The following is a 57,671-nucleotide window of genomic DNA, read 5'->3' on the forward strand; positions in this document are numbered from 1 at the left end:
GGTGTCGGCTCAATTCGGTACAATGATCGGCAAACGCATTATCGCGAAACAAATCGTTGAACCTGCTCTGCTCGGCGGCGTACAAGTGCGCATCGGCGACCGTTTGTATGACGGCAGCCTCTCCGGCAAGCTGGCTCGACTTGAACAAGCTTTGAAAACTCAAGCATTGTAGATAGGGGTGAACGGAATTGAGTATCAGACCTGATGAAATCAGCACGCTGATTAAACAACAGATCGAACAATTTAAATCCGAAATTCAAGTCGTTGATGTCGGTACGGTCATCCAAGTCGGTGACGGTATCGCACGCGTGCACGGCCTTGAGAACGCTATGGCCGGCGAACTGCTCGAATTCTCGAACGGCGTTATGGGTATGGCCCTTAACCTTGAAGAGAGCAACGTCGGTGTCGTTATCATGGGACCTTACACAGGCATCCGCGAAGGCGACCAAGTGAAGAGAACAGGTCGTATCATGGAAGTTCCGGTTGGCGAAGCTTTGCTTGGCCGCGTAGTAAACGCACTGGGACAACCGGTTGACGGCAACGGACCAATCAATACAACTGCAGCACGTCCAATCGAATCTCCGGCACCGGGCGTTATGGCTCGTAAATCGGTATTCGAGCCGATGCAAACCGGTATCAAAGCCATCGATGCGATGATTCCGATCGGCCGCGGTCAACGTGAGCTTATCATCGGCGACCGTCAAACAGGTAAGACGCAAATCGCGATCGACACGATCGTGAACCAAAAAGGCAACGGCGTTATCTGTATCTACGTTGCTATCGGTCAGAAACAATCCACTGTTCGTACGGTTGTTGAATCCCTTCGCCAACAAGGCGCTTTGGACTACACAATTGTCGTAACAGCGAGCGCTTCCGAGCCGTCCCCGCTTCTTTACCTGGCACCTTACACAGGCTGCTCGATGGGCGAGTACTTCATGTACAACGGCAAACACGTTCTTGTTATCTATGATGACCTTTCCAAACAAGCGGCAGCATACCGCGAGCTTTCCTTGCTGCTTCGCCGTCCGCCGGGTCGCGAGGCTTATCCAGGGGACGTATTCTATCTTCACTCCCGTTTGCTTGAGCGCGCAGCTAAGCTGAACGATGAGCTTGGCGGCGGTTCCTTGACTGCATTGCCATTCATCGAGACGCAAGCCGGCGATATCTCGGCTTACATCCCGACGAACGTAATCTCGATTACGGATGGTCAAATCTTCCTTGAGTCCGACCTATTCTACTCCGGTCAACGTCCAGCGGTTAACGTTGGTAACTCCGTATCCCGTGTAGGTAGCTCCGCTCAAATCAAAGCAATGAAGAAGGTAGCGGGTACGCTCAAAACTGACCTTGCGCAATACCGCGAATTGGCAGCATTTGCAGCGTTCGGCTCCGATCTCGATAAAGTAACACAATCCCGTCTGAACCGCGGTGAGCGTACGCTTGAAATTCTGAAGCAAGGCGTTAACGCGCCATTGCCTGTAGAACGTCAAGTCGTGTCCCTGTACACGGTTACTCGTGGACACGTGGACGATCTTCCCGTTCAAGACGTGCGTCGTTTCGAACAAGGCTTCCTGGCTTACGTGGATGCAAACAAACCGGAAATTTTCGCTTCCATCCGCGACACGAAAGATTTGACATCCGACAATGAGAAAGTGCTTGTTGAAGCGATCAAAACATTCAAGAACAGCTTTGCAGCGTCGGTTTAAACCTTTTCAACAACATTCAATCGGCACGCCGGTTGAACCATGCGCGGAATAGAACTGACTCGGGTGAAGCCATGCTTCACCCACGGGGGTCAGTAATAAGGTGGTGACAACGAATGGCTAAAGGTATGCGTGAGATTAAGCGCTCGATCAAGAGCAAGCAGAATACGAAACAGATTACGAAGGCTATGGAGATGGTTGCATCCGCAAAGCTCAAGAGAGCCCAAGATGCAGCGGTAGCATCGCGTCCATATACGGAGAAAATCAAAGAAGTCGTAGCGAGCATTGCTTCGAGCGGAGGCGCGATTAAGCATCCTATGCTGCAAAGCCGCGAAGTTAAGCGTACGGCCTATCTGGTCGTGACGTCTGACCGTGGTTTGGCGGGCGGATACAATGCGAACGTGCTTCGTAAAGTATGGACGGAGATTCAGGAGAAGCATAAGTCTCCTGCTGAATACGACGTGTTCGTCATCGGACGCAAAGGCCGTGATTACTTCAAGCGCCGGGGCGCAGCTCTTGCAGGCGAAGTAACGGGACTTTCGGATACACCTAAATTTGCAGACATCAAGTCCGTAGCGGCAGCAGCCGTTAAAGGCTTCGAGAGCGGCAAATATGACGAATTGAATTTGGTGTACAACCAATTCTACAATGCGATGACCCAAGTTCCTGTTATCAAGCAGCTGCTTCCGTTGGATCAGTCTGAATTTACAGGCGCGAAGGCAAGCTACGAATATGAGCCGTCACCTGAGAAGGTACTCGATGTATTGCTTCCTAAATATGCGGAAACGGTTATTTACAGCTCCGTATTGGAAGGCAAAGCGAGCGAGTTCGGCGCACGTATGACTGCGATGGGCAATGCAACGAAGAACGCGACGAAGATGATCGCAGGCTTGACGTTGACGTACAACCGTGCGCGTCAGGCAGCAATTACGCAAGAAATCGCGGAAATCGTCGGCGGCGCGAACGCGCAGGCGTAACATAAACTTTAAAGTATTTTTCCTCGGAAAACATGAAGGAGGTACACCAATGAGCAAGGGGCATGTAGTCCAGGTAACAGGTCCGGTTGTCGACATCGCGTTCGAGAACGGTCATTTGCCTCAGATTCTTAATGCGATCAAAATTGAGAAAAAAGCTGAAAACCCAGGCGAAGTGAACATCAATCTTACGGTTGAAGTTGCCACTCACCTCGGTGATAACCTGGTTCGTTGCGTTGCGATGTCTTCCACTGACGGTCTTGTCAGAGGTACGGTAGCTGTTGACTTGGGCAACCCAATCACAGTACCTGTAGGACCAGCAACACTTGGCCGCGTATTTAACGTACTCGGCGATCCAATCGATAACAACGGTGATGTTGACCGTACGCTTGCTAACCCGATTCACCGTCAAGCTCCTCCTTTCGAAGAGCTGTCGACTTCCCAAGAGATCCTGGAAACAGGTATCAAGGTTATCGACCTTATGGCGCCTTACTCCAAAGGCGGTAAGATCGGTCTCTTCGGCGGCGCGGGCGTAGGTAAAACCGTAACGATGCAAGAGCTGATTCACAACATCGCACAAGAGCACGGCGGTATCTCCGTATTCGCCGGCGTTGGTGAGCGTACTCGTGAAGGTAATGACCTTTACCACGAGATGAGCGACTCTGGCGTTATCAACAAAACGGCGATGGTATTCGGTCAAATGAACGAGCCTCCGGGCGCGCGTCTTCGCGTAGCTTTGACAGGTCTTACAATGGCTGAGTATTTCCGTGATGAAGAAGGAAGAGACGTTCTTCTGTTCGTCGATAACATCTTCCGCTTTACACAAGCCGGTTCTGAAGTATCCGCTTTGCTTGGCCGTATGCCATCCGCGGTAGGTTACCAACCAACATTGGCAACTGAAATGGGTCAACTGCAAGAGCGTATCACTTCGACGAAGAAAGGTTCCGTTACTTCCATTCAAGCGATCTACGTTCCTGCCGATGACTATACGGATCCGGCTCCGGCAACGGCGTTTGCCCACTTGGATGCAACGACTAACCTTGAGCGTAACATCGCAGCGATGGGTATTTTCCCAGCCGTTGACCCGCTCGCTTCGTCTTCCCGTATCCTGACTCCGGAAATTCTTGGCGAAGAGCACTACCAAGTAGCGCAAACCGTTAAGAAAGTTCTGCAACGTTATAAAGAGCTTCTGGATATCATCGCGATCCTCGGTATGGACGAATTGTCTGAAGAAGACAAGCTGGTCGTTCACCGTGCGCGTCGTATTCAAGTGTTCTTCGCGCAACCCCTACACGTTGCGGAAGCGTTCAATGGTATCCCGGGCTTGTACGTTCCTGTTAAAGAAACAGTACGCAGCTTCAAAGAAATTCTTGAAGGCAAGTACGACCACCTTCCGGAATCGGCATTCCATAACGTCGGAACAATCGAAGACGCGGTTGCTAAAGCGGAAAAACTTGCTCAAGAAGTTTAATCGCTCATAGCTAGGGAGGTAATATCGTGAGCTCCTTTTTACTGGAAATTGTAACCCCTGAGCGTAAAGTGTACGCGCAGGATGTGAATATGATTATCGTGAAGGCTTCCGAGGGTGAGATGGGTATTTTGCCTAATCACATTCCGATGGTAACGCCTTTGCGAATTGCACCTGTTATCATCAAGAAGGACCGCTCTGAAGAAACAATCGCCGTTAACGGCGGGTTTCTTGAGATCCGTAAGGATAAAGTGGTCATCTTGGCTGAGAGCGCAGAGCTGCCGGGCGATATCGATCTGTCCCGTGCAGAATCGGCGAAGCAGCGTGCAGAACAACGTATTAACGGCAAGCGCGATGAGTACGATCAACTTCGCGCTGAGCTAGCATTGCAGCGTGCACTTAACCGTATCGCGGTAAAGTCGCGCTAAGATAGTAAGCGAAGAAGACTGATTCTTTTCGCAGAGGTATTCTGTGAGAAGATCAGTCTTTTTGTTTTATTATTGCATTTGTAAGTATCTGGAAGTATACTGTCAAATGATGGACACACTCGAATGGTAAAACTGTAGTATAATGAGAAAATCCGACATAAGGAGGAGATCCTGCCATGATCGATATTCATACGCATATATTGCCGGGCATTGATGACGGCGCTGCAGATATGGAAGAAGCGCTGGATTTGGCTAGAGCTGCCGTGTCGGATGGCATTACCGGACTTATCGCGACTCCGCATCATGCGAATGGCCGATATATGAATGACGCCGCATTCACTCGCCAACAAGTAGAGCTGCTGAGAGAATGTTTGGCTGCTGAGCAGATCGCGCTTGATCTGTATGTAGGACAAGAGATTCGTGTGCATGGCGATATGTTTGAAGCGCTAAGTGCAGGGGAAGTGACCACATTGGCTGATTCCCGTTACATATTATTAGAGATGCCATCTTCATCCGTTCCCAAACGGATGCTGGAATATATTCATGAATTCACGATTATGGGCATACGTCCGATTATTGCCCATCCCGAACGTAATGCTGAGGTTGTTCAGAAGCCCTCCAAATTAAGAGAGATGATAGACGCCGGTGCCTATGGCCAAGTGACGACACACTCTCTGCTTGGCGGATTCGGCAAACAAATCGAACGTTCCGCCTGGCAGCTCTGCCAAGAAGGTCTCATACATACGCTGTCTTCGGATGCACATCATGTCGTGCGTCGCGGTTATCGACTTCAAGAAGCTTATAAGAGAGTAAGAGAAGAGTTGGGAGAGAACTTCGAGCAGTGTTACAGGCATAACGCAGAAGCGATAATAGGAAATTATGTTTTCAATGAATCTCCAGTGGTGGGAAAAACTTCCAATAGTAAAAAGCTGGCAAATCTCCTAAATTTCTTTAGAAGATAATTGACCACATAGGGTATGGGTGGTACTATTGGTAGTGATTGTTACAAATGGTGGCAAGTTCAGACAAATTTTGAGGTTGAGGTGACTGATAATGACAGTAAGAAAGAAATTAGTAGTAACTACAATCGCAGCAAGTCTAGTAGCAGGTTCTCTGGCAGGATTGCCACTTAGCAATAAAGGTTTGGCACAACAACTGGGTCTGTCCAACATCGCGGCAGCAGCAACTCCAACTGAAGATCAATTCATGGGCAGAATCGACGCGATCCATGACGCTCTTCTCTTAGGTGAAGATGCACAAAGCGTTCGTGATCTTCGCACTCAAATTGGCGCACTGACCTTCGCGGCAGACAACGATGCTATTGATCCACTATGGGCTTATGTTCCGGCACCGGTTAAGAATGATACAAACAAAGAACTTTTGTTTGATACCTTCCAAGCTCTTGGTTCGATTATGTACAGCACGCGTAACGAAGAAATCACTGCTATTCGTTCTGATGCAGATCTGCAAGCGGCTCTCGTACAACTGGCTACCATTACGGGAACTACAAAACTAACCGTTAATGACTTGCTGGCATTTGTTGATGCAGTTGAAACGGCAGCAGTTGAATCCGTGCAAACGAATTTAGGAGATTTGCTTGACGATGAATCAGGTTCACTGGCAATAGCTTTGATCAAAGCTGGTGTGAATAAAGTATTGGACAACAATACTCTTGAAGTTAGTAAAGTGCTCAACTGGTTTAAAGATGAGACCGATGCTACTAAAGAAGAGTTCGCAGACGGCTTGACAGCAACATTGGAGAACGTTACAACTGAACTTCCAGCGGGAGAGGCAGCAACGAAAGCACTAGTAGTAGCTTTTGTTCGTGCAGAAACCGTAAACTCGTTTACGACAACTGATAGTGGTCGCACTCATACATACACACTTACACTAAAAGGCATCACAATTCCTAATGCATTGCTTACTTGGTCAGCAAGTGGCGATGTGAATGTTGAAGTTGTAGCTGGTAAAGTAACACTTGCATCTACTGCAACTACAGGCACAGCTGTAATCCAAGCGAAGCTTCAAGGCAAAGTGATCTTCGAGAAATCAGATACACTGACTTACTCTACTGGCAGCCCAATCGTTCTTCCACCAACAACGCCTACAATTGAACAAGTATTGAATGACCTTAAAGGCAAGATCGCAGCTGCAACGGGCGCAGAGAAAGACAAGCTGATCCAAGAAGCAATTGATAAAGCAGCAGCTGCTATCGCAGAACTTGCTAAGATCGATGCTAAAGGTGATGTTAAAATTGTTGATGGTAAAGCAACTGTAACGGTAAGTGCGGCAGCAATTGATAAAGCTATCGCAGAAATCGCTAAAGTTATCGCAGCTTTGAAAGATGCGGCTCCCGGTGCGGAAGCGGCACTTAAAGTGGTGCTGACGATTGATCTAGGAACTGTTAATGCCAAAGATGTTAGCGTTGCAGTTATCGGCGACAGCGTGAAGAAAGCATCTGCAGCTGGCGTATACGGCTTTAACTTTGGCTTCAATGGCTTTAGCGCAACATTGCCGATTGGTGCTGAAATCAACGATGCGTTCACATTCAACGTGAAGAACAACGCACCGGCAGGTCCGGCAGCTTCGTTGAAAGCTGTTTCGGATGCATACGACTTCGCACTAGCAGTTGGTGGCAAAGAAGTTCACGAGTTCAGCAATCCGATCGAAGTTAATATCCCTGTAAACACAACCGGTGTCGACAAGGATCTTCTTACAGTATTCGACGGCACGACTTATTATGGGGGCGTATATCACGACGGTGTCATCACCGAGAAGCGTGATCATTTCTCCACTTATGTAGTGGTTGAGAATAAAGTAGCATTCAAAGATACGAGCAAAGTAAAAGCATGGGCAGGCCGCCAGATCGAAGTGATGGCTGCTAAAGGCGCTATCCAAGGCCGCGCTAATGGCGCATTCGTTCCTAACGGTGAAGTGACACGCGCAGAATTCGCGAAGATGCTCGTTCGTGCGCTTGATCTGGACAACGTATTGGCCAAAGAAGGCTTTAGCGACGTAAATGCTGCCGACTGGTTCGCACCATTCGTAGCTGCAGCATCCGAAGCTGGTATCATCAAGGGCCGTACAGCTACTTCCTTCGAGCCTAACGCTACGATTACGCGCGCTGAGATGGCTGTAATGGTCGCTCGCGGCCTGGAAGCGGCTAAAGGTGTAAAACCTAGCGCTGCAGACCTGAAGGCTCTAGACGCATTCAAGGATGCTGGAACGATCAGCACTAGCTTGAAAGATGGAGTAGCTTTTGCAGCGAATAACGGACTTGTTGTAGGCGATAAAGGCAAGTTCAATCCTAATGCTACAGCTACACGTGCTCAAGCGGCAGTTATCATCTACCGTGCATTTAACTTCAAGGGTTAATCCATCTGCATCACCGGATTGAATGGCATAATATACATCCCCCTTCAGTGGGGGATGTATATTGCTTTATTGAAGGAAATTCACCCAGATTAATCCAAAATTTCATTGATGAAAATGCGAGGGATATGATGTGCAGATCGAGTTAGAACTCCGGGACTATATACGGATTATTACCAAACGGAAATGGATGATCGTTGCAATCGTGGTGATCTGCTCCATGGCGGCGGGGTTATATAGTTACTTCATGATAGAACCGGTCTATCAAGCATCAACGAAGATCGTTGTCAATCGTACAGCAGCGGCAGGTGCTTCCACGAACGATCTGGATTTAAATGAAGTCAATGCCAATCTTCGTTTGATCGAAACTTACAAAGAAGTTATTAAGACACCAGCAATAATGGAGGCTGTATCCAACCAGCATCCGGAGTTCGGCATGAGCGTGGATGATTTGATTAAGAAAGTGAAAGTAAGCTCCGTCAACAACACACAAGTAATGACGATGGCTGTTCAGGATCTTTCTTATGAGAAAGCAGCAGGAATTGTTAATGCGGTAACGCAGGTGTTTAAAGAACAAATTCCGACAATCTTCAACGTGCAGAACGTAACCATATTGAACTTAGCGAATGTGAATCCAAGCAAAGAGCCGATTCCGGTTAATAACAAGCTTACGCTTAATGTGATCTTAGCTTTCGTTGTATCCCTTATGGCAGCTGCGGGGATTGCCTTCTTACTTGAGTATTTAGATGACACGATTAAGACTGAGGCGGATGTATTGCGATACTTGGAACTGCCAACAATGGGCCAAATCGCCAAAGTGAAGAATGAACATGCGAACCGTGAAGAAGCAATTAAGACAGGTAAAGTGAAATCAGGAGGTGAGATTTCGCATGTCCAAGTTGGGAAATAGCAGGTATCTGATTACCTATTACGAACCAAAGTCTCCCATCTCAGAAGCCTATCGTGCCATGCGGACGAATATCGATTTCTCCTCTGTGGATGATCACATTCAAGTCGTCATGGGTACCTCTGCTTCTCCTGGAGAAGGTAAATCAACGACAATCGCTAATCTGGCGGTAGTTTATGCGCAAGCGAATAAGAAGGTTGTTCTCATCGATTCCGATATGCGGAAACCGACGATGCATCACACATTTGGGATAAGTAATCGTAATGGTTTATCTTCCATGTTGTCTCGTCAGTGCGATCTGGATGAGGCTGTTCATGCTACGGACATTCCAAATTTATTTATCATGCCTTCCGGTCCAGTACCCCCTAATCCTTCCGAAATGGTCGCATCTCAGCGAATGAGCGCGCTCATCGAAGAACTGCGGACCAAGTTTGACATTGTGTTAATTGATACGCCGCCAACGTTAGCGGTGACAGATGCACAGCTAATTTCAACCAAATGTGATGGGGTATTGCTAGTCATTGAATCAGGTAAGGTCAAACGCGATGCGGTGATCAAAGCGAAGCAGCAGCTTAACCATGTCAAGGCCAGAATATTGGGTGTCGTACTGAAAAATATCGAACAGAAGAACAGTGATGGGTACTACTACTATTACTATAGCGAAACAGAAAAATAGTTCTAAAGTATTGTGGTACTAGTTAAAAAGTTCTATTATTATATCTGAGAGCATTTGTCTAATACTACCAATTGAGGGCATAATAGCCGGATAGTTATAATGAGAACATGGAGGAAGTCCAATGCTGTACAGGAAGCGTTCTTTAATTTTAATGGGAATTGATTCGTTGATAGTTTTCTTCAGCGTTGGAACATCATATCTATTCCGATATGAAGGGAACATACCAGCTGAGTTTGTACTGCAAATGCTAGTTTACGCATTAGTAACAGCAGCTATATGCAACACGACGATGGTGTACTTCAAGATGTACCAACGATTATGGAGATACGCCAGCATTGGTGAACTTGTTTCACTGCTCAGAGCCGTTATTCTCGGTTGGGTAATCTCCTATGGCCTTACGATCATCTTTATGGATGAGAATGTTCCTTTACCCGTTGCAGTCCGTACAATGGAAACGATGCTATTGATTATGGGCGGCATCCGATTCATATGGAGAATGATTATGGACAGCAAGAATACAGCTGTTAATAAGTCCAGGGTACTGATTATCGGAGCCGGAGATTGTGGAGCCATCATTGCTAAAGAAATTAAGAGTAATGCCAATGCGGAATTATACGTGGTTGGCTTCATTGACGATGATAAGAAGAAATTACTGCAACGCATACTAGGCATACCTGTACTAGGCGATCGTTATGCAATTGAAGCGATTGTAAGGAGGCATAAGATCAATGAGATCATTATTGCTATTCCATCTGCCGGTAAGTCGGAACTGACCGATATCATTTCAATATGCAGGGTTACCGGTGCTAAGGTGAAGATCATCCCTGCTCTGAATGACCTAATCGCCGGCAAGGTATCGGTTAGCGCGATGAGAGACATCGATCTGGAAGACCTGCTGGGACGCGATCCAATCTTGCCTGATTTGAAAGGGATTGCCGACTATGTAGAGAACAAGGTTGTTCTGGTAACCGGTGCGGGCGGATCCATAGGTTCTGAATTGTGTCGACAACTCACGACCTTTAAGCCCAAGACATTGATGTTATTAGGGCATGGGGAGAATAGTATCTATACGATAGAGATGGAGCTGCGCAGACGGTTCCCTGACCTCGAGCTTGAAACCATCATCGCGGACATTCAAGATCGTCAACGCATTGACGATGTATTCCGCATACATAGACCACAGGTCGTCTTCCATGCAGCTGCGCATAAGCATGTTCCATTGATGGAAAGAAACCCGGCTGAGGCCGTTAAGAATAATGTGTTTGGCACCAAGAATGTGGCAGACGCTGCTGATCGTTACGAGGTGGAGAGATTCGTTCTCATTTCATCAGACAAGGCGGTTAATCCTTCGAGCATTATGGGGGCAACCAAGCGAATTGCTGAAATGTACATACAAATGCTAGATCAAGTAAGCCATACCAAATATGTTGCTGTCCGATTCGGTAATGTGCTTGGCAGCAGAGGCAGTGTTATACCAAGGTTCAAAGAGCAGATTGCAGCCGGTGGTCCAGTTACTGTCACGCATCCGGAGATGGTGCGTTACTTCATGACCATCCCAGAGGCTGTGCAGCTTGTCATACAGGCAGGTGCCTTTGCTGCAGGTGGTGAAATCTTCGTTTTGGATATGGGCCAGCCTGTGAAAATTGTAGAGCTTGCGGAAGATGTAATCAGATTGTCTGGATTTGAGCCATATACCGAGATACCTATAGAGTTTACTGGTATTCGAGCCGGTGAGAAGTTGTATGAAGAACTCCTACTAAATGAAGAAGCAATTGCGAAGACAAAGCATAATCGGATATTCATCGGAAGACCGGTGGGTATTAATCAAGTGGAGCTAGAGCTTCAGTTCAAGCGCTTGGAACGTGCAATTGATGGTGAGAAGGACGATATTCGGAATGTCATTGAGTACATCGTGCCGTTATTTAAAGATGTTTCTTAACATCAAGAGATGAATTGTGGAAGTGAGGTGCGCAAAATGAAGAGATGGAAAAAGGTTGCATTGTGGATTGCATCGATTGTTGTCGTACTTGGAATTGCTGGTGTATTTACAGCTAACTATGCTGTGAATAAAGTAATTGGATCTTTGTCTGCCAGTCTTGAACCAGATCTTACAATTGATACTTCTAATGAAACAATAATAGTTGACCCTAAAAGCAACAATGTTACCGATAATGAGAAACAACAGGTAAACACAAATAACAATGTACCACCTATGAAAGAAACGACAAAAGGTTCTTCTGACATAACTGATACCCAGGATACAGTTAACCAAGAAGTTAAACCCACTTCAAGTAATGAGAAAACTAATACGAGTGTTGAACGTATTAACGAATACTCCTCTGAAGTATCAGTTGAAAAAGCTAAAAACATAAAGGAATCAGTCTCAATAAAGGACAAGGCGTCGGTGACATCGATTCTTCTTAAAAAACTAAGTTTAAAGGATATGAAGAAGTTACAGCAACTGGCAAGCGGTGGTCTAAGTATCGAAGAAAAAAGAGAAGCTCGCAAAATTGTTCTAAATGAAGTTAGCCCTGAACAGTATAATGAACTTTCTCAGATTGCTAAAAAATATGGTGTTAGTCAAGGTAAGACATACGATGAAGTAATTAAAAGTAGTAAATAATAAATGTATGCACTTGAGTTTTCAGTAAACAAACTGCTTTCCTTAAGCTGTTACCGAAATCAGCTCGAGGAAAGCTTTGCTTTTATATACAAACTATACATAATAAAGATATTTTTTTTAAAAGTGATTCATAACGCATAAGGGAGGAAGTTTAGCATAATGAATAAAAGAATTTTCCTTTCTTCGCCACATATGAGTGATGAAGGTTATGAAATGAGTTATGTAAAGGAAGCTTTTGATACGAACTGGATTGCTCCTCTTGGGGAAAATGTGAATCAGTTTGAAACCGAATTAGCATTAATGGTCGGCTCTAAAGCCGCAGCTGCTCTGACCTCTGGTACTGCTGCGATTCATCTTGCCTTAAAAGCAGCGGGGGTTGAAGCTGGAGATATAGTGTTTTGTCAATCGCTAACATTCTCAGCTACAGCTAATCCTATTATTTATCAGAATGCTACTCCAGTATTTATTGATAGTGATTATGAAACATGGAATATGTGTGTTAAGGCACTGGAGAAAGCTTTTATTAAATATCCTGAAGTTAAAGCAGTAATTGTAGTGCATCTCTATGGCCTGTCTGCACAGATGGATGAAATAGTGAAATTATGTAGAAAACACAATGTTGTTTTAATAGAAGATGCTGCAGAGTCGTTAGGCACATACTACAAAGGTAAGCAAACCGGTACGTTTGGCGACTATGGGGTTTTTTCGTTTAATGGAAATAAAATAATTACTACATCAGGCGGCGGAATGCTGGTATCAGATAATATTGAGAGAGTTAATAAGGCTAGATTTTGGGCTACACAAAGTAGAGATCAGGCAAGGCACTACCAACATAGTGAATTAGGCTTTAATTATCGAATGAGTAATGTTGTTGCTGGTATTGGTAGAGGTCAGCTTAAGGTCTTAAATCAGAGGGTTGAGAAGAAGAGGTACATCTTTGAATATTATAAGAGAGAGCTAAATTCACTAGAAGGTGTGGAGTTCATGCCTACTAATATTTGGAATAAACCAAATTTCTGGCTAAGCACAATTACCTTGAATGGCAAAGTAAGACCTATTGACGTAATGAAGGCTCTAGAGGTTGAAAACATCGAATCAAGACCGATATGGAAACCAATGCATATGCAACCTTTTTTTAAAAATTATGACGTTATCACCACGGGAGTTGCAGCAAAACTATTTGAAAATGGTGTTTGTTTGCCGTCGGATACAAAAATGACTGACGAGGATCTGGAACGGATTGCACGTACAATAAAAAGACTATGGTGGGCTTAAATGAATCGTTCAAATGTCGGTATTTATTGCAAATTTATAAAAAGGCCTATGGATATAACAATCTCATCGATGGCCATTATATTGATGAGTCCGATACTCTTATTGGTTGCAATATTAGTTAGAGTTAAACTTGGGAGTCCTATCCTGTTTAAACAGAAGAGACCAGGGCTCAATGAAAAGATTTTTGTGATGTACAAATTTAGAACGATGACAGATGCAAGAGATGAAAATGGGCAATTATTATCGGATAGCGTAAGGTTGACGAGGTTCGGTAAAATCTTGCGTTCAACATCTCTTGATGAACTACCAGAGTTAATTAACATATTAAAGGGTGATATGTCCTTAATTGGTCCCAGGCCGTTACTGGTACAATATCTTCCATTGTACAATGATTATCAAAGGCTCCGTCACAATGTAAGACCCGGACTATCCGGATGGGCACAAGTCAACGGAAGAAATGCAATTAGCTGGGAAGAAAAATTTGATTTAGATATAGAGTATGTCAATAATATTAACTTCTTACGTGAATGTAAAATTTTTTATCTCACCTTTAAGAAAGTCCTAGTTAAGGAAGGAATCAATTCAGAAACGTCTACAACAATGGAGTTTTTTGAAGGTAGTAAGATTGGGAGGTAAAGTATGAACCGAATAAATGTTTTAATGCTCAGTGCCGGAAGACGTGTGGAGTTGGTTCAATGTTTTCAAAAAGCGGCAAAAAAACTTAATGTAACAAGTAACATTGTGGCTGGTGACTGCTCGGATACAGCGCCAGCATTATTTTTTGCTGATCGAAAATATAAGTTACCACAAATTAATGAACCAAATTATATAGAATCAATAATCCAAGCATGTAATGAAGAGGATATTTCTTTAGTAGTTCCAACAATTGATACAGACTTAATGTTACTTGCTCGAAATAAAAACTACATAGAGAAAGAAACAAAAGCCGTGGTTCTAATCTCAGACATTAAAGTCGTAGAGAATTGTAGAGATAAATTTAACACACAGCGTTTTTTTGAAGCTAACGATATTGGAATTGCGAAAATGTATACAGACGAAGAGTTATCCAATAATGAATTGCGTTTCCCGTTATTTATAAAGCCTAAATCGGGGAGTTCAAGCATCAATGCTTTTAAAGTGAATAATGCTGATGAATTGGAAATCTATAAATCTTTAATTAAAGAGCCAATAGTTCAGGATTTCATAGAAGGTGAAGAATACACTGTTGATGTTTTTCTTGATTTCAACAGCACGGTAATTACAATCGTCCCTCGTTTAAGACTTGCTACTCGGAGTGGGGAGATCTCTAGGGGGAAGATAGTTAAAGATCGGGTAATTATTGAGGATATTAAGAGAGTAATGAAATTACTTAAACCTATCGGGCATATTACGGTTCAGTTAATTAAAACAAATTATGGGATAAAATATATTGAAGTTAACCCAAGATTTGGTGGAGGGGCTCCAATGAGTATCCAAAGTGGAGCTGATTCATGTGAAAACCTCTATAGAATTATGCTAGGTGAAAAGCTAGTGTATCATGAGAATTATCGAGATAATCTTTTGTTTTTGAGATTTGATAACAGTATTTGCCTCGATGAGAATATGGAGTTAATTAAATGATAAGAGCAATTATCTTCGATTTAGATGATACGTTAATCTCTGAAAAACAATATATTAAAAGTGGATTTAGGCACATAGCTAGAGTTTTAAATGAAAAAATGCTTATCGATGAAAACAAGGTATTTGAGCATTTAATTCAATTATTTGAAGAAAGCCCAAAACACGTATTTAACAGGTTGCTGAATAAATATGGGCTTACCTTTGCTGAAGAAGACATTTTGCAACTAATAAAAGAATATCGTAATCACTTGCCAACTATTGATTTTTACGATGATGTGCTTCCATGTCTAGAATTATTAAAGAAACAAGGCCTAATGTTGGGAATAATAACCGATGGATATGCTGAGGCACAGCGTCAAAAAATAAAGGCTATAAAAGCAAACGACTATGTTAAAGAAATTGTAGTTACCGATGAGTTAGGGAGAGAATACTGGAAACCCCATCCTAAATCTTTTGAGATTATAAAGAACCGGTTGAATGTTGAATATAGTGAGATGTTATACGTTGGTGATAACCCTGAAAAGGATTTTTATATTAGCAGTTTACTTCCTATCAGGACTATTAGAATTGTAAGAGAGGATTCAACATATAAAAATGCTCAATATTTCAAAGCTAAACGAGAAACTTATAATGTAAATTCATTACTTGAATTGAAATTTGTACTGGAAAAGGAGGATTAGATTGAACATTTTACAGTTATCAAAGCATATGAATGATTCGGGAGTAAATTCACATATTATTCAGTTGTCTCGTATGTTGTCTTTGCAAGGACATTGTTTCTATGAAGGGCAATTGACATCAAATAGAATGGTTGAAGAAATATTAAAAATTTATAGAGTTTAAAGAATAATCTTGTGTTTAATAAACAATTTGGTGGACAGGGTGAGTACTATGGAACTAATATACAGGGTTTTGTTTTACATGAGTGGATTTATTATAGTATGGGCGATGGTTGGCTACCCATTATCTCTGAAGTTAATTGGGAAGTTTTATAATAACCGCAAGCTTGAAAAGGACTATTCAAATCAGCCGACGGTAACTGTAATGGTAGTTGCTCATAATGAGGAAAAAGTAATCTATGCGAAGCTAAATAATATTATTAGGCTTGAGTATCCAAGTGAGAAGATCGAGTTTTTAATTGCTTCTGATAATAGTACAGATAAAACAAACGAGATCGTGAGTCAGTTTATTAGAGCACATCGAGACTATAAAATGACACTCTATGAAGTAATGGGCAGGAAAGGGAAAACAAATGCTCAAAATGAAGCACAAAAAAAAATCACCACCGAATTCGTTGTAATGACAGATGCCAATTCTATTATGGACAAAGAGTCTGTAAAAGAGTTGATGGCAGCATTCACCTCGGACAATATAGCTTATGTATCTGGGAAATTATCTATCGTTAATGAAGATACTAGCGCTGTAAGTGGTGCAGAAGCAAGTTACTGGGATAGTGATTTAGCCACGCGAGAAATTGAAAGTAGAATACAAACAATAACGGCTGGTAATGGTGCGCTATATGCTTGTAGAACAAAAGAATATTATGATTTTGATCCAATTGAATGCCATGATAGCGCTATGCCTACATTCTATGCTCTTCAAGGTAAAAGAGCGATTGCCAATCACGATGCAATTGCTTATGAAAAGGCTGGAGAAATAATAGAAGATGAATTTGGTCGTAAAGTGCGCATGAATAGAACAATTTTGAGTCACATATTGCCAAATATAAGGATTCTTAATGTGTTTAAATACAAATGGTTTACCTATAATTACTTGGGTCATAGGACATGCAGATATTTATTGTGGATATCACATTTAACCATTCTTATAACGAATTCTTTAATACTATCAGGATCATGGTTTTATAAAATGGTATTTTTTGCGCAGTTATTATTTTATCTTTTGGCTGTCATTAGAGGCATAACTAAATCAAATAATAAATACTTGACATTGATATATTACTACTGTGTGACAATAATTGCTCAATGGAGCGGTGTTTATAACATCCTAACCGGCAAGGCAAAACCTTTTTGGGAGAAAGCCGAAAGCACAAGATGATAATTGGTTCCATCACAGGCTATAGTGATAATTGAAAATGGGGGAAATAATATGACACTATTTAATGACTTATTAGCAAGAAAGGAAAAGCTTTCGGTAATTGGACTAGGTTATGTAGGTATGCCTATCGCTGTCGCATTTGCACAGAAAGTAGACGTAATTGGTTTTGACTTAAATGAAAAAAAAATCGAGCTGTATAGATCAGGAATTGATCCAACATATGAGATAGGTAATGAAGCGATTAAGCAAACTAAGGTGTTTTTTACGACAGATGAATCCAAACTTCAGAATGCTAAATTTCATATTGTTGCAGTTCCGACTCCCATAAACTTAGATAAAACGCCTGATCTTTCCCCGGTTGTTGGGGCTAGTTCTATAATTGGACGAAACTTAACAAAAGGATCAATAGTAGTGTATGAGTCAACAGTATATCCTGGGGTTACAGAAGACATCTGCATTCCAATACTTGAGAGGGAATCCGGATTAATTTGTGGTGTGGATTTTAAGGTGGGATATTCTCCAGAGCGGATTAACCCAGGAGATAAAGTACATACACTAGAAAAGATTATTAAAATAGTATCAGGCATGGATGAATTGAGTCTGGATGAGATTTCAAAAGTTTATGAACTTGTAATTGAGGCAGGAGTGCATAAGGCAAGCTCGATAAAGGTCGCTGAAGCTGCAAAAGTTGTGGAAAATAGTCAACGTGACATTAATATAGCATTTATGAATGAGCTAGCAATGGTGTTTGATCGTATGGGGATTGATACTAAAGATGTAATAGAGGCAATGAATACAAAGTGGAATGCACTTAAATTTTATCCGGGATTAGTTGGAGGACATTGCATTGGTGTTGACCCATATTACTTTGTATATGAAGCTGAAAGATTAGGTTATCATAGTCAGATAATATTATCGGGTAGAAAGATCAACGATGGAATGGGTGATTTTATAGCAGACGCTATAATTAAAAAGCTTATTCTAGCCAATAAAATAGTAAGTAAAGCACGGGTAGTAATACTAGGAATTACATTTAAAGAGAACTGCGCAGATACTAGAAATTCAAAAGTGGTAAATATTATATCTAGATTAAATGAGTATGGCATCGATCCGTTAGTTGTAGATCCACAGGCTGATACCAATGATACAAAGGATCAGTATGGTATTGAGTTAGTGAGTATTAACAATGTTAGAGAAGCGGATTGTATTGTATTCGCAGTAGCTCATAATGAGTTTAAGAGCATAAGTTGGAAACAAATAGATATGATGTTTGGTGACTTCAATTTTGATGAAAAAGTCATTATTGATGTAAAGGGCATACTGAATAAAGCAGAAGCTGAACAAATTGGATACAGTTATTGGAGACTATAAAATAATAATAGAAATAATAATAGAAATAATAAGAAGATTAAAGTGGGGAAACTGAAATGAAAATATTACATATCAACTCGTATTATAGTACAAGCGGATTTTATAAAAATTTATATGATAAGCAGATTGAAGAAGGGTATGATATTGATGTTTTTGTTCCAGTTTCCACAAATCAAAATTCTATAAATATAGATTTAGGTACGTACACTACTTTGAAAGTAAATCATGGTAAATATGACAGATTTGTATTTTATTATAAACACAATAAGATATACAAGGATATTATCTCAACACATTCAATTAGTAATTACTCAATAACTCATGCTCATTCCTTATTTTCTAATGGATTTATATCAATGAAGTTGAAGTTACAGTTCGGAACGCCTTATATCGTAGCTGTAAGGAACACAGATGTAAATATATTTTTCAAATACTTTTTTCACCTAAGAAAGCTTGGTGTTAAGATACTAAATCAAGCGGAAAAAGTTATTTTCTTATCAAAATCATATAGGGATTTCGTAATAAATAATTACATTCCCTTGGAAAACAGAGAAGAATTTCTAACAAAATGTGAAATTATACCGAATGGAATAGATAGATATTGGATCGAAAATAAAGGGGTTTTAAAAAAAATTTCCGAGGAAACTCTTAAAATTATTTATGTTGGAGTAATTGATAAAAACAAAAATATTCTTACAACTATTAAAGCGTTAAATATCCTTCGGAAAAAAGGGATTAATATAGTTTTTACTGTTGTGGGTAGGATTGTAGACAAATCTATCTACGAGCAAATTAAAGAGATTCCTTACTTAAATTATTTGGGGCAAAAAACAAAAGAAGAGTTAATTAATATTTATCGAGATAATGATATTTTTATTATGCCTTCTATAACAGAAACTTTTGGATTAGTATATGCTGAGGCAATGAGTCAGGGATTACCTGTTATTTATTCCAAAGGACAAGGCTTTGATGACCAGTTTAAAGAAGGTGAAGTTGGATTTCATGTTGATTGCTTTAATCCGAATGAAATTGTAAATAGGATATATGATATCATAAGTACTTATGAATTAATTTCAGAAAGATGTCTTGATAATAGCTCGGAATTTGACTGGAACACCATAAATTTAGAATACAAAAGAATATACAATAAATGCAGCTTAAACGAGTTTAGAACTGAGAAATTAATATAAAGCGAGTTATATTAAAAAGGAGATACTGCACAGGTGAATGTGAATCATATTTGTTTTATAGTTCCTAATTATCCAAGACCAGATGATCCAGTTTATACTTTTGTTAGGCAATTGGTATGTTCTATAGCTGATCAAGGCGTTAAATGCAGTGTAATTGCTCCACAAAGTGTGACGAAAATTTTTTTTAAGAAAGCAAAAAAGAGACCTTTATTTTGGGAAGATTTAAGCGAGAACAAAAATGTAATAGATGTATACCAACCCTTGTATTTCTCATTTTCAAATTACAAGTTATTAAATATGAATCCTTCCAATATTTTTATTCAAAGAGCTGTAACGAAAGCCTTTAATGGAATTAAGAGCAAACCTGATGTGCTGTATGCCCATTTTTGGCACAATGGTGTGATTGCGGGCTCGATTGGGGAAATGAAAAGTATTCCTGTTTTCGTTGCAACAGGGGAAAGTAAGATCTGGGTGAAAGATCTTTATAGTGACAAAAAGATACATAAAAGTCTAAAAGATATTAAAGGTGTTATATGTGTTTCATCAAAAAATATGCAAGAAAGTATCGAACTCAAATTAGCTGTAAAAGAAAAAATGACGGTGATACCAAATTCAATTAATAATAAATTATTTCATCCTATCAATAAAAGCGAAATAAGGAAAAAACTAAATTTTAATGAGAACGATTTTATTGTTGCATTTACAGGGTCATTTAATCATAGAAAAGGAGTTATGAGGTTGTCGGAAGCAGTTCAAAAAGTAAATGGAGTAAAATCTATATTCATAGGTTCTGGGGAGTTAAAACCTACGGAAACAGGAAATCTCTTTACTGGTAGATTACCTCATAATGATATTGTTGACTACTTAAATGCTGCAAATGTATTTGTACTGCCGACTTTGGCAGAAGGCTGTAGCAACGCGATTATAGAGGCAATGGCTTGTGGATTGCCTATTATTTCATCTGATCTTCCTTTCAATGATGATATATTGGATGTAAGCAATTCAATTAGAGTTGATAGTAATAATATTGATGAAATAGCTAGCGCAATTCAATATCTAAAAGACAATTCTGAACGGCAAGCTACTATGTCTGAAGCATCCAAAATCAAAGCGAAAGAATTAGACATAAACAATAGAGCCAAAAGAATTATTGAATTTATAAACTTGAATCTGTAGCTTATCCATTGAGATTATATTAGCAAGCGAAAAGAATGCTTCTTATATACATAAATCTACATGTAAATATGAGTAACGGATAAGGAGGTTTGTATGCAAAACATAAGTCGCCAAGATGAGAAAAGTATGATTTTTTATTCAACACTAGTTAAATGTTTATTATTGACTGTACTGATTTTATTCGGATTAAGTTTTCCATATCTGAATTTAGTAGGCATGTTAATAGCATGTGTATTTATTGTTTTCGGTTCGTTATATGAAATTCTAGGGATTTTATTATTTTTACTAGCGTTTTCAACAATTTTTAAATTGCAACCTGGTGGTAATACATTCTTTAGTGTACTTATTCTGGTGGCAATACTTAAATTGTTGTTTACAAATCGCAATATTAAGTTTTCTTTTAAAGAAGTATTAATACTAATCACATTTATATGTTATGTTCTTGTTTGGGACAATAGTTTGGAAGCACTAGTTAGATTAATAAACATTGTCATGTATCTAGTATTAATGATCTTGGTTTTTAAACAGAATCAAAAGATGGAATTGAGAAGTATATTAATGTTTTTTTCACTTGGTATAATTTTGGCATCAATTGCAGGGTTATTCAGTGCACAAATTCCTGGGCTTTTATCTTTTTTAAATCAAGCCAAAATAAAGCTAGAACCCGGACTATATATTAATAGATTCAGTGGTATTCAGTCTAACCCCAACTTTTTTACGATGGATATAAGTATTGCCATTGCTGGATGGTTTGGACTAATTACAAGCGGGCGAATTAAATCAATGGATTACATAGTAGTAATAATATTATCTGTATTTGGTTTTATGTCTATTAGTAAATCTTTTTTAGTAATGTATGTTATCTTATTACTGTTTTTGTTAATAACTTTAGGAAAACAAAAAATATTAGGTGTAATAAAAGGTGTCTTAATAATAGGCGTTATTTTTATTGGAATATATTTATTTATAGATAAATCTTATTTCAGTGCTTTTTTATCCAGGTTATCTAACGATTCAAATAACCTATCTTTTTCTAGTGTTACTACAGGGCGTTATGATTTATGGACGGATTATGTAAAGTATATATTCTCTAATGCTAAAGTTTTACTGTTTGGAGAAGGAATTGGGGCAGGTGATTATAACCAAAGAGCAGCGCATAATTATTTTATTGAGACATTATATTATTTAGGAGTAATGGGTGCATTATTATATTTATGGTGTGTCAAGATGGTGTTTCCTAGGCGAGATATACTAGTAAGACGTAGTTTAGTGAATTATCTCCCTCTTCTAATTTTATTAATTAGGGGAACTGCAATAACCTTAATAAACCGTGAGAATTTAATCTTTTACTTAATTATTATAGCAGTTATGTTAAATACGAACCTTGAAAAAAAAATAGGGAAGTTTGTATATTAGTTGAAAGGGAGATTAAAATATGAAAGTAATTTTACATGGGGCCACAAATAGTTCCAACTTTGGCGATTTTTTGTTTGCTGATTTATTTTATCAAAAGGTAGTAGAGTGTAACAAAAATGGAGAGACTATATTCTTTGAATCTCCAAAATTCGGATTAGGGAAATTCTTTAGAAAGGAACTTGGGTATACTCATAAACAAACATATAGGGATTTACTTGGTGCAGATGCCTTGGTTTACATTTCAGGAGGATATTTTGGAGAGCGAACAACATCGCTTAAAGAAAGCGTTAAGAGGCTATTGAGATACTTACCAATAGGATTACTTTTTATAATCAGGAGGAAGCCGATTTTAATTTTAGGTGTTGGTGGCGGTCCAATATCGAATCGATTCTTAAGAATTTCGTTTTCCTTCTTAATGAATAAGGCTGCTGTGGTTTCGGTACGGGATGAAAAAACGGCAAACTATTTTAAAAGCTACGGTGTGAAAAAGGAAATTAAAGTTACCTCTGATACTGCTCAAGTTATAAGTGAGAATTCACTTCCTACATTAGATTTAAATATTAAACTTCAACTTGAAAATGTCTTTGCTAATAAAAAAATTATTTTCTTACACGCTTTATCAGGTGAAAAAGTAAACAATTTATACTCTGAAAAGATTATTCCAGCACTAAATAAGTTTTTAGATAGGCATGATGAATATGGAGTAATAATCGGATATGATGAGGTTTATTCAAAATCTGTCGATAAATTAAGTTTGAAAAATGAACTAACTTCAAAGTTTGTATATTGTTATGATTATCAAAAACCTTGGCAACTTAGTTCACTTCTTAAGGAAGTCGACGTAATAATAACCCCTAAACTTCATGTGGGAATTGTTGGTGCTACACTCTCGAAATCAGTTCTATCCTTCCCAATTCATAGTGAGAAAACAAAAAGGTATTATGAGCAGATCGCAGAAGCTGATAGATGTATATCACTGAATGAAATAAATGCACTTACTATTGAATCAATGTTAGAAAATTATCATGATAAAAAGATCGAACTTTCTCAAAAGATCGTTACATCGGCAAATGAGAACTTAAATCTCTTGGAGAAGGCAATTATGAATTTAAAGTAATGATGACGGTACAAATATAAATGCTGAAAAGCGCACCTTCAAGCAGGAGCTCTGCGCTTTTATGTTTTCAGAAATATACTTCTCAATAACCAGCAAAATATCTTTATCCTATAAATTTTTTCGGGTTGGTGAAATCGTGAGGAGTAAAAAAGCAATATTAAATATTGCATTTTCATTGTCGTTACAACTATTGCTAATAGTATCAGGGTTTATAATTCCTAAATTACTCATAGGTACCTTTGGATCTTTTGTTAATGGATTAACTACATCGATAACTCAGTTTATGGGCTATTTAACATTATTACAATCCGGTGTTGGAAGTGTTGTTATAGCATCACTATATAAACCTTTATCAAAAGGAGATATGGAAAGAACTAGTTCGATAATAAATGCGACAACAACTTTTTTTAGAAAAATTGCTTATATCACCGTAATATACGTTTGTGTGATTGCAATGATTTACCCACTGTTTTTAAAGAATGGTTTTAATTATTTCTTTATTGCGACACTAGTCATAATAATTGGAATTGGTACATTTGCTCAGTATTATTTTGGGATTACATATCAGCTGTTATTACAAGCTGATCAAAAAAGTTATATTTACTCGATATTTCAAATGTGTTCTTTAGTTCTTAATACAATCCTTGTTATTGTATTAATAAAGATTGGCGCTGGAATTCATTTGGTGCTCTTAGGCAGTTCGATGATCTATTTATTTAGACCAGTTATTATAAGTCTATATATCAAGAAAAAATACCGTATTAATATTAACCGTGACCCGGACCAAAAAGCAATAGAACAACGTTGGGATGGTTTTGGGCATACTATTGCATACTTTATTACAAGTAAGTCTGATATTATGCTAATTACAGTATTTTTGAATTTAAAAGAGGTATCGGTTTACTCAATCTATTCTTTGGTTACAAACGGTATAATGATGTTAATTACTACTATATCAACCTCTATTCAAGCTGCTTTCGGTAACATGATAGCTAAAGAGGAATATAAAGTATTACAAAAAAGTTTTAAATATTATGAATGTTTGACTCATATTATTGTAATTACATTCTTTACAAGTGGAGCAATATTAATAATACCTTTTGTATCTATTTACAGTAGTGGTTTTAACGACGCTAATTATATAAGACCGGTCTTTGCAGCAATTATGATGCTTGCAGCTGCAGTTTACTGTATTAGACTCCCCTACCATACTATAATAAAATCAGCTGGACATTTTAAACAAACAAGAAATGGCGCCTTTATTGAGGCGTTAATTAATGTGTTATTTTCTATGTTGCTTTTGCATATCTGGGGGATAGTTGGAGTCGCGCTAGGAACTCTACTAGCAATGGTTTTTAGAACAATTGACTATGTTTTATACTTAAAAAACAATATAATTTTTATAAAAATAGGGATGTTTATTAAGAGAGTTGCTATTAGTTTTTTAAATGTTACAGTTATTATAGTAGTTTCCAAAAACATTCATTTGTTTGAAGTAAATAATTTAATCGAATGGTTCGGATTTGCTGCAGTTATTACTATTTTCTCTTTTTTAGTTACTTTGTCTATTAATCTAGTCTTTTATCGAGATGTAGTAAATAATCTTTATAAATTTATAGTAGGTCTGAAAAAGCCAGCAAAAACCCATTAAAGAACACTGAACACTAAAAGAATTCATAAAATAAAGCTTAAGAAGCTAAAAGCCTTAATAAAGGAGAGTGCGGGTATGTACAAAATTGCAGTTGCCGGAACCGGCTACGTCGGATTAGTTGCTGGGGTTTGCTTTGCTGAAATGGGTCATTATGTAACATGTGTTGATATAGATTATAAGAAAGTAGAATTAATGAAATCGGGTGTTTCTCCTATTTATGAAACGGGTTTGGAAGACTTAATGCGTAAAAACTATGCAGCAGGAAGAATTAATTATTCCACTGATTATAGATCGGCATATAAAGATGCGGATGCAATTTTTATTGGTGTTGGTACTCCGGAGCAGCCGGATGGATCAGCCAATCTCTCCTACATAGCAACGGTTGCAAGGCAAATTGCGGAGTCGGTAGAAAAGGACTGTCTCGTAGTGGTGAAATCCACAGTTCCGGTTGGAACAAATGATAAAGTCGAACAATTCATACATGACTTCTTAGTCAATAATGTGAGAGTAGAAGTAGCATCCAATCCAGAATTCTTGGCACAAGGGTCAGCAGTACGTGATACACTACACGCTGAACGAATTGTCATTGGAACAGAAAGTAAATGGGCAGAAGAGCTGCTTAAGAAGATTTATGAGCCTTTCAATTTACCAGTTGTTTCTGTTAATCGAAGATCTGCAGAAATGATTAAGTATGCCTCAAACGATTTCCTTGCTCTTAAAATATCCTATATGAATGACATAGCTAATTTGTGCGAGTTGGTTGGCGCGGATATTCAAGATGTTGCCAAGGGGATGAGTTTCGACGATAGAATCGGCAGTAAGTTCTTAAATGCTGGTATCGGTTATGGGGGATCATGCTTTCCTAAAGATACTAAAGCACTCGAGTATATTGCAAAGCAGCATGGATATGAATTGAGAACTGTTAAGGCTGCAATAAATGTAAACAATGACCAAAAAACGCTATTGTATAAAAAGGCAAGCAAGCGTCTAATTACGTTCAATGGTCTTAAGGTTGCCGTGCTGGGTCTTACATTTAAACCCGGCACAGATGATTTGAGAGAAGCAGCCTCTCTGGAGAATGTTCCGTTACTATTAGAGCAAGGTGCAGATATTTATGCTTATGATCCTGTAGGTAAAACAAACTTTTCTAAAGTGTATCCAGAAGGGAATCATTATAGAGGCCATATTACGTATGTTGATAGCATCGAAGATGCTTTAGAAGGAGCGAATGTCTGCTTTATCTTTACCGAATGGGGAGAGATCAAAGCCATTTCAGCTGAGGCTTATAAATTGCAAATGCGAACTCCGCTAGTGTATGACGGCAGAAATTTGTACAATGTTGATACTATGAAGAGTGCCGGCGTGGAGTATCATTCGATAGGAAGAGCATCAGCACATAGAGAAGATACCAAGGAGTCGAAGAGCTTTGAACTTCAAACCCTTAAATCCTAATAAAGTTTACCTGATTACCGGGGCAGCAGGTTTTATTGGATCCTTCTTATCTAAGAAACTTTTAGAGCAAGGGTGTCGAGTCATTGGTATTGATAATATCAATGACTACTATGATGTGAATCTTAAGCATGCGCGACTGGAACAACTCCAACCCTATGAGAAATTTACGTTTATTAAAGCGGATATCTCTGATAAAACAATAATAACTGCAATATTTGAAGAACATCGCCCAAACTATGTGGTGAATTTAGCTGCTCAAGCAGGCGTTCGGTATTCCATTGAGAACCCGGATGTTTATATCCAAAGCAATATCATAGGATTCTTTAACATCCTTGAAGCCTGCAGATCTTATCCGGTTGAACATCTCGTCTACGCTTCATCTAGTTCGGTGTATGGTGCGAATAAGAAAGTCCCTTTTGAAGAAACAGACATGGTGGATACTCCTGTTTCTCTGTACGCATCTACCAAGAAATCTAATGAGTTAATGGCGTATACATATAGCCATTTGTATAACATCCCGGCTACCGGACTTCGATTCTTCACTGTATATGGACCTATGGGGCGACCGGATATGGCCTACTTCGGATTTGCGGATAAATATTTTGCCGGACAGTCTATTCACATCTATAATAACGGTGATTTTGAAAATGACCTTTATCGGGACTTTACATATGTAGACGATATTGTAATAGGTATTGAACGACTGTTAAGTAACTCACCTACGGAGTCTGTTCCGCACAAAGTTTATAATATCGGTAACAACAAGCCTGAGAAGCTAATGGCCTTTATACATACGTTAGAAATGGCTTTAAGCAAGGCTACCAGTAAAGAAGTAGTCTTTGAAAAGGTATTTGAACCGATCAAACCCGGTGATGTTCCGGCAACTTATGCTTCAACAGAGTTGTTGCATCAGGCTGTGGGATTTAAACCGGAGACTCCGATTGAAGAAGGATTGCAAAAGTTTGCGAACTGGTATGTGGAGTATTACGGGGTAGCAAGGAGAGAGACTACATGAAGGTTCGGAAAGCGATTATACCTGCGGCAGGACTAGGGACAAGATTTCTTCCGGCAACAAAGGCGCAACCAAAGGAAATGCTGCCAATCGTGGACAAGCCAACACTTCAGTATATTATTGAAGAAGCAGTGGCGTCTGGGATTGAAGAAATCCTGATCATTACAGGCCGGAACAAGAAAAGCATTGAAGATCATTTTGACAAATCCGTCGAATTGGAATTAGAACTAGAGTCCAAAGGTAAGCTTGATTTGTTACAACAAGTAAGAGGCATCTCTGATATGGTCAATATTCATTATATCCGTCAGAAAGAGCCTAAAGGGTTAGGACATGCCATCCATTGTGCCAAGAGTTTTATAGGCAATGAACCGTTCGCTGTTATGCTAGGTGATGACATCGTTGATAACCCTAAGCCTTGTTTGCAACAGATGATGGAAATCTACGATGAGTATAAGACCACAATCTTAGGTGTTCAAGAAATTGCGCATGAAGATGTCAGCAAGTACGGTATTGTTGAAGGTAAATATATTGAAGACCGGATTTACAAAGTAAAGGGTCTGGTTGAGAAACCATCTGTGGAAGATGCGCCTTCCAATATAGCCATCCTGGGAAGATATGTAATTACTCCGGCTATATTTGAAATATTGGAATGTACAAAACCCGGTAAAGGTGGAGAGATCCAGCTTACAGATGCACTTAAAGTTCTTGCTCAAAAAGAAGCTATGTATGCTTACACCTTCGAGGGAAAAAGGTATGATGTTGGAGACAAGCAAGGCTTCTTGCAAGCAACTGTAGAGTTTGCTCTTAAAAGAGATGATTTAAGAGATGAGTTTTTGGAGTATTTAGTGCAGGTGACCGAGAAAGAAAGTAAGAAAAAAGCAGCTATTTTGTAGTGACTTGTAGATTCAACCGAGCACAACCAAGGTTATTAATAATAATGAGTTTTTTCTAAGAAGAGGTGTATACGAATGTTGAACCGCAAAGCAAGTAAACTAACGCTATCCTTTCTATTGTTCGCAGCAATTTTACTTACAGTCCAATCCATCGTCGCAGCAGCTCCATCAGCTGCACTCAAAGTTAAGACAAGCTCCTTCAACATGGTATTCGACGGGAAGACGCTCGTGCTTCCGGACGGGCAATATGTCTTTGCTGTTAACGGTACATCTTATGTACCACTGCGTTTTGTATCTTATGCGCTGCAGAAGAGCGTCCAATGGGATGCTAAGACTTCCCAGGTTACTGTGGCGAATCCGAATAAACAAGAAGCTGTTGTACTGAAGGACTATCTTGCTAATGTCGTGGCACATGGTAATGAAGTGTCGGCGAAGGGCGGCGTAGCCGTACAGCTTACACCGAAGAGTGTGAAGGTTGTTGTGGATGGTAAAGCGAAGGTGCTTCCTGAGGGACAGTCTGGTTACATCGTGAATGGTGCGCTGTATGTGCCGGTTCGCTTCATGTCGGAAGCGGTAGGGACGGCGATTCAGTGGGATCCGGTGAAGAAACAAGTATCGGCGGAGTCGGCTGCTTATCGGGCTGAGCATGGCTCGCATGAGACGGGGAACACGGGTACCGGCGGTTCTAATGGCGGCACGAACGGTGGGTCGACAGGTGGCTCTACTGGCGGTGGGTCCGGACCGGTTAAGCCTTCGTATGAGTCCATTACGGCTAATGCAGAGGCACGCCTGACTTCTTTGCAAAATAGCTGCCAAGCTGCGCTGATGGATATTGGTATTCAATATATCAGCACGGATGATGCAAAGCTGAAGGAAAGCTTGAAGAACAAAGGCTACGCTAAGCTCGATGAGTGCACGGCTAGCTTCAATAAGGTTGTTGGTGAGGTTGAAGCACAGCTGAAGGCCAATGGCTACAGCACGGCTATCATTGCCGATTATCGTAAAGAGTTTAATAGCCAAGTCGAGGCCGGTAGAGATATCATGAAAGGCATGGCTTAGTATAATCATATCGAACAAACAAAACGACTGCTCCCCCTGGGGAACAGTCGTTTTTTACTAGATCTCGTTGAAGATATGAATCCAGTCCTTAATGGAGATGATCATCGTTGTCCAGTAGAAGATACTAATTATTGTGCCCCATAAGAGTCCTACCCAAAACCTTTTATATGATTCTTGATCCATCGATATGCCACACTTCTCGTTTTAGTGAGCAGTATGGACAGGATCCAGATGTTATAAACGTTGATGAGATAAACGGTTTTTAGCTGCCAACACGGCGTCTTTGCTTGGACCACATTTTAACCCACAGATAGTTGTCGTCATCGCGGTAAAAACGGACACCAATCAATTTCAAGGGTGACCATATTTCTTTGAAATAGTAATTTGGCATTACTTCTACCTCCCTGTAGATATATTAAATATCATACTAAGGTACTGGTGCGGAGTGTGTCGCAATATGTCGATGACCTAAAGAAATTTTAAAGAAACTATTAGGAATATATTAGTGAATATGAGTAGAACGTGACGAATGGTAGCAATTACAAGGGTTTTGGTTTCGATTAGGCAAAAAGTTTCAGATTGGGTCAATAGGACTATGTGAATGATTACTTGGAATTATTAGGGACATATGTGCATGCACATACGTCCCTTTGATTTAAAGCTACATATAAGTTCGGTTTAGTTGATGCTGTCTACATAAATACTTCCGCTCCATGCACCGGTGGTGACGAGCTCAACGCCGATATTTTTCATCGGAGTGGCTGCGCCGGAGGGGGTCGTTAAGGTGATGGTGTTCCATGCATTCTTGGTCAAGCTTGCATAGGTTTGATAGTTGCCGTACCAGGTCCAGTTATTGCTCTGTACATAAGGCTGGATGGAAGCGATGGCAGCGCCGCTTGGTACCCAGACGCGGAAGGTAAGCGTCGTGTTCGCGCTCAGACCGCTTGGATTATCCAGTTGAGCATAGTAGGTGGCAACGCCTGTTGCGCTGGAGGTCATTTTCAGGGAGTAGCTGCCGGCATAGGCGCGGTCGGTACTTGCAGATACGGCTAGGCCGTTTCGGCCGAAGAAGCTTTGCAGGGAATTGTTCTCAAAATTGAACTTTGCGCTGTCGCCCGTCGCTGGCGGGAACACCAGGTTGTAGTGAGCATCACGGAATGCTTGCGTAGCTGGTCCGAGGTTCGTGATGCTGCCGTTGGCATCGACGCCATTAGACGTCCAAGGCATTACGCCTGCGTATCCGTTGGTGTAGGCATTCGCGAAGTCGCTCGTAATGGTGTGCCCGGTGGAACCAAGCGCCGGGGATTCGCCGATCACAACAGGGCGATCATGGACGATGCCGAACGCGGTAGGCGTCATATAGAATGGAATACCGAAGTAAGGGTCCTGCCAGCCGTAATAGTGAGGGGAGTAGAAGTCGACCTTCGCGAGCGTGTTGCTGACTTGGGCCTGCAGGGTAGCATCGCTGATTTTGTTGCCCGTGGAGCCGGATTGGGTGGCGCTGTTATACTTGACCATGCCTAAGCCGACCGTTGTTAGAATGTTACTGTTCTGATGGATCGCGACGGCTGCTTTGGCAAAATACGTTTGCAGGCGAGCCCAGGCGATTTGACCGGCTGCAGCGTCTTCATACACCCAGTCCGGCTCGTTCATGAGGTCGATGGACCAGAGCCATGGATTGTTCTTGTAGCGGTTCACGAATGGAATGAGGTAGTTGTTCACGTAGGAGTCGATATTGGCATTCGTGCTGAGCATATTGCGCCAGCTGTTGTAGTTGGTGTGGGTGTTCTTGAAATGGTCGAAGGACATCAGGGTTGCCATGACATAGACGCCGCGATTTTGTGCGATTTGGAAGAGGCTGTCGAGGTTGTTCCAGTGAGCGGTTGTGGCACCGGATACAACTCCGCTGCTGTTAATGTTGATGCCGACTTCGCCATCGCAGGTAATCCAGATCCGCGTAGAGTTAATTCCGTTGTTGCGCAGCGTCTGGAAATGGTTATCCCACCACGTGTAGTCGAAGGAACCACCAAAATCATTCCAGCTGTTCCACGGCGTGTTGGCCCCATTCATGAAAATCTGCTGACCGCCTGCATAGAAGTTCGTACCGGTGATCGTAATCCGATCGCCATACGCCGCCCCGGCTGAGGACGGTAAGACTAGTGCGCCAAACAGCATTGCAAGTGACAAACATAGAGACATAAAGCGTGAATTCTTCTTCATCATTCCACTCCTCTCATATGTAAAGCGCTTACATTATCTATTTTTTACTAATAATGAATATCCGTATAGAGAATATTGTTATGGAAAGGGTAGAAATAGGTCATTTAAAGGTAGGGTTTTTGCAATCTGGAATAGGAATAGAATATTTAAATTTAAAATTGTACGCGAAGCAAGTTCGATAAAAACGCTAGATACCGCATTATTCAGCGATGCTTGCACAGGTATATACTTCCAGACGGAATATAAATTGACGGGCTTCGACAAGGCCCTTATACTTAAATGATAACCGTTCTCAACAATGATAGGACAGAGTGATAGGATACAGGTGACAATATGAAGAGAACAGTAATTGTTGGCGGCGGTCTGGTGATGACAGCCGTATTTGTTTGGCTGTCGATGCAATGGTTTCATGGGCGTCAGATCGATGCAGCTTTTAAGAGACTGCTCCATTCGCCTGGGTGGATTGCAGCAATGACGATAGGATATGGCTGCTCCTTTTGGCTGAAAGCGGTAGCTTGGCGATTATATGTGGCTCGGGAGAACGAGGATCGACTGCGTACATACATGTATCCCTTACTTGTTAGTCTATTGGTTAATCATATACTGCCCGTTAAATTAGGAGATTTGGCGCGCACGGGGATGCTGGCTCGGCAATCGAAGATGCGGTTTGATGATGCGCTTCACTCTGTGGCGATGATGCGGCTGCTGGATATGGTTTCGCTGCTGTTTATTGGTTCGATTGGAGCGATCACGCTGGGATTGGCGGTTTCTCCGCGCTTCCTACTTGTAATGATTGTTCTGGGAGTGGTCATGCTGGCTCTGGCTGCATGGCTAAGCCGGAAGTGGAAACCGTTTCAACGTCATTTCGAGCGGCTGTGGACGACGATTCGATCGCGCAGGGGAGCGGCAGTAGCGCTGCTTACACTCGTAAGTTGGGTGTTGGAAGGAGCGGTTGTATACGGTGTGGTGCATGTGCTGAATTTGCAGGTTGGCCTGCTGCAAGCCGTTTGGGCCAATAGCATGACGATTGTGGGACAGCTGTTCCATGTGACGCCGGGCGGTATCGGAACCTATGAGACGACTTTAACAGCCTCGCTTGGGTTGCTTGGCATTGCCGGTAGTGACGGGTATACAGCTGCGTTATTATCGCATGGCTATAAATTTGGGTTTGCCTATATCGCAGGAGCGGCAGCGTTGGTTCTTGGAGCTGTTTCCTGGAGGGATTTGAAGGAATGGTTTGGCTTAAAGGATAGAGGGAGGCAGAAGAAATCGTGAAGAAAGCGTCAGGATTTGAAATTGTTGCAGCGCGATGCTGGAACTTGTTGAATGAGGGCAAGCCGTTTACGCCGATTTTTACGGTGGGTGTGTATCTCCTCTACCACATAAATGCATGGGGGGATGGTAGCTTCTGGGAGCAGTTTGGACTTGGACTTCTGGCGGCGCTGCCGCTGTTTGCCCTTTATTTTCATTTTGATTTTCCGCTGTTTCTGCGCAATTATCTGTGGTTCCCGGTTATCGGGGCGCTCGTGCTGTGGCGGGATGCATATCTGGATCTGGGGCTGTATGCGGCGGCGATCGGGTTGTTCTTGTTCTTCACGATCTATTTCTGGGGCACCTTCTATTATCATCTGCGCATCGGTACCTCGTGGTGGAATTTTAAACGATTTTGGAAGCTGGTCCTGAAAAATAGTGATTCCACAAGCGGCAATGCTCAAGAGCAGCTGCCGAAGTTTCTGCTATTGTTGTTTATTGTGGATACGGCAGGCTCCTATTGGGCGGACGCGGATGGAGCGGGGGCACAGCTTGATTTTACATGGCGCAGTTATGTGCTGTTCCTCGTGGGTGTAGCGCTCTACGCATGGATCCTGCATCGCAATCTGTTTGATTGGAAGCCCAAAGAAGTGGAGGGCTATACCGCTCCGGTACAAGCCCAGCCTGAAGAGGCGAGCAGCGGGAAGGTGTTTGTGCTTGTCATCGACGGGATGCGCAAGGATCGGTTCGAAGAGGCCAATGCGCCATTCCTGAAGAAATGGCGCGCGGAAGGTACGGAATACACGCAAATGGAAACTCTTTATCCTGCACGTACCGTAGTCTGTTTCTCGTCGATGTTTACGGGGACGTATCCGCGCGAGCATGGGATTACTTCGAATATGGTATGGAAGCTCGGGATTAAGGTCGAATCGATCTTCGACAGCCTGCGTAAGGTTGGGAAAAAGGGACGTCTTCTGGGCATCGCTCATCTGATCGACTCGATGGGTGACGACGTGGAGAGCGTGACGGCCGTTATGCATAACGACAAAGCGGACCGCAACATCATGGAACGCGCAAAGCTGATTATGGCGGAGCAGAATCCGGACTTGCTCGTTGTGCAATTTATCGCGACGGACCAAACCGGCCATAGTATGGGAGCGCTGTACGACGAATATCGGCAAAAGATTGAGGAAGCCGATGCGCTCATCGCTGAGTTTGTGGGATGGCTTACAGCTCAAGGTCATGCGAAGGATGCTACATTCATCATCTGCGCGGATCATGGACAAGCGGATGGGATTGGCGGGCATGGTCATCTGGATGAAGGGGAGCGTTTCGTTCCGTTCTTTATGTATGGCCCTCATGTGCGTGCAGGTGTGAAGTTTGAGGCGAAGCACTCGCTGGTATCCGTTGCGCCGACGCTTAGTTATTTGCTTGGTGCTCCGCTGCCGAGTCATAGCCGCGGACCGGTGCTCTCGGATGCTTTTGAAACGGACAAGTGAAAGTTTAAAGTTTAATCTATTGTGAATTTTGGATAGAAGGAAGCTGGGCAGCGTGAAAAAGAAATTGATTGTGTTCCTTCCGGCACACAATGAACAACAGAACATCGGCAAGGTCATTGCCAGAGTTCCGCGTGACTTCCATTCGGATTGGCAGGTTGAAGTGCTTGTCATCGACGATGGTTCCACGGATGGGACGGTGCAAGAAGCAAGGGAAGCGGGAGCGGACCATGTGGTTTCTTTTGCCCGTAATCGAGGACTTGGAGCTGCGGTACGTGAGGGGCTTGCCTCTTGTGTGCGGCTCGGTGCGGATATTGGGCTGATGATCGATGCGGATAACGAGTATCCGGCTGATGAAATTCCGGATGTGATTGCTCCCATTCGAGAAGGACATACCGATTACACGATGGGCTCGCGGTTCCAAGGCGTGATTCACGGGATGAGGCTGCATCGCCGTCTGGGCAATATCTGTTTCACCATGCTGCAGGCTGTGCTGCTGCGCCGGATGATCTGGGATGGGCAATCGGGAATGCGTGGTTTCTCAAGGGAAGCCATGGAACACGCCGAAATCATTCATGATTACAATTACGCTCAGGTGCTGACGCTGAATTTGGTGCGCCAGGGCTTCATCATGAAAGAAGTGCCGATTACATACCAAGTGCGTACGCATGGGGAATCATTCATCAAGTTCCGCAAGTACATGTTCAATGTGCTCCCGGCCGTTTGGAAAGAGATGCGTCGCCCGATTGGGAACAAACGCGGTGTGCGGCATAAGCAGGCTGGCGCGGTTGCGCTTGGGCCTGGTGGGACGGAGTGAAGTGATTTGGTGAAATAGTTAGTGAAACGAGCGGGATAAAAGAGTGCAATCCTAGTGAAACAATTATTGAAACTTGAAGTGAAAACAAGTACAACATCAAGTGAAAACAAGTACAACATCAAGTGAACTAAAGAGATAGTTGAGTGAAATGAGTCACGGTTGTAAAGGGGGAGAAAGGTGCGGCAGCGGGATCAGGCAGGCGGTAGTAGCGGGGAAACTCGTGGAGGAAGCAAGCTGGATAAAAAAATGACGTTGAAGTCGGTGGCTGCACCGGCTTTTCTTCTTGTTGGGGTCATCCTCTGGGTAGTTTACAGCTTGATGCACAGAAGTCCATATGCGGCTAGTTGGGATGAGATTGATTTTGTGCTGGCGCTTGATCGATTCGATCTGCTTGCTATGCAGCCGCATTTTCCGGGTTATCCGTATTTCGTCATGGGGGCATTGGCTGTACAGCGATTCATCCCTGATGCTGTCTATGCATTTGAGACACTAAACATCGGACTGACCGCGCTGGCGACGATTCCGATTTGGCTGCTTGCGAGACGAATGCTTACTCCGCTTTGGTCGGTTCTGACCGTGCTCTTGGTGCTGACAGCGCCTTATCTGTGGCTGCAATCGGTCAGGCCAATGTCGGAAGCGGCGGGTATCGCGCTCTTGTGGTGGTTTCTATGGAGCTGGTGGCGGGCGATGGAGCGGCCCACATGGGGCAGGACGGCAGCGGCATTGTTTGCGTTCGGGCTGCTGATGGGAATCCGACTGTCGTTTGCGCCTATTGGCTTGGCGCTGGTATGGCTGCTGGTCGTGCATGGCGTGGATTGGCGGAGACAGGGCAAGAGGCTATGGCCGCGCATCGTGCTGTTTGGTGCGTTGGCCGCTGTATTTCAGTTGTTGTGGGTAGCCGGGCTGGCGCTTAGCGAAGGCGGCTTGGTCGGGTTTATCCAGCTCGCCGCCGCCTTTACGGCGGGCCATTTCAGCGAGTGGGGCGGCGGGGTTGCGTCCGCCGGCAGCGAGCTTAGCTTCGCGGAGCGCGTACTGCGCTTCGCGGGCGATAATGTGCTGTGGAGCGGGATGTTCGCCCGCACCACAGCACTGCTCTATGCGGCGGCGGGCTTGCTCTTCGCCGCCGTGCTTTCCGCGGGCGCGGCACGCTCGCCCCGCGGCGGCGCGAGCGCGGGCGCGCCGCGCCTGGCGCCCCGGGCGGCGGCATGGCTCCGCCGCCCGGCGCTGCCGGGGGCGCTCGCTGCGCTCGCGAGCGCCTACGGCGCCTGGGCGCTGCTGGCGCAGAACATCGACAAGCCACGCCACATCACGCCGCTCATCGGCGTGATGTGGCTGCTGCTTGCGCTGTTCTGCGCGGCAGCGCCGCTAGCGCGGCCCGCCGCGCCAGATGCACCGGCGGTGCCGGGTGCACCCGCTGCTGCGCAGCAGCCCGCGGCGCCGGCGGAGCGCGGCTTGCGCGTGCGCCGCGCGCTGGCGGCCGCGGTCGCGCTGCTCGCCGCCTGCATCATTGCGCTGCAGGCGTCTGTGGGCGGCTCGCTGGTCGCCAGGCAGGCGCAGGAGCTGCCCGCTGTCTATCAGCTGGAGCAGGGGGTGCGGCAGCTGGCCAGCGACAATCCCTCAAGCCGATTCGTCGTCTATACATGGGAAGAGATGCGTGTGCTGCAATTCCTGCATTCGCCGGTAACCAATCGTAGAATCGAAACCTATGATTATTTTATCGCAGATGTGAAGGCGGATCCGGAAGCGACGATTCTGTTGACGGATCATGTGCTGAAAGGATTTGAAGCGCAGGTTGGATCGCTTGAGAAATACGTGCAGCCGATCGCGGTCTATCGGAGCGAGGCGCTGTTTGAACCGGTCTATAACGAGATCATCGTATACAAGTGGATAGGCAGTCCCGAAGAATAACCCTGCAGGCGGCGGGGTTATTCTTATTTTAGGATCCCAATATAAATGTTCTACTTATATAGCATTTCCCCCGAACTTCCCAGCCTCGCGCACCACCCCGAATCCCTCGCTCACCCTCCCAAATAGGACCAATCTACCAAATGAATCGCAAGGCAATTTCAGGAAATAAAAGTGATTGACACCTCAGTTGAAAATGATTATCATTGTTAACGGGTCATCTGCAATATGAATTTTATATGAAATTATGTCTGACGGAAGGTGATATGCAATCATGCGTTTGACGTTTACGAAGACCATCATGCTGGTCATGGTGCTATTCTTTTCACTTGCACCAACGGGGGCGTGGGCCTATTCATATGGCGATGCCAATACGGAGGATGTTGCGGAAACCTTTAAGCTTGTAGTGTCTTCGCTCAGCAAGTCTCCTGCCGACTGGGATGCGGCACTGGCAGCGCATAAAGAAAGACGCGAAGAAATTGCTGCTCATTTCGGTAATTCAGTAGCCAATACACTCGATGCCAACTTCAAGTCTCGTAAAGTAAACGAGACGATTGCGAATTACAAGGCGATTCTCATCATGAATCTCGATCGGCGATTCGAAAATACGTTGAAGGACGTAAGTGATTACACGAATGCGAAGATGCTGCTTGCCAAAGCACGCGCAACTTTCATTACCTTGACTCCTTACGCGGAAGCCAAGCTTTCATCGGCCAAAATGAACAGCCTAAGCGCCGACTTCGATGTTGCACTTGATGCTATCGGCAATCCGGGATTGTTCGGCGTAGGGCAGAAGGATGCTGATGAGAAAGCGTTGAAAGCCGCAGTTAACCACATTTACAGTACGTTAAAACCGCTGTTTCCTTATACCGCGTACAAGGAGCCGACTAAGCCGGCTGCCGGATCCGGTACAAGCACAGATAAAGGCACTACCGCAAAACCAAGCACCAATACAGGCGGCACCGATAAAGGCACAACGCAGAAGCCTGATAAACCGGCAACCAAGCCAAGTGAACCTGCGAAGCAGACGGAACAACCAGCTGACAAGCCGGTTGCAGCAGAACCGGATGCATTGGCGGACACGAAGGCGCCGGATGCAGAGGCAACAACAGAGGGTGACAAGCCGGCAACTGATGATGCAACTCCTGCAGAGGAAGCGCCTACAGAAGAAGCTGCGCCAGCTGTGGAAGAAACCCCGGCAGTTGAAGAACCTGCAGCCTCAGCCGATAACGCTGAAGCGCCGGAAGCAACAGACGACGCAGCTTCCACGGACAATACGGCAGTGGCTGACGAAGCCGCGGCAGCAGAGCCTGAGACCATTGATGGTACGAAGGAACATGCTGCAATGGCACGTACGGACAAAACCAATACGGGCGTCACTGTCGGAGTAATCGGAGGCGTCCTCATTGTTGGAGCAGGTGCGGTTTGGTGGGCAAGACGCAAAGGGTTTTTCTAAGCAAGGGGCAAGTGCAAGAGAGCAAGAATAGGCAGTACATGCAAGCAGCAATCCTACCTCATTTAAAACAAGGAGTGTTCAAAACGATGAACCGAATGAAGAAATCTTTATCCATCCTTCTTACGATTTCAATGCTGGTAGCTGCCGTATTCACTTTCGCAGCAACTGCATTTGCTGATGATGCACCACAGAAAGCACCTGTGAATACCGATGTAGCCCCCCAACTGAAAGCTTACCAAAATCTGCTCGACATGTTTGCTCAGAAGAAACCGGTAGCCGATATCAAGAAACAATACGAAGCGGATTTCAAACTTAATGTAAAAGGCGTAGATGACAGCATCAAAGCCGGCGACCCTGTCGTGAATGAGAACATCAACTTCGTTCTGGAAAACGCAGTTGCAGGCAAGCTTACATATGAACAAACACAGCAGGCCGTTGATAAAGGGCTGCAATGGTATTTCTACTTCCTGATTAAAAACCTGACAAACGTAGGTGCAAAAGGTGCCCTTACAGCAGGCGACCCAGTTAAAGCACAAGAGTTCATCGACAAAACACTCGCAGTGTACAATGCTGCTCTCGACGCAACAGTGAAAGCAACAGACAGCAAATTCGGCACTTCCACGTCCAAACTGGTAACGGAAACGTTATTCCCTGCTTTCAAAGCGGATATCGAGAAGAAAGACGTAACATCGCTTAACGTGCACCGTCAATTGCTCGATAAAACGTTAATCAAAGTGTTCGCTCTGGCAACGCTTGCTGCAGCCGATGACGTTCAAAAGGTTGCTGCGGCAGAGAAACCTGCGGCAATTATCAAAGGCTACTTCTACTACATGAGCGTGTATGGCTACCTGAAAGGTGGAGACGCTCCTGACGCCGATATCGTGTACAAAGCATTCGCTTCCGGCGATGCGAAGCAATTTAACTATGATGCAATCAAGAAAGCAATCATTCGCTGCAACATTGCAAAAGTAAGTGCATACACAATCGAAGTGCTTGAGAAACTCGAGAAAGGCGATGTAGCTGGCGCAGCTGGTACAGGCGGTGAGCTTTATGGTTTCTTCGCAGCTCTTGAGCCGTTCCTTGGCGAAACTTATAAAGAAGCAAAATCCCTGACTGACGAAATTCTTGTAGCTTCCGCTGCGGGTAATGCAGATGCAGTTCGCGCAATCGGCTACAAAATGGCTGCTTATGCAGCAACTGTTGACGGCATTTCCTTCAATGTCGGCGACAAAGAAGTAGCTGTATCCGGCCAAGCACAAGCGGTTACTCCTTCTTTCATCGAGAAAGCTACTGGTCGCACGCTTGTTCCTACTCGTTACTTGCAATTGCTGGGCTTCCAAGTTGACTTCAACAATACAACGAAAACAGCTTCGGTAACGAAAGATGGCGTAACGCTTGCCCTTACAATTGGCAGCGATGCAGTCTTGAAGAACGGCGAGCCTGTTGCAGACTTCAAACTGGATCAGCCGGTAGTCGTGAAAGACAGCGTAACCTACCTGCCGCTTCGCGCCATTGCTGAGCTCTCCGGCAACCATATCTACTTCGAAAAAGGTCACGTTATCGTAATCAAATAACGGAACCGCAATCCAATAAGTACGGGCTTTTCCTTTGCCCGCACCATCGCTTCCCGTCCTCTTGCAGGGCGGGTTAGCTCATTTATGAACGGTAAGGAGTGAGTCTTCGCATGAATTTGCAAGCCTTTCTCATCACATTTCGCGAAGCGTTCGAAGCCATCCTGATTGTCGGCATTATCATTTCGTATTTAAACCGAATTGGCCAGTCGAAGTGGAACAAGTGGGTGTGGCTCGGGGTTGTTATGGCGATTATCGCCAGCCTTGGCGTAGCCTTGGTTTTCCAAATTGTGCTGGACGGTTATGCGACAATGGGCAGCAGAGAATATTTGCGGATTGGGATTTTGCTGGTATCAGCGGGATTGTTAACCCATATGATCCTGTTTATGAGCAAGCAGAATCGGGAGATGCGAAGTAAGCTGCAGCAGAAAGTAGCGCTTATTCTAACGGCCGGCGGCGCGCTGAATATGATTGTCCATTCCTTCCTAGTTACCCTTCGGGAAGGCGTGGAGACCGTATTTTTCTTTGCTGCCATCTCCTCCGGCGACATTTCCAAGGTGCTGCAAAGCTGGGGAGCGTTGTTCGGATTAGTTGCGGCAGGCGTGCTTGGGATCGTCGTATTTAAAAGCAGTAAAAAAATTCAGATCGGCACGTTCTTCAGAATTACGAGCGTCTTCTTGATCATGATTGCAGCGGGATTGTTCGTTCAAGCGGTCGGCGTCATGCAGGATTTGAAGATCATCGGCAGTGTCTACCATACGCCGGGCGGCGAGGTTGGCGCGATGTATGATCTGACCTGGTTCATGCCGGAACACCCGATCGACGAAACGAACTATATCCGCGATACCGGCAATCATCCGATTCTGAATGGTCAAATCGGCATTTTCTTCAAGGCGTTCCTTGGTTATACCCAAGATCCGTCGCTGGAGGAATTCGTATTCTATTGGATGTACTATGGCTTCGTATTTGTTTTGCTCGCGAGGCAGAAGAAGCTTGCAGAGTCGGCGGATAAGAGTGCTTCAGATGAAGGCGCCCTGCAAGAGGGGCAAGGCAACTCGGAACGGAATGACATCAATACCGCGATATAACGAATTAGAAAAGGCTTCCTTTCGCCATCTTGGTGCAGAGGGAGCTTTTTTTTGCGTGTTTTTGGAAAGGGGGGCGTCTGCTTGGCAGGGGGAGTGTTCTATTTTTAACAACTTGATGTGTTTCGGGAATTCCGCGTTGCATAATGTGGAATGGAATGTGGAAAGTGGAAGGCGTGATGCGTAATGCGAGGTGCGAGATTTGCGCTTGAGGCAGTCGGTATGCGAATTGCAGAATACAGGATTCTCTAACGAACGGTAGAGGTCTTATTTGCCCCAAATTAGCTCCAAAAATATTCTAACGAACGGTAGAGGTCCTATTTAATGGTTTTTGGTGATTTGGGAGCCGATTATCTCAATATAAGACCTCCACGGTTCGTTAGATTTTCGAAGTTCCAAAATTCGGCTAAATAAGGCCTCTACGGTTCGTTAGAAGTTCGAGGCACCGAAATCTCATCCCAATAGCGTCACTCTACGATTAGTAAGGTTTTCGCGGCAAGTAAGATGCGAGCTGGCATCCGGTATCCAGAGTGCAGTATGCGGGAGCCGGCAATCGGTGTGATCGGCAACTGCAATTGGCAGCCGAGCACCCAGCAAACAGTAATCAGCACTCAGCATCCAGCACCCAGTAACCGGTATCCGGCACCTAGTATTCGTTATCCGCTATGCAATCGTGCAGCACGGTATCACCCTTTTTCAATAGTTTAATTTGCATAAAATTACCAACCCATGTACATTCTAATGGGGAAAACCTGCAGATTCTGGCCATTTTTGTAAAAAGGAAGCGCATCCAACTACATCATAGACGCAAGTGGCAGGGTTTGTTATAATTGTGAGGGAAAATTGACCAAGGCGTCAGCACTTATCCCGCCCTATAGACTCATACCCATGGAGGCGAATTGTGTGGAGAAGTACATCAACAATTACGTGATTGTGGCGATCTTCATTCTTCTCGGTATCCTGCTTCCGGTGGTTGCTTTGGCTGTCGGCCGTTTACTGCGTCCGCACAAACCGAATGAAGAGAAGAAGACCACTTACGAGAGCGGGAATGAGCCCGTTGGTGAGGGGCAGGTCCGCTTTAATGTGCGCTACTATTTGTTCGCGCTCATGTTCGTTATCTTTGATGTCGAAACCGTTTTCCTATACCCTTGGGCCGTTGCGTATAAGCAACTCGGCTTATTTGTGCTTGTTGAAATGGCCATTTTCACAGGATTATTGTTAATTGGACTACTCTACGCCTGGAAGAAGAAGGTGCTCAAATGGAATTCAATTTAGAGTCGATTACGCCCGAGGAACGTAAAGAGCTGGAACGCAACGTATTTATGGGTACGCTGGAGGAACTGAAGGCATGGGCCCGCAGTAACTCGCTTTGGCCGCTAACTTTTGGACTGGCGTGCTGCGCGATTGAGATGATGGGCACGGGCGCTTCCCACTACGACTTGGACCGATTCGGCGTTATGTTCCGAACTTCGCCGCGCCAGTCGGACGTGATGATTGTGGCGGGTACGGTCACGAAGAAGATGGGACCGCTGCTTCGCAGGCTTTATGATCAAATGCCTGAGCCCAAATGGGTAATAGCCATGGGTTCATGCGCAACCGCAGGCGGACCGTATGTGAAATCCTACGCGGTCATGAAAGGCGTCGATCAGATCGTCCCTGTTGATGTTTACATACCGGGCTGTCCGCCGAATCCCGCAGCACTTATCTATGGTATTAATAAACTTCAAGAGAAGATCCGCTACGAGGCGAAGACCGGGAAGCGGGTGACGAATCGATGAGTGATGATAAAGAGAAGGAATTGGAGCAGAAGGAGCAACCTGCGAGCGAGAGCCAGTCGGAATCGAAGCCGGAGCAGCCGGTGAGCGAGACCTCTGCGGAGGCGCAGCCGGCTGAGCCGGCGGCGGCGCCTAGCGAACAAGCTGCCGAGCCTGCCGCGGCAGCGCCGGCAAGTGAGCCCGCGGCTCAGCCTGCAGCGAGCGAGCCGGCAGTGGAGCCGGCGGCACCTGCAGCGAGCGAACCCGCAGCGCAGCAAGCGTCCGCCGCACCGGCTCAGCCTGCAGCGGAGCAAGCTGCCGTTGATCCGGAGCGCGAAGCGAAGCTGAAGGCTGCCGCGGAAGCGCGCGCAGCACGGGCCGCGGCCAAAGCCGCTGCCGGCGGCGAAGCAGGCGGCGCTGCTCCGGCCGGCGATGTCGACGCGGAGAAGGCGGCGAAGATCAAGGCCGCCGAGGAAGCGCGCGCCGCTCGTGCAGCAGCCAAAGCGGCAGCCGAGAGCGAAGCCGCTCCTGCCGAGCCGAAGCCCCCGTCACCGAAGCAGCCGCAGCTGGATGAAGCTTCGGCCCTCATTCGTTCCATCGTTGCCGATGATACCATCGTTGAAGCTTACATAAATGAACTAAACGGCCATATGCCGACGCTGGTCATTCGGCCCGAGCGTCTGCTTGAAACCGCTGAACTGTTAAAGTCGCATGAGTCGCAGCAATTTGATTATTTGCGGAACTTATCCGGCGTCGATTATGAGACGCATCTGGAAACCGTGTATCACCTGGTATCGCTGCAATCGAAGCGGGAGATGACTGTGAAAGTGAAGACGGATCGCGACAATCCGCAAATTCCGTCCGTCGTGCCGATCTGGAACACGGCGAACTGGAATGAGCGCGAAGTGTATGATTTGCTCGGTATTCATTTTCCGGGACATCCCGACCTGCGCCGCATTATGATGCCTGATGATTGGGTGGGGTATCCGCTGCGCAAAGATTACGAACCGCTAGACCCGGAGGTGTGATGAGCCGTGATTCGTACAGAAGAACTGCTGCTTAACGTCGGCCCACAGCATCCCAGCACGCACGGCGTATTCCGCATTGTCGTCAAGCTCGACGGCGAAGTCATTACGGAAGCCACGCCGGTCATGGGCTACCTGCACCGTGGGACTGAGAAGCTTGCGGAGGATTTGAACTATACTCAAATCATTCCTTATACCGACCGGATGGATTACGTCTCGGCGATGACGACCAACTATGTGCTCTGCCATGCGGTTGAGACCATGATGGAGCTTGAAATTCCGGAACGTGCCGAATTCATGCGGCTGATCGTCATGGAGCTGCAGCGGGTAGCCAGCCACTTGGTGTGGTGGGGCACGTACCTGCTCGATATCGGCGCCATGAGTCCGTTCCTCTTTGCTTTTCGCGACCGTGAAATCATTATCAATTTGTTTAATGAGCTGTGCGGCGCACGATTAACCTACAATTACATGCGCGTTGGCGGAGTCAAATGGGATGCGCCTCCCGGCTGGATCGACAAAGTGCGCGAGTTTATCCCTTATATGGAAGGCAAGCTCGATGAGTACAACAAGCTCATCAGCGGTAACGAAATCTTCCTGGCGCGGATCAAAGGCATCGGTCGTTACGATGCGCAGACCGCGATCGACTACGGACTCTCCGGTGCGAATCTGCGTTCCACGGGCGTGGACTGGGATTTGCGCAAAGCGAAGCCGTACAGCTTGTATGATCGCTTCGAATTCGATGTGCCGGTCGGCAAGAATGGCGATTGCTATGATCGTTATCTAATCCGTCTGGAAGAGATTCGCCAATCGCTTCGCATCTTAAAACAAGCCGTGGAGCAATTCCCGTCCTCCGGCGATGTGATGGGCAAGGTTCCCCGTGTCATACGGCCACCTGCCGGCGAGCTCTATGTCGCGATCGAATCGCCGCGAGGCGAGATCGGCTGCCATATCGTCTCCAAAGGCAAAGCGGAGCCGTACCGGCTTAAATTCCGTCGCCCTTCCTTCGTGAACCTGCAAATCTTGCCGAAGCTGTTAGTCGGGGAAACCATGACGAACCTCATTACCATTCTGGGCGGCATTGATATCGTCGTAGGGGAGGTTGACTGCTAATGGGATCTTGGCTCGAAGAAACACTGACGTGGGGAAACGCGCTGCTGTTCTTCCTATGGGGCGTCATCCTGCTCGTTATCGTACTCGGCTTCGTAACCTATGCGATCTTCTTCGAACGTAAGGTTATCGGCTGGATGCAATACCGGATCGGTCCGAACCGCGTCGGCCCTTGGGGCTTGCTGCAATCGGTAGCCGATATTACGAAGCTGCTCATTAAAGAAGATACCATTCCGCGCAAAGCGGATCGGATGCTGTTCATTCTCGCGCCTGCACTGGCGTATGTGCCTGCTTTTGCCGTGCTGGCGGTTATCCCGTATACGCAAAAGCTTTATTTTGCCGATATCAACGTGGGTCTGCTCTATTATGTGGCGCTGTCGGGCATCTCGACCATTGCCATCGTGCTGGGCGGGTGGTCGTCCAACAACAAATACGCGCTGCTCGGCGGCATGCGTTCCGCTGCGCAGATGATCAGCTATGAAGTGCCGCTCGTCATCTCCGTGGTCGGCGTCATCATGATGTCGGGCTCGCTCAACCTCCGCACGATCGCGGAGCAGCAGGGGGATTGGTTCTGGCAGTGGAACTTCATTCCGCAAATCATCGGTTTCGTCATCTTCGTCATCGCGGCCGTATCGGAGCTCAACCGGACGCCGTTTGACTTGCCGGAGGCGGAATCGGAGCTTGTGGCCGGCTATCACGTCGAATACAGCGGCTTCCGTTTTGCCTTCTTCATGCTGACGGAGTATGTGTACGTGTATGCCATCGCGGCGCTCACGACCGTCTTGTTCCTTGGCGGCTGGCACGCACCGGCACCGTTCCTCACTTGGATCCCGGGCATCATCTGGTTCCTGCTCAAGTTCTCGTCGATCGTCTTCTTCTTGTTCTGGATTCGGGCGTCGATGCCGCGTATCCGCGTGGATCAGCTGATGGGACTGGGCTGGAAGGTGCTGCTGCCGGTAGCGATTCTGAACGTGTTTCTGACGGCGGTCTATATGGAATTGTTCGTCAAATAAACTTCAATCTTCAGATCAGGCGGATGGCCTGACGCGGAGTGAAGTGTCTCTAGCAAATATGGCAGTAAAGTTCAGGAGGGAACTGGAATGAGAGGTCTCTTAAAAGGGCTTGGTGTTACGCTCAAATCAATGACCGAGAAAAAAGTTACCACTTCCTATCCCGATGTGCCGATCGTCATGCCGGATCGCTACCGCGGCATCCAGCATTTTGAACCGGACAAATGCATCGTGTGCAATCAGTGTGTACGTATATGTCCGACGGAGTGCATTTCCCTTGTGGGGAAGGCGAACCCGGATCCGGACAAAAAAGGGAAGGTCATCGACACCTACGACATCAACTTCGAAATCTGCATTCTCTGCGATCTGTGCACGGAAGTATGTCCGACCGAAGCGATTGTCATGACGGGGAATTTCGAATTGGCGTCCTACAGCCGGGATGAGCTGTTCAAGGATCTGAAATGGCTGGACGAGAACAACCGCAACGTCCGCCAAGACAATAACAATATCGGTGCTCCCGCAGCGGCTAAGGGAGGAGCGAAATAGACGATGTTCAACTTCAATTTCTCCGGTGAATTCGTCGCCTTCTTCGTCTTCTCCGTTCTGATAATCAGCGGTGCCGTACTGATGGTCAGCTTCGCCAAAGTCGTACACATGGTCGTCTCGCTTGCCGCCGTATTCATCGGCATTGCCGGTATGTTCGTCCTGCTGGAAGCGGAGTTTCTGGCTTTCGTGCAGGTGCTCATTTACGCGGGAGCGGTCTCCATTCTGATGATCTTCGGCATTATGATGACCAAGCATCAGGAGGCGGAGGCCGAGCAGGCAAAGCCGCTTCGCGAAACGCTGACGGCCATCGGCGCGCTTGCGCTGTTCGGCATTCTCTTCTATGCCATCCGTCAGTCGGAGTTTCCGGAGCCGGAGCAGCCGCTGATGCAGTCGTCGGCAGACAACACGATGGAGATCGGGAAGCTCCTGTTTACCGGCTATGTCATTCCGTTCGAGCTCGTATCGGTGCTGCTGACGGTTGCCTTCATTGGGGCAATCGTGCTGGCGAAGAAGGAGGCCGAATAGGATGTTATCTTCATATCTAACGATGGCCGCAATTCTGTTCTGTATCGGACTTTATGGTGCGCTTGTAAAAAGGAATGCCGTCATCATCCTATTGTCCATTGAGCTCATGCTGAATGCAGTGAACCTCAACCTCGTCGCATTCTCCAAGTATGGTGTCGTTCCTTCGCTGACAGGGCAAATGTTCACCCTGTTCAGCATTGCCGTAGCAGCTGCCGAGGCGGCTGTCGGAATCGCCGTACTGATTGCGCTGTTCCGCGCGCGCGGGACTGTCAATGCGGATGAGTATGACGAAATGAGGAGGTAACGGCATGGATACAAGTTTCTCACAATCAGCCTGGCTGATTCCGCTCTTCCCGTTCGCGGCTTTCCTGCTGCTGCTTGCCTTCGGGCGCGGCCAGCGGATGCTCGGCGTAACGCTCGGTGCTGTTAGCTCCTTTGCGGCTCTGGTGCTGTCGATTCTCGTCTTGATCGAGCATATGACAGACGGTTCCGCTTATTATCAATATGCGTTCAAATGGATCGAGCTCGGCAGTCTCGTCATGAATGCCGGTTTCGAGGTCACGAATTTAACGGCGATCATGCTTGTAGTCGTGACATCCGTCAGTTTTCTGGTCAATGTGTACTCCGCAGGCTATATGAAGACCGATGAACGGATTTCCGTCTTCTACAGCTATGTAGCGCTCTTCACGTTCTCGATGCTGGGCCTCGTGCTGGCGGATAATATGCTGACGCTCTATATTTTCTGGGAGCTGGTAGGGGTATGTTCGTTCCTGCTCGTTGGGTTCTGGTATAGCAAACCGGAGGCAAAAGCCGCGGCCAAGAAAGCGTTCATCGTGACGCGGATTGGCGATGCGGGCTTGCTGCTCGGCATCCTGCTGCTCTATTGGTACATGCCGGATCACGCGCTTGATTTTGTGCGAATCGGCAATGCCTTTGACGGTGGCACAGGTGTAATCGCGGCGGGTGTAACCACCTGGATTGCGATCTTGATCTTCATCGGCGCTGTCGGCAAATCCGGTCAGTTTCCGCTTCATGTCTGGCTTCCGGATGCGATGGAAGGTCCGACGCCGATCAGTGCGCTGATCCATGCCGCGACGATGGTTGCCGCAGGGATCTATCTCGTTGCGCGGACCTTTGATATTTTCCAAGCTTCGCAAACGGCCATGGACATCGTCGCTTATGTTGGCGGCTTTACCGCCATATTCGCCGCTACCATCGGCGTAGCGCAGAACGATATTAAGCGAATTCTCGCTTATTCCACGGTCAGCCAGCTGGGCTACATGATGATGGCGCTCGGCCTTGGTTCGATGACAGGCGGTATCTTTCATCTCTTCACCCATGCCTTCTTCAAAGCGCTGCTCTTCCTCGGAGCGGGCAGTGTCATTCACGCCGTACATACGCAAAACATTCACGAGATGGGCGGCTTAAGCTCCAAAATGCGAATCACCACCTGGACGTTCGGCATCGGGGCGCTCGCGCTCTCCGGTATTCCGCCGTTCTCGGGTTTCTGGTCCAAAGATATGATTCTCAACGAGGCGCTTCATGAGAAGCCGTTTCTCTTCGTAGTTGGCGTGATAGCGGCGTTCTTCACCGCTTTCTATATGTCGAGGCTGTTCTTCCTCGTCTTTATGGGCAAGCCGAAGGGCGATCATGCGCATGAGTCGCCGTCCTCGATGACGATTCCGTTAATCATCCTTGCGGTGCTGGCGGTTGTGGCAGGTTTTGTGCAAACGCCTTGGAACGACACGCTCGGAACTTGGTTAACGGACGGTGCCGAGCAAGAGCACGGCGGCGGAGGTCTCGTCATGGTGATTTCCGCAGCTGTCGGTCTACTGGGCTTGTATCTGGGCTGGCTGGTCTTCGTTAAAGGAACCATTGCACGCGATGCGGTATCTTCAAGAGCGCCATGGCTGGTAAGGCTGCTCGAGCGCAAATATTACATGGATGAGCTGTACGACATGCTGCTGGTGCGTCCGCTGCGCGGGCTGGGCCAGCTGCTGAATATGGTGGATGACTACGTGGTGGACGGACTTGTTCGTGTGGCAGGCGGAACGGCAGTGCTGTTCGGCCGCGGCGGAACAAGGCTGCAATCCGGACAAATCCAAACCTATGGCTTGGTTACGCTGCTGGGTCTCGTCGTTCTCATTGTGGCAATCGTCGGAAGGAGGTTCTGGTAATGCTGGCTGATCTTCCGATTCTCTCTCTTATTACGTTTTCTCCGCTGCTAGGTATTCTGGTGCTTCTGTTTCTGCCCAAGCATCGGAGCCGCTGGCTGAAGGTGGTTGCGATCACGGCCACGATTCTTCCTTTGCTGCTGTCGCTGTGGCTGTATGCCGATTATGACGGCACCAAGGGCGGAAAGGGCTATGAAGAGCAGGTTACCTGGATTAATACTTCGCTGAACAAAGAAGCGGTAGGCGATGTAAGCTCCTATTCGTTCACTTTCCAATATCACATGGGCATCGACGGTTTGTCGCTGCCGTTGCTGCTGCTGACTACCATTGTGGGTGTCATGGCTGCGCTGGCTTCGGTCCACGTGAAGAAACGATGGAAGGCGTTCTACATCTGGTTCTTGCTCCTTGAGGTCGGCATGATCGGGGTATTCCTGGCGCGAGATGTGTTCTTGTTCTTCGTCTTCTTCGAGATGACGCTCATTCCGATGTTCTTCTTAATCGGGATCTGGGGTTATATGAACCGCGAGAAAGCGGCGAATAAGTTTCTGCTCTATAACGGAATCGGCTCTGCGATCATGCTGCTGGCATTCGTGCTGCTTGTCTCCACGGCAGGCTTCAGCGTGGAACAGCTGCCTGAGAAACAGCAGACAAACCTGAGCTATAGCGGCAGCTACGAAGTCATCAGCTCGAATCTGACGAGTCCGGACTCTTATGTGAATATGTCGTCGGAACAGATGCAGGGGCAGGATAACCCGCTCTATCTCTCCGAACGGATGCGCTGGGTTATCTTCCTGCTGTTATTGATCGCATTCGGTATTAAGCTGCCGATTTTCCCGTTCCATACGTGGATGCTGCAGGTACATGCCGAAGCGCCGCCTTCCGTCGTGATGATACACTCCGGCGTGCTGCTCAAGATGGGAGCATATGGTTTACTCCGATTCGGCGTATTCATGTTCCCGGGGGTAGCGAAGGATTGGGCGGTGGCGCTGGCCATACTCGGTGTCGTTAACATTCTGTATGGCGCGATTCTGGCGCTCGTGCAGAAAGAATTCAAGCTCGTGCTTGCCTACTCCTCGATCAGTCATATGGGGATCGTGCTGCTCGGGATCGCTTCCTTTAATGAAATCGGGCTGAACGGTGCGCTCATTCAATTGATCTCGCACGGGTTAATCTCCGCGCTGCTGTTCTTGGTCGTGGGCAGCATCTACGAACGTACGGGTTCGACGGAGCTGAAGGACCTTGGCGGTTTGGCCAGAAGCATGCCGTTTATGAGCGGCATTCTGCTGACAGCCGGTATGGCCTCGCTCGGATTGCCCGGCTTGTCCGGATTCGTAGGCGAGTTCCTCTCGTTCCTGGGGTTGTTTGATTCCATGCGAGTCCTTACGGGCATTGCGGTGCTTGGCGTCATTCTGACTGCAATCTATGTGCTTCGAAGCATACTTGGCATTACCTTCGGCACGATGCCGGAACGGTTCGCGGCTGCACGGGATGTGCGCCTGATTGAAGCAGTGCCGATGATTACCTTGCTGGCTTTCATCGTACTGATCGGGGTGTACCCGGCTGTTCTGACGGAGCCGATGAAGCATGGCTTTGACTTCCTGCTTCAGCAACTTACAGAGAAGGCGGGGAGGTAGACGATGGAAGCTGCACAACAACAGCTGCAATCGCTCACCTGGAGCGATGCAGGCTATCTCGCCCCGGAATGGATATTGATCGCATTTACGATTGCGCTGGCGGTACTGGATTTATTTCTGCCGCGTCGTTCGAGCAGGAGCGTTATCGGCTGGTTGACGCTGGGCGGCATACTGACCTCGCTTGGTTTCGTCGTATGGCGGATGCTGGATATGGCTTCGAAGACGGCGGATGCGGAAGCGGCCGGTCAAGCGATGAGCGGCGTCATTCGAATCATGGCCGACAGTTACCGGATCGATTACTTCTCCAGCATGCTTAAGATCGTGTTCCTGGTGGCCACCGCACTGATCGTGCTGATGAGCCTGGGCACGGTGAAACGCTCGGATATCGTGGATAAAGGCGAATTCTATTATTTGCTGCTCCCGGCAGTCGTCGGTGCGATGATTATGGCTTCCTCGGGAGATCTGATCACGCTCTACATCGGGCTGGAGCTGTTAAGCATTACGACTTACGTGCTCGTCGGTATTCGCAAGCAGTCGGTGCAATCGTCCGAGGCCGCGTTTAAATACGTGGTGACGGGCGGTATCTCCTCGGCGCTGATTCTGTTCGGGATGTCGTACCTCTATGGGATTACGGGGGCGACGAATCTTGGCGCTATCGCGCAAGGCGTTCAGCAGCATGCGGCCGACTTTCCGGCACTGCTCTATGTCGGGTTCTTCTTTATCTTAGCGGGTCTTGGCATCAAAATCGCCGCAGCGCCGTTTCACTACTGGGCAGCGGACGTCTACCAAGGCGCGCCAACGCCGATTACGGCTTTCCTGGCCGTCGTCTCCAAAGGCGCGGCATTCGCGGTTATTTTCCGCATCGTGTACAACGTGGCTTTCTATGCTTCTTCACCGGAGAAGCCGATTGCCGACGATATTTTCCTGGCGCTCAACGTGATGGCAGCCGCTGCGATGCTGGTCGGCTCGACGATGGCGCTTCGCCAATTTAATGTGAAACGGCTTATTGCGTTGTCCGGCGTAGCGAATGCAGGTTACCTGCTCGTTCCGCTTGGACTATCGCTCAAGGGCATGCATGCCTCGAATTTCGGGGAGTTTATCTTCTATCTCGCCGCTTACCTATTGATGACGATCGGTGCGCTTACCGTATTCACCGTCATTAGCAAGTCGGCCGGCACGGATGAAGTAGGCGGCTTCTCGGGCCTCTATTACAGGGCGCCGTGGACCGCAGTGGCGATGGTCGTCTTCGTCCTCTCGTTAGCCGGTCTTCCGATTACGGGCGGTTTCTTCGGGAAGCTGTTTATCCTGCTTGGCGCGGCGCAGTCTCATCTCTACTGGATTGCGGCCATTATGGTTGTGAGCAGCGTGATCTCGTACTACTTCTACTTCGGCATCATCCGGCAAATGTTCATGCGGGCTACTATTGATCATGAAGTGCAAGTTCCGGTCACCAGCGGCATCGTCATCTGGCTGTGCGCTGCTGCAACCGTGGCGCTCGGTATCGTGCCAAGCCCGGTGCTGAACTGGATCAACACCCATTTCTCGATTGTAAATGATTTGTTTGTCCGATAGCGGAGCGGCGAAGCAGGGTTGAATGAGGGTCGAAAGGACGAGGAGCGGGCCTGCGGGTCCGCTCTTTTGTTATGTTTCGCGAGGGGAAGCGGAGCCGAACAAATGGACAAGCTGTAAAAGTGATCGTTGGGGTGCTTTTGAAGGGGACTACTAGTCCTAGTTCTTTATTCTCGGAATTCAACGAATCTTTAGATTAAGTCAGGCATATCGGCGCATAAACATCGGAGTAAACGGCAATAAAAGCGGGACTATCGACCTTTTAATTGTTGTTTCTACAATTTCCTTAAAGGAGAATGGGACTCCGGAAGCGAAACGTTTCAGATCACAGGCTGTGGGTTAAAGCCAGACTAAGATGATCTACTCCACTCCAATTCATTGGGGAATCTATCACTTGTATGAAGCCGAAAGGGACAGTGGCTGTTATGCCGACACTAGTCTGTAAGGATACGTTTTATTCCGCGATGCGCCATTCCGGCCGCCTTCGCTTCGCCGCTGCGGCGGCGTTTGCGCCGCGCCGCGCGCTGCTGCACGCTGCGCTCGCAGCGCTGCTGCTCTGGAGCGCCCCTGCCGGCGCGGCACCCGCCGCCGCCGCAGGGGCCGCTCCCGCGGCTTCGCCGCCTGCGGCGGCAACCGCCGGCCCGCCTGGCGCGGCCCAGCCCGCCGCCGGCGGCGGCCAAGATGAGCCCGCGCCCCCCGGCGGCTGGCTCATCAAGTGGCGCGACCCGGCGCTGGCGAAGCCGCTGCCGGGCACGCGCCTGCTCCGCCGCCTGGCGATGCCGGCGGCGGGCGCGGTGGATGTTGTCCGCCCCGAGGACCCGGGGGCGGACACGTCCGAGTGGCTCCTCCGGCTGCAGCGGATGCCGGAGATCGCCTACGCCGAGCCGATCGGCAGCGTCAAGCTGCTGGCCGCGCCGGCGAGCAACGATCCGGAGCTGCCGAAGCTGCAGCACCTGGATCAGATCGGGGCTCTGACCGCCTGGTCGAAGGTGCATGATCAGCTGGATCTGACCATTGCGCTCATCGACACCGGCGTCGATCTCGATCACCCGGATCTCAAGAACAACCTGGTGGCCGGTACGAATTTGGTCAGCCCGGGCAAACCGCCGGAGGATGACAACGGACACGGGACGGCCGTAGCCGGGGTTCTTGCCGGTGAAGGGAACAATAAAGAAGGCATTGCCGGCATTCTATGGCGTGCCAAGCTTATGCCGATCAAAGCGCTGGATGCCGATGGTTTCGGCGATGAAGAGCGGCTGGGCAAGGCGATCGTCTATGCGGTAGATCACGGTGCTCGGATTATCGTGCTCTCCGTTGGCCTTTATCGGTACTCGCCTTATCTCCGCGACATTGTGCAGTATGCGGAGTCCAAGGGGGCACTGCTTGTTGCAGCCAGCGGGAATGACGGGCTGGCGCTGGGTTCGAAGGCCGAAGTGAAATATCCGGCTGCTTACGCTACGGTACTTGCCGTGGCCGGCGTGGACGCGGACGGGAAACCGGAGTCGCGCTCCAATGCCGGTCCGGAGATTGATATTGCGGCACCATGGCATGTCTATACGACGGCACTGGGAGGCGGGTACAAGCATGAAGAAGGCACCTCGATGGCTGCGCCTCAGGCGGCGGCAGCAGCAGCGCTCGTATGGGCGGTACATCCCGGCTATAAACCCTATCAGGTACGTGCTTTACTCAGGCAGACGGCAAAAGATATCGGCAAACAGGGGGTGGATGATGCCAGCGGCTACGGCCTGCTTCAGATCGACCGCGCTGTAACGGGCGTGCTTCGAGCAGATGGCTACGAGCCGAACGATACCAGGCAGACCGCGCATAAGTTCCCGCTTGGTAAACGGATCGCAGCCGAGCTTGCAGGCGGCCAAGATAAGGATTGGTATACGCTCGATGCGCCTTATGACGGCGTCATTTCCCTTCAGATCCAAGGGCTCCTCTCCGGTGGAGAAACCACGCCGATTCTCCAGATGACCCACGTTGTGGGGGGCGTAGTGCAGGGCACAAAAGTTACGAAACTCGGCAACCAAACGGTGGAATGGAACGTTAAGAAAGGGAGGAATGAATTTGAGCTCCACTACTTCGACTCAACCGCGAAGCAGCGGCTGCCCTATTTGCTCACCTCCTCCTTCGAGATTGCGCCGGACAGCTACGAAGTGAACGATAAGCAATATCAAGCGTTTACGCTGAAGCCGCAGTCCCAGCAGGTGACGGGTAATTTTCATCAGACCGGGGATCGCGACTGGTACGCCATTCATTTTGAAACGGGGGGCACGCTCAAGCTTTCGCTTTCTACCGACTCCGCGCGGATTGATCCCGCACTCGCCTTTGGACGGCAAGGGGCCACGCTGCAGGAAATCGACGAGAACAGTGAAGGCGAGACCGAATCCTCGGAACCGATTAATGTGACTCCGGGTATCTACTACATACGCGTGCATAACGGCATGTCGGCGCAGGCCGGCCCGTCCGCTGCGTCGTATACCTTGCATATAGAGCTTATTTCAAAATATACGGATCCCAACGAGCCAAACAACAAAGCTTATGAAGCAACAGGTGTAGCAAAAGGTTCTGATTACTGGGGTGTCATGGGAGCAGAGGATGCAGACTGGTATCAACTGCGCCTTGGAAGTGAAAGTGTGTTATCCGTGCAGGTTACCGGCATTCCGAGTGGAATCCGAATGAAGGCGGAGGTGTTCGATAAACGGCAGAAGCCGTTATTTACCTTGCAGTCCGCAAAGAATGAGACCGGCATGGTCAAAGAGCAGCGCGTACAGGCAGGCCTGTATTACGTCAAAGTGACGGCGAGCGGCAGCTTTGACAGACAGTATTATGGCTTTCGGATGGACGCGGAACAGGTCGTTGCGGGGTTTCGCGATATTACCGGCCACTGGGCAGCGGATACGATTGTAGCGCTGAGCAAGGACGGCATCGTGGAAGGGAGCGGCAACTACCGCTTCTACCCGAATCGGAGCATTACACGAGCAGAAGCCATCTCCATGCTGGTGAGGGCACTGAATCCGAGTGCAAGCGCGGGACCGGGCTTCACGGATGTCACGTCTAAGCACTGGGCGTACGCCGCCATTACGAAAGCTTCCGGAACCGGATGGGTCGGCGGTTATCCGGGCGGAGCGTTTGGTCCCGGCAAGCCGATAACTAGAGAAGAAATGGCGGTTATTCTGCTTCGGGCCCTTCAGTTGAATAGCGCACGTCCTTATGCAGCGACATTCAAGGATGTGAAGCTGACGCGTTGGTCCGCGCCGGCCATACAGACGATGAAGCAGAAAGCGCTGCTCGGGGGATACCCGGACGGCAGCTTTAGGCCGGAGCAGACGGCAAGCCGAGCGGAGTTCGCGGCCCTGCTGCTTCGCGCAATGAATATGTAGAACTTGAACTTGTAGCAGGGAGTCAATCGAAATGGATCAATTAGCCGCTAATGCGGGCATACATGCACTTATTTCCATCGTTGTGGAGCTGTTTAGCATTGCAATGGCTTGGGTTGTCTTGCAAGAGCTGAAGCTTGACACCATCTTGAAGCGCCCGCGCAGCTCGCAGGCACGCATCTTGCAAATCATGCTCTCCATTGTGCTTGGGCATGGCTTTGCCGGCTTCGTACTTGATTACTGGAACTGGTCGGGCTTGCTGAGGGGAATTGTCGAATAACAAGATGGCAATATGTAAACAATGGGTAGTATATGACGGTACGAAACGAGAAATAGGCTACGAAGACTATAAAAAGGCCATTTTCGGTGCGGGTTCGACAGGTAGAAAATAACGCTTGTCGTTTCTTGTAGACGGGTGGTAAGATGTAGGTTGGGTACGGAGCGCCGTACCATTAATTGTGCATAAGACAAGAATCTACTGCACGCGGAGGGAAACCTAAAGATGAGCAAAATAATCGTCCGCGGCGGCCAGCGACTATCCGGAAACGTTCGTGTAAGCGGAGCAAAGAATGCCGTATTACCGATTCTCGCTGCCACGTTACTTGCAAAGGAAGGCGAGAGCGTCATTCATGACGTGCCTAATCTAGACGATGTAATCACCATTCAACAAGTGCTTGCCGCATTGGGCGGTAAGCTGACATATGACAATGAAACCATGCGTATCTCCGCAGCGAATTTGACTTCGTTTGAAGCTCCTTATGAATGGGTGCGCAAGATGCGTGCATCGTTCCTCGTAATGGGACCGCTTCTGGCTCGACTTGGCCGCGCGAGAATTTCCCTCCCGGGTGGATGTGCAATCGGCACGCGTGCAATCGATCAGCATTTGAAGGGCTTCGAGGCGATGGGCGTCGAAATCGTTCTTGGCCATGGCTTTATTGAGGCACGCAAAGAAGGCAAGCTGAAGGGCGCTAAGATTTATCTGGATGTGGCCAGCGTTGGCGCAACGGAGAACATCATGATGGCGGCTGTCCTTGCAGAAGGCACAACAACAATCGAGAATGCGGCGAAAGAGCCGGAGATCGTTGATCTTGCCAATTACTTAAATGCCATGGGCGCGAAAGTTCGCGGAGCAGGCACAGGCATTATCCGCATTGAAGGTGTGGAAGAGCTGAAAGGCGCTCAGCACACCGTCATTCCGGACCGCGTCGAAGCGGGTACCTTTATGATCGCAGCTGCCATGACCGGCGGCGATGTTCATATTGACGGCGCAATCGGCGAGCACTTGGCACCGGTAATCTCGAAGCTTGAAGAGATGGGCGTTGCCATTACGGAGACAGACAACGGTCTGCGCGTAGTGGGTCCGCAGAAATTGAAATCAGTAGACGTCAAGACGTTACCATACCCAGGATTCCCAACGGATATGCAGTCGCAGATGATGGCGATTCTGATGATTGCCGAAGGCACCAGCATTGTGACGGAAACGATCTTCGAGAACCGTTTCATGCATGTCGAGGAATTCCAGAAGATGAGCGCTCAAATCAAGATCGACGGCCGTATGGCTATCGTAAGCGGCAACACGGCACTGACCGGCGCGAAAGTAACCGCTACCGATCTTCGTGCAGGTGCAGCACTGATATGTGCGGCGCTTTGCGCAGACGGCGAGAGCGAAATCACCGGCCTTCACCACGTAGATCGCGGTTATGTC

48 protein-coding genes (2 of these 48 running past the window's edge) are annotated in these 57,671 nt (G+C 46.6%); 47 read left to right on the top strand and 1 reads right to left on the bottom strand.

Annotated features, from left to right (window positions below):
* The 26 genes from BM412_RS27800 to BM412_RS27925 all read left to right on the top strand — a co-directional run.
* Positions 1-172, top strand: partial view of a F0F1 ATP synthase subunit delta gene (locus BM412_RS27800; RefSeq protein WP_091224944.1) — the 3' portion only. 377 nt of this gene lie to the left of the window's left edge; only the last 172 of its 549 coding nucleotides appear in the window; the start codon falls outside the window, past its left edge; it ends in the stop codon at positions 170-172.
* A gap of 16 nt (positions 173-188) precedes the next feature.
* Complete coding sequence (atpA, locus tag BM412_RS27805) at positions 189-1,703, top strand: F0F1 ATP synthase subunit alpha (protein WP_090982209.1); 1,515 nt, start codon at positions 189-191, stop codon at positions 1,701-1,703.
* Positions 1,704-1,816: 113 nt separating this feature from the next.
* Positions 1,817-2,677, top strand: a complete 861-nt coding sequence (gene atpG / locus BM412_RS27810) for an ATP synthase F1 subunit gamma (RefSeq protein WP_091224945.1) — start codon at positions 1,817-1,819, stop codon at positions 2,675-2,677.
* A 49-nt stretch (positions 2,678-2,726) separates the two neighbouring features.
* Positions 2,727-4,145, top strand: coding sequence for a F0F1 ATP synthase subunit beta (atpD, locus tag BM412_RS27815; protein ID WP_091224946.1), 1,419 nt, complete (start codon positions 2,727-2,729; stop codon positions 4,143-4,145).
* A 26-nt stretch (positions 4,146-4,171) separates the two neighbouring features.
* Complete coding sequence (locus BM412_RS27820; RefSeq protein ID WP_091224947.1) at positions 4,172-4,570, top strand: F0F1 ATP synthase subunit epsilon; 399 nt, start codon at positions 4,172-4,174, stop codon at positions 4,568-4,570.
* Positions 4,571-4,746: 176 nt separating this feature from the next.
* On the top strand, positions 4,747-5,532 hold the full coding sequence (locus BM412_RS27825; RefSeq protein ID WP_177246126.1) for a tyrosine-protein phosphatase: 786 nt from the start codon (positions 4,747-4,749) through the stop codon (positions 5,530-5,532).
* Positions 5,533-5,623: 91 nt separating this feature from the next.
* Positions 5,624-7,945, top strand: coding sequence for an S-layer homology domain-containing protein (locus tag BM412_RS27830; RefSeq protein ID WP_091224948.1), 2,322 nt, complete (start codon positions 5,624-5,626; stop codon positions 7,943-7,945).
* A 130-nt stretch (positions 7,946-8,075) separates the two neighbouring features.
* Positions 8,076-8,852: a YveK family protein gene (locus BM412_RS27835; protein WP_091224949.1), complete on the top strand. Its 777-nt coding sequence runs from the start codon at positions 8,076-8,078 to the stop codon at positions 8,850-8,852.
* Positions 8,833-9,525, top strand: a complete 693-nt coding sequence (locus BM412_RS27840; protein ID WP_091224950.1) for a CpsD/CapB family tyrosine-protein kinase — start codon at positions 8,833-8,835, stop codon at positions 9,523-9,525. The genes BM412_RS27835 and BM412_RS27840 overlap by 20 nt, the downstream gene beginning before the upstream one ends.
* Positions 9,526-9,646: 121 nt before the next feature.
* On the top strand, positions 9,647-11,464 hold the full coding sequence (locus BM412_RS27845) for a polysaccharide biosynthesis protein (RefSeq protein WP_091224951.1): 1,818 nt from the start codon (positions 9,647-9,649) through the stop codon (positions 11,462-11,464).
* A 36-nt stretch (positions 11,465-11,500) separates the two neighbouring features.
* Complete coding sequence (locus tag BM412_RS27850; protein WP_091224952.1) at positions 11,501-12,148, top strand: hypothetical protein; 648 nt, start codon at positions 11,501-11,503, stop codon at positions 12,146-12,148.
* 159 nt (positions 12,149-12,307) lie between these two features.
* Positions 12,308-13,423, top strand: coding sequence for a DegT/DnrJ/EryC1/StrS family aminotransferase (locus BM412_RS27855; RefSeq protein WP_091224953.1), 1,116 nt, complete (start codon positions 12,308-12,310; stop codon positions 13,421-13,423).
* A complete protein-coding gene (locus BM412_RS27860) occupies positions 13,424-14,059 on the top strand; it encodes a sugar transferase (RefSeq protein WP_091224954.1) in 636 nt (211 codons plus the stop codon).
* A gap of 3 nt (positions 14,060-14,062) precedes the next feature.
* Positions 14,063-15,043: an ATP-grasp domain-containing protein gene (locus BM412_RS27865; protein WP_091224955.1), complete on the top strand. Its 981-nt coding sequence runs from the start codon at positions 14,063-14,065 to the stop codon at positions 15,041-15,043.
* Positions 15,040-15,723, top strand: a complete 684-nt coding sequence (locus BM412_RS27870) for an HAD family hydrolase (protein WP_091224956.1) — start codon at positions 15,040-15,042, stop codon at positions 15,721-15,723. The genes BM412_RS27865 and BM412_RS27870 overlap by 4 nt, the downstream gene beginning before the upstream one ends.
* 241 nt (positions 15,724-15,964) lie before the next feature.
* Entirely contained in the window at positions 15,965-17,101 is a 1,137-nt protein-coding gene (locus BM412_RS27875) for a glycosyltransferase family 2 protein (protein ID WP_256256622.1), read from the top strand.
* Between the two features lie 51 nt (positions 17,102-17,152).
* Complete coding sequence (locus BM412_RS27880; RefSeq protein ID WP_091224958.1) at positions 17,153-18,472, top strand: nucleotide sugar dehydrogenase; 1,320 nt, start codon at positions 17,153-17,155, stop codon at positions 18,470-18,472.
* A gap of 56 nt (positions 18,473-18,528) precedes the next feature.
* The gene (locus BM412_RS27885) at positions 18,529-19,662 is read left to right on the top strand and encodes a glycosyltransferase family 4 protein (RefSeq protein ID WP_091224959.1); all 1,134 of its coding nucleotides are present in this window, start codon (positions 18,529-18,531) and stop codon (positions 19,660-19,662) included.
* A gap of 33 nt (positions 19,663-19,695) precedes the next feature.
* Complete coding sequence (locus BM412_RS27890; protein WP_091224960.1) at positions 19,696-20,838, top strand: glycosyltransferase family 4 protein; 1,143 nt, start codon at positions 19,696-19,698, stop codon at positions 20,836-20,838.
* Positions 20,839-20,931: 93 nt separating this feature from the next.
* Positions 20,932-22,254 carry a hypothetical protein gene (locus BM412_RS27895; RefSeq protein ID WP_091224961.1) on the top strand — a complete coding sequence of 441 codons (1,323 nt, stop codon included), beginning with the start codon at positions 20,932-20,934 and terminating at the stop codon, positions 22,252-22,254.
* 19 nt (positions 22,255-22,273) lie between these two features.
* A complete protein-coding gene (locus BM412_RS27900; protein ID WP_091224962.1) occupies positions 22,274-23,371 on the top strand; it encodes a polysaccharide pyruvyl transferase family protein in 1,098 nt (365 codons plus the stop codon).
* A 61-nt stretch (positions 23,372-23,432) separates the two neighbouring features.
* Positions 23,433-25,022, top strand: coding sequence for a lipopolysaccharide biosynthesis protein (locus BM412_RS27905; RefSeq protein WP_091224963.1), 1,590 nt, complete (start codon positions 23,433-23,435; stop codon positions 25,020-25,022).
* A 75-nt stretch (positions 25,023-25,097) separates the two neighbouring features.
* The gene (locus BM412_RS27910; protein ID WP_091224964.1) at positions 25,098-26,474 is read left to right on the top strand and encodes a UDP-glucose dehydrogenase family protein; all 1,377 of its coding nucleotides are present in this window, start codon (positions 25,098-25,100) and stop codon (positions 26,472-26,474) included.
* Entirely contained in the window at positions 26,449-27,489 is a 1,041-nt protein-coding gene (locus BM412_RS27915; RefSeq protein ID WP_091224965.1) for an SDR family NAD(P)-dependent oxidoreductase, read from the top strand. The genes BM412_RS27910 and BM412_RS27915 overlap by 26 nt, the downstream gene beginning before the upstream one ends.
* Positions 27,486-28,379, top strand: coding sequence for a UTP--glucose-1-phosphate uridylyltransferase GalU (gene galU, locus BM412_RS27920; RefSeq protein ID WP_091224966.1), 894 nt, complete (start codon positions 27,486-27,488; stop codon positions 28,377-28,379). Before BM412_RS27915 ends, galU begins: the two co-directional genes overlap by 4 nt.
* 75 nt (positions 28,380-28,454) lie before the next feature.
* On the top strand, positions 28,455-29,438 hold the full coding sequence (locus BM412_RS27925) for a stalk domain-containing protein (RefSeq protein ID WP_091224967.1): 984 nt from the start codon (positions 28,455-28,457) through the stop codon (positions 29,436-29,438).
* A gap of 678 nt (positions 29,439-30,116) precedes the next feature.
* Here BM412_RS27925 and BM412_RS27930 read toward each other — a convergent pair.
* Entirely contained in the window at positions 30,117-31,658 is a 1,542-nt protein-coding gene (locus BM412_RS27930) for a carbohydrate binding domain-containing protein (protein WP_177246127.1), read from the bottom strand.
* Between the two features lie 333 nt (positions 31,659-31,991).
* On the opposite strand from BM412_RS27930, the gene BM412_RS27935 reads away from it, so the two are divergent.
* The 21 genes from BM412_RS27935 to murA all read left to right on the top strand — a co-directional run.
* Complete coding sequence (locus tag BM412_RS27935) at positions 31,992-32,933, top strand: lysylphosphatidylglycerol synthase transmembrane domain-containing protein (protein ID WP_091224969.1); 942 nt, start codon at positions 31,992-31,994, stop codon at positions 32,931-32,933.
* Positions 32,930-34,408, top strand: coding sequence for an alkaline phosphatase family protein (locus BM412_RS27940; protein ID WP_091224970.1), 1,479 nt, complete (start codon positions 32,930-32,932; stop codon positions 34,406-34,408). The genes BM412_RS27935 and BM412_RS27940 overlap by 4 nt, the downstream gene beginning before the upstream one ends.
* A 52-nt stretch (positions 34,409-34,460) precedes the next feature.
* On the top strand, positions 34,461-35,222 hold the full coding sequence (locus BM412_RS27945) for a glycosyltransferase family 2 protein (protein ID WP_091224971.1): 762 nt from the start codon (positions 34,461-34,463) through the stop codon (positions 35,220-35,222).
* Between the two features lie 177 nt (positions 35,223-35,399).
* Positions 35,400-37,130 carry a glycosyltransferase family 39 protein gene (locus tag BM412_RS27950; RefSeq protein ID WP_091224972.1) on the top strand — a complete coding sequence of 577 codons (1,731 nt, stop codon included), beginning with the start codon at positions 35,400-35,402 and terminating at the stop codon, positions 37,128-37,130.
* Positions 37,131-37,401: 271 nt separating this feature from the next.
* Positions 37,402-38,583, top strand: a complete 1,182-nt coding sequence (locus BM412_RS27955; protein WP_091224973.1) for a hypothetical protein — start codon at positions 37,402-37,404, stop codon at positions 38,581-38,583.
* Positions 38,584-38,669: 86 nt separating this feature from the next.
* Positions 38,670-40,157, top strand: a complete 1,488-nt coding sequence (locus tag BM412_RS27960) for a copper amine oxidase N-terminal domain-containing protein (protein WP_177246128.1) — start codon at positions 38,670-38,672, stop codon at positions 40,155-40,157.
* Positions 40,158-40,267: 110 nt separating this feature from the next.
* Entirely contained in the window at positions 40,268-41,242 is a 975-nt protein-coding gene (locus BM412_RS27965) for an FTR1 family iron permease (RefSeq protein WP_091224975.1), read from the top strand.
* A gap of 885 nt (positions 41,243-42,127) precedes the next feature.
* Positions 42,128-42,514, top strand: coding sequence for an NADH-quinone oxidoreductase subunit A (locus tag BM412_RS27970; protein WP_090982453.1), 387 nt, complete (start codon positions 42,128-42,130; stop codon positions 42,512-42,514).
* Positions 42,499-43,017, top strand: a complete 519-nt coding sequence (locus BM412_RS27975; RefSeq protein WP_090982261.1) for a NuoB/complex I 20 kDa subunit family protein — start codon at positions 42,499-42,501, stop codon at positions 43,015-43,017. The genes BM412_RS27970 and BM412_RS27975 overlap by 16 nt, the downstream gene beginning before the upstream one ends.
* On the top strand, positions 43,014-44,021 hold the full coding sequence (locus BM412_RS32805) for an NADH-quinone oxidoreductase subunit C (protein ID WP_091224976.1): 1,008 nt from the start codon (positions 43,014-43,016) through the stop codon (positions 44,019-44,021). Before BM412_RS27975 ends, BM412_RS32805 begins: the two co-directional genes overlap by 4 nt.
* Positions 44,022-44,027: 6 nt before the next feature.
* Entirely contained in the window at positions 44,028-45,128 is a 1,101-nt protein-coding gene (locus BM412_RS27985; protein WP_091224977.1) for an NADH-quinone oxidoreductase subunit D, read from the top strand.
* On the top strand, positions 45,128-46,138 hold the full coding sequence (gene nuoH, locus BM412_RS27990) for an NADH-quinone oxidoreductase subunit NuoH (protein ID WP_091224978.1): 1,011 nt from the start codon (positions 45,128-45,130) through the stop codon (positions 46,136-46,138). The genes BM412_RS27985 and nuoH overlap by 1 nt, the downstream gene beginning before the upstream one ends.
* An 87-nt stretch (positions 46,139-46,225) precedes the next feature.
* The gene (gene nuoI / locus BM412_RS27995) at positions 46,226-46,681 is read left to right on the top strand and encodes an NADH-quinone oxidoreductase subunit NuoI (protein ID WP_091224979.1); all 456 of its coding nucleotides are present in this window, start codon (positions 46,226-46,228) and stop codon (positions 46,679-46,681) included.
* 3 nt (positions 46,682-46,684) lie between these two features.
* A complete protein-coding gene (locus BM412_RS28000; RefSeq protein WP_091224980.1) occupies positions 46,685-47,206 on the top strand; it encodes an NADH-quinone oxidoreductase subunit J in 522 nt (173 codons plus the stop codon).
* Position 47,207: 1 nt separating this feature from the next.
* Entirely contained in the window at positions 47,208-47,510 is a 303-nt protein-coding gene (gene nuoK, locus BM412_RS28005; protein ID WP_090982274.1) for an NADH-quinone oxidoreductase subunit NuoK, read from the top strand.
* 4 nt (positions 47,511-47,514) lie between these two features.
* Positions 47,515-49,383, top strand: coding sequence for an NADH-quinone oxidoreductase subunit L (gene nuoL / locus BM412_RS28010; RefSeq protein ID WP_091224981.1), 1,869 nt, complete (start codon positions 47,515-47,517; stop codon positions 49,381-49,383).
* Positions 49,383-51,014, top strand: a complete 1,632-nt coding sequence (locus BM412_RS28015; RefSeq protein WP_091224982.1) for a complex I subunit 4 family protein — start codon at positions 49,383-49,385, stop codon at positions 51,012-51,014. The genes nuoL and BM412_RS28015 overlap by 1 nt, the downstream gene beginning before the upstream one ends.
* A 3-nt stretch (positions 51,015-51,017) precedes the next feature.
* Complete coding sequence (locus BM412_RS28020) at positions 51,018-52,586, top strand: NADH-quinone oxidoreductase subunit N (RefSeq protein ID WP_091224983.1); 1,569 nt, start codon at positions 51,018-51,020, stop codon at positions 52,584-52,586.
* 395 nt (positions 52,587-52,981) lie between these two features.
* Positions 52,982-55,969: a S8 family peptidase gene (locus BM412_RS28025; RefSeq protein ID WP_091224984.1), complete on the top strand. Its 2,988-nt coding sequence runs from the start codon at positions 52,982-52,984 to the stop codon at positions 55,967-55,969.
* A 31-nt stretch (positions 55,970-56,000) separates the two neighbouring features.
* The gene (locus BM412_RS28030) at positions 56,001-56,246 is read left to right on the top strand and encodes a DUF1146 domain-containing protein (protein WP_091224985.1); all 246 of its coding nucleotides are present in this window, start codon (positions 56,001-56,003) and stop codon (positions 56,244-56,246) included.
* Positions 56,247-56,468: 222 nt separating this feature from the next.
* Positions 56,469-57,671 carry the 5' portion of a UDP-N-acetylglucosamine 1-carboxyvinyltransferase gene (gene murA / locus BM412_RS28035; RefSeq protein WP_091224986.1) on the top strand. 201 nt of this gene lie beyond the right edge of the window, so only the first 1,203 of its 1,404 coding nucleotides appear in the window; the start codon lies at positions 56,469-56,471; its stop codon lies off the right edge, out of view.

The sequence above is a fragment of the Paenibacillus sp. BC26 genome, from assembly GCF_900116125.1.
Classification (GTDB): Bacteria; Bacillota; Bacilli; order Paenibacillales; family Paenibacillaceae; genus Paenibacillus_Z; species Paenibacillus_Z lignilyticus.

Coding starts and splice junctions, on each gene's coding strand:
- BM412_RS28015 (WP_091224982.1), top strand. CDS start 49,383: ATGCTGGCTGATCTTCCGATTCTCTCTCTTATTACGTTTTCTCCGCTG.
- BM412_RS27970 (WP_090982453.1), top strand. CDS start 42,128: ATGGAGGCGAATTGTGTGGAGAAGTACATCAACAATTACGTGATTGTG.
- BM412_RS27875 (WP_256256622.1), top strand. CDS start 15,965: ATGAGTGGATTTATTATAGTATGGGCGATGGTTGGCTACCCATTATCT.
- nuoK (WP_090982274.1), top strand. CDS start 47,208: ATGTTATCTTCATATCTAACGATGGCCGCAATTCTGTTCTGTATCGGA.
- BM412_RS27900 (WP_091224962.1), top strand. CDS start 22,274: ATGAAAGTAATTTTACATGGGGCCACAAATAGTTCCAACTTTGGCGAT.
- BM412_RS28025 (WP_091224984.1), top strand. CDS start 52,982: ATGAAGCCGAAAGGGACAGTGGCTGTTATGCCGACACTAGTCTGTAAG.
- atpG (WP_091224945.1), top strand. CDS start 1,817: ATGGCTAAAGGTATGCGTGAGATTAAGCGCTCGATCAAGAGCAAGCAG.
- BM412_RS32805 (WP_091224976.1), top strand. CDS start 43,014: ATGAGTGATGATAAAGAGAAGGAATTGGAGCAGAAGGAGCAACCTGCG.
- BM412_RS27895 (WP_091224961.1), top strand. CDS start 20,932: ATGCAAAACATAAGTCGCCAAGATGAGAAAAGTATGATTTTTTATTCA.
- BM412_RS27870 (WP_091224956.1), top strand. CDS start 15,040: ATGATAAGAGCAATTATCTTCGATTTAGATGATACGTTAATCTCTGAA.
- galU (WP_091224966.1), top strand. CDS start 27,486: ATGAAGGTTCGGAAAGCGATTATACCTGCGGCAGGACTAGGGACAAGA.
- BM412_RS27840 (WP_091224950.1), top strand. CDS start 8,833: ATGTCCAAGTTGGGAAATAGCAGGTATCTGATTACCTATTACGAACCA.
- BM412_RS27965 (WP_091224975.1), top strand. CDS start 40,268: ATGAATTTGCAAGCCTTTCTCATCACATTTCGCGAAGCGTTCGAAGCC.
- BM412_RS27860 (WP_091224954.1), top strand. CDS start 13,424: ATGAATCGTTCAAATGTCGGTATTTATTGCAAATTTATAAAAAGGCCT.
- BM412_RS27935 (WP_091224969.1), top strand. CDS start 31,992: ATGAAGAGAACAGTAATTGTTGGCGGCGGTCTGGTGATGACAGCCGTA.
- BM412_RS28000 (WP_091224980.1), top strand. CDS start 46,685: ATGTTCAACTTCAATTTCTCCGGTGAATTCGTCGCCTTCTTCGTCTTC.
- BM412_RS27905 (WP_091224963.1), top strand. CDS start 23,433: ATGTTTTCAGAAATATACTTCTCAATAACCAGCAAAATATCTTTATCC.
- atpD (WP_091224946.1), top strand. CDS start 2,727: ATGAGCAAGGGGCATGTAGTCCAGGTAACAGGTCCGGTTGTCGACATC.
- BM412_RS27865 (WP_091224955.1), top strand. CDS start 14,063: ATGAACCGAATAAATGTTTTAATGCTCAGTGCCGGAAGACGTGTGGAG.
- BM412_RS27880 (WP_091224958.1), top strand. CDS start 17,153: ATGACACTATTTAATGACTTATTAGCAAGAAAGGAAAAGCTTTCGGTA.
- BM412_RS27850 (WP_091224952.1), top strand. CDS start 11,501: ATGAAGAGATGGAAAAAGGTTGCATTGTGGATTGCATCGATTGTTGTC.
- BM412_RS27960 (WP_177246128.1), top strand. CDS start 38,670: ATGAACCGAATGAAGAAATCTTTATCCATCCTTCTTACGATTTCAATG.
- nuoI (WP_091224979.1), top strand. CDS start 46,226: ATGAGAGGTCTCTTAAAAGGGCTTGGTGTTACGCTCAAATCAATGACC.
- BM412_RS27955 (WP_091224973.1), top strand. CDS start 37,402: ATGCGTTTGACGTTTACGAAGACCATCATGCTGGTCATGGTGCTATTC.
- BM412_RS27845 (WP_091224951.1), top strand. CDS start 9,647: ATGCTGTACAGGAAGCGTTCTTTAATTTTAATGGGAATTGATTCGTTG.
- BM412_RS27855 (WP_091224953.1), top strand. CDS start 12,308: ATGAATAAAAGAATTTTCCTTTCTTCGCCACATATGAGTGATGAAGGT.
- BM412_RS27975 (WP_090982261.1), top strand. CDS start 42,499: ATGGAATTCAATTTAGAGTCGATTACGCCCGAGGAACGTAAAGAGCTG.
- BM412_RS27910 (WP_091224964.1), top strand. CDS start 25,098: ATGTACAAAATTGCAGTTGCCGGAACCGGCTACGTCGGATTAGTTGCT.
- BM412_RS27825 (WP_177246126.1), top strand. CDS start 4,747: ATGATCGATATTCATACGCATATATTGCCGGGCATTGATGACGGCGCT.
- BM412_RS27930 (WP_177246127.1), bottom strand. CDS start 31,658: ATGAAGAAGAATTCACGCTTTATGTCTCTATGTTTGTCACTTGCAATG.
- BM412_RS27830 (WP_091224948.1), top strand. CDS start 5,624: ATGACAGTAAGAAAGAAATTAGTAGTAACTACAATCGCAGCAAGTCTA.
- nuoH (WP_091224978.1), top strand. CDS start 45,128: ATGGGATCTTGGCTCGAAGAAACACTGACGTGGGGAAACGCGCTGCTG.
- BM412_RS28030 (WP_091224985.1), top strand. CDS start 56,001: ATGGATCAATTAGCCGCTAATGCGGGCATACATGCACTTATTTCCATC.
- BM412_RS28020 (WP_091224983.1), top strand. CDS start 51,018: ATGGAAGCTGCACAACAACAGCTGCAATCGCTCACCTGGAGCGATGCA.
- BM412_RS27925 (WP_091224967.1), top strand. CDS start 28,455: ATGTTGAACCGCAAAGCAAGTAAACTAACGCTATCCTTTCTATTGTTC.
- BM412_RS27885 (WP_091224959.1), top strand. CDS start 18,529: ATGAAAATATTACATATCAACTCGTATTATAGTACAAGCGGATTTTAT.
- nuoL (WP_091224981.1), top strand. CDS start 47,515: ATGGATACAAGTTTCTCACAATCAGCCTGGCTGATTCCGCTCTTCCCG.